This window comes from Prosthecobacter sp., from assembly GCF_044227185.1.
Taxonomy (GTDB): domain Bacteria; phylum Verrucomicrobiota; class Verrucomicrobiia; order Verrucomicrobiales; family Verrucomicrobiaceae; genus Prosthecobacter.
Window position 1 is genome coordinate 172,506 of the sequence record NZ_JBGAFO010000001.1, and the last position, 56,483, is coordinate 228,988.

General features: G+C 61.2%; 48 protein-coding genes (2 of these 48 cut by a window edge). 18 read left to right on the forward strand and 30 right to left on the reverse strand.

Translation table 11 applies throughout. From position 1 onward, the window contains the following. The 3 genes in view from ACILSQ_RS00575 to ACILSQ_RS00585 are tightly spaced (at most 24 nt apart) and all read right to left on the reverse strand, a layout consistent with a single transcriptional unit that may run on beyond the window. Window positions 1–600 carry the 5' portion of a PQQ-binding-like beta-propeller repeat protein gene (locus tag ACILSQ_RS00575; protein WP_395741618.1) on the reverse strand. 567 nt of this gene lie to the left of the window's left edge, so only the first 600 of its 1,167 coding nucleotides appear in the window; the start codon lies at window positions 598–600; its stop codon lies off the left edge, out of view. Window positions 601–624: 24 nt separating this feature from the next. Further along, window positions 625–1,731: a hypothetical protein gene (locus ACILSQ_RS00580; RefSeq protein WP_395741619.1), complete on the reverse strand. Its 1,107-nt coding sequence runs from the start codon at window positions 1,729–1,731 to the stop codon at window positions 625–627. A 20-nt stretch (window positions 1,732–1,751) separates the two neighbouring features. Continuing rightward, the gene (locus tag ACILSQ_RS00585; protein WP_395741620.1) at window positions 1,752–1,934 is read right to left on the reverse strand and encodes a hypothetical protein; all 183 of its coding nucleotides are present in this window, start codon (window positions 1,932–1,934) and stop codon (window positions 1,752–1,754) included. Window positions 1,935–2,061: 127 nt separating this feature from the next. Between ACILSQ_RS00585 and abc-f the strand changes: the two genes are divergently transcribed. Continuing rightward, complete coding sequence (gene abc-f, locus ACILSQ_RS00590; protein WP_395741621.1) at window positions 2,062–3,939, forward strand: ribosomal protection-like ABC-F family protein; 1,878 nt, start codon at window positions 2,062–2,064, stop codon at window positions 3,937–3,939. 223 nt (window positions 3,940–4,162) lie between these two features. Here abc-f and ACILSQ_RS00595 read toward each other — a convergent pair whose 3' ends face one another. The 3 genes from ACILSQ_RS00595 to ACILSQ_RS00605 are packed head-to-tail and all read right to left on the reverse strand — an operon-like array spanning window position 4,163 to window position 6,491. Further along, window positions 4,163–5,173 carry a phosphotransferase enzyme family protein gene (locus ACILSQ_RS00595; RefSeq protein WP_395741622.1) on the reverse strand — a complete coding sequence of 337 codons (1,011 nt, stop codon included), beginning with the start codon at window positions 5,171–5,173 and terminating at the stop codon, window positions 4,163–4,165. After that, window positions 5,170–5,556, reverse strand: coding sequence for a VOC family protein (locus tag ACILSQ_RS00600; protein WP_395741623.1), 387 nt, complete (start codon window positions 5,554–5,556; stop codon window positions 5,170–5,172). Before ACILSQ_RS00600 ends, ACILSQ_RS00595 begins: the two co-directional genes overlap by 4 nt. 26 nt (window positions 5,557–5,582) lie before the next feature. Next, window positions 5,583–6,491, reverse strand: coding sequence for a hydroxypyruvate isomerase family protein (locus ACILSQ_RS00605; RefSeq protein ID WP_395741624.1), 909 nt, complete (start codon window positions 6,489–6,491; stop codon window positions 5,583–5,585). Between the two features lie 146 nt (window positions 6,492–6,637). Here ACILSQ_RS00605 and pbpC point away from each other — a divergent pair, with 146 nt between their 5' ends. Further along, window positions 6,638–8,893: a penicillin-binding protein 1C gene (gene pbpC, locus ACILSQ_RS00610; RefSeq protein WP_395741625.1), complete on the forward strand. Its 2,256-nt coding sequence runs from the start codon at window positions 6,638–6,640 to the stop codon at window positions 8,891–8,893. Window positions 8,894–9,074: 181 nt separating this feature from the next. Next, entirely contained in the window at window positions 9,075–12,902 is a 3,828-nt protein-coding gene (locus tag ACILSQ_RS00615; RefSeq protein WP_395741626.1) for a hypothetical protein, read from the forward strand. Between the two features lie 96 nt (window positions 12,903–12,998). Here ACILSQ_RS00615 and ACILSQ_RS00620 read toward each other — a convergent pair whose 3' ends face one another. Together ACILSQ_RS00620 and ACILSQ_RS00625 are read right to left on the reverse strand one after the other, a co-directional pair. After that, on the reverse strand, window positions 12,999–15,362 hold the full coding sequence (locus tag ACILSQ_RS00620; RefSeq protein ID WP_395741627.1) for a CehA/McbA family metallohydrolase: 2,364 nt from the start codon (window positions 15,360–15,362) through the stop codon (window positions 12,999–13,001). Window positions 15,363–15,508: 146 nt separating this feature from the next. Continuing rightward, on the reverse strand, window positions 15,509–16,396 hold the full coding sequence (locus tag ACILSQ_RS00625) for an EamA family transporter (RefSeq protein WP_395741628.1): 888 nt from the start codon (window positions 16,394–16,396) through the stop codon (window positions 15,509–15,511). Window positions 16,397–16,583: 187 nt separating this feature from the next. Here ACILSQ_RS00625 and ACILSQ_RS00630 point away from each other — a divergent pair, with 187 nt between their 5' ends. Next, window positions 16,584–17,732, forward strand: coding sequence for a 6-phosphofructokinase (locus ACILSQ_RS00630; protein ID WP_395741629.1), 1,149 nt, complete (start codon window positions 16,584–16,586; stop codon window positions 17,730–17,732). 14 nt (window positions 17,733–17,746) lie between these two features. On the opposite strand, the gene ACILSQ_RS00635 is transcribed toward ACILSQ_RS00630, so the two are convergent. From ACILSQ_RS00635 to ACILSQ_RS00650, 4 genes are read right to left on the reverse strand one after another with little or no spacing between them, the layout of a single operon-like run. After that, window positions 17,747–18,121, reverse strand: a complete 375-nt coding sequence (locus tag ACILSQ_RS00635; RefSeq protein WP_395741630.1) for a hypothetical protein — start codon at window positions 18,119–18,121, stop codon at window positions 17,747–17,749. 15 nt (window positions 18,122–18,136) lie between these two features. Beyond that, window positions 18,137–19,240, reverse strand: a complete 1,104-nt coding sequence (locus tag ACILSQ_RS00640; RefSeq protein WP_395741631.1) for an alpha/beta hydrolase family protein — start codon at window positions 19,238–19,240, stop codon at window positions 18,137–18,139. Between the two features lie 14 nt (window positions 19,241–19,254). Next, complete coding sequence (locus ACILSQ_RS00645; RefSeq protein ID WP_395741632.1) at window positions 19,255–19,656, reverse strand: HNH endonuclease; 402 nt, start codon at window positions 19,654–19,656, stop codon at window positions 19,255–19,257. Continuing rightward, window positions 19,653–19,997 carry a hypothetical protein gene (locus ACILSQ_RS00650; RefSeq protein ID WP_395741633.1) on the reverse strand — a complete coding sequence of 115 codons (345 nt, stop codon included), beginning with the start codon at window positions 19,995–19,997 and terminating at the stop codon, window positions 19,653–19,655. The genes ACILSQ_RS00645 and ACILSQ_RS00650 overlap by 4 nt, the downstream gene beginning before the upstream one ends. Before the next feature lie 78 nt (window positions 19,998–20,075). On the opposite strand from ACILSQ_RS00650, the gene ACILSQ_RS00655 reads away from it, so the two are divergent. Both ACILSQ_RS00655 and ACILSQ_RS00660 read left to right on the forward strand, forming a co-directional pair. Beyond that, window positions 20,076–20,798: a hypothetical protein gene (locus ACILSQ_RS00655; RefSeq protein WP_395741634.1), complete on the forward strand. Its 723-nt coding sequence runs from the start codon at window positions 20,076–20,078 to the stop codon at window positions 20,796–20,798. A 189-nt stretch (window positions 20,799–20,987) separates the two neighbouring features. Then, entirely contained in the window at window positions 20,988–21,419 is a 432-nt protein-coding gene (locus ACILSQ_RS00660; protein WP_395741635.1) for a DUF5069 domain-containing protein, read from the forward strand. A 182-nt stretch (window positions 21,420–21,601) separates the two neighbouring features. Here ACILSQ_RS00660 and ACILSQ_RS00665 read toward each other — a convergent pair whose 3' ends face one another. The 10 genes from ACILSQ_RS00665 to ACILSQ_RS00710 form a co-directional block, all read right to left on the reverse strand. Next, a complete protein-coding gene (locus ACILSQ_RS00665; protein WP_395741636.1) occupies window positions 21,602–22,861 on the reverse strand; it encodes a hypothetical protein in 1,260 nt (419 codons plus the stop codon). Window positions 22,862–22,944: 83 nt separating this feature from the next. Then, on the reverse strand, window positions 22,945–25,335 hold the full coding sequence (locus tag ACILSQ_RS00670; RefSeq protein ID WP_395741637.1) for a S16 family serine protease: 2,391 nt from the start codon (window positions 25,333–25,335) through the stop codon (window positions 22,945–22,947). Between the two features lie 614 nt (window positions 25,336–25,949). After that, window positions 25,950–26,315: a hypothetical protein gene (locus tag ACILSQ_RS00675; protein WP_395741638.1), complete on the reverse strand. Its 366-nt coding sequence runs from the start codon at window positions 26,313–26,315 to the stop codon at window positions 25,950–25,952. Next, on the reverse strand, window positions 26,312–27,784 hold the full coding sequence (locus ACILSQ_RS00680; RefSeq protein WP_395741639.1) for an NADH-quinone oxidoreductase subunit N: 1,473 nt from the start codon (window positions 27,782–27,784) through the stop codon (window positions 26,312–26,314). The genes ACILSQ_RS00675 and ACILSQ_RS00680 overlap by 4 nt, the downstream gene beginning before the upstream one ends. Window positions 27,785–27,791: 7 nt before the next feature. Then, window positions 27,792–29,252: a NuoM family protein gene (locus ACILSQ_RS00685; RefSeq protein WP_395741640.1), complete on the reverse strand. Its 1,461-nt coding sequence runs from the start codon at window positions 29,250–29,252 to the stop codon at window positions 27,792–27,794. A gap of 12 nt (window positions 29,253–29,264) precedes the next feature. Then, the gene (nuoL, locus tag ACILSQ_RS00690) at window positions 29,265–31,133 is read right to left on the reverse strand and encodes an NADH-quinone oxidoreductase subunit L (protein ID WP_395741641.1); all 1,869 of its coding nucleotides are present in this window, start codon (window positions 31,131–31,133) and stop codon (window positions 29,265–29,267) included. A 9-nt stretch (window positions 31,134–31,142) separates the two neighbouring features. After that, on the reverse strand, window positions 31,143–31,460 hold the full coding sequence (nuoK, locus tag ACILSQ_RS00695) for an NADH-quinone oxidoreductase subunit NuoK (protein WP_395741642.1): 318 nt from the start codon (window positions 31,458–31,460) through the stop codon (window positions 31,143–31,145). Then, window positions 31,457–32,035, reverse strand: coding sequence for an NADH-quinone oxidoreductase subunit J (locus ACILSQ_RS00700; RefSeq protein WP_395741643.1), 579 nt, complete (start codon window positions 32,033–32,035; stop codon window positions 31,457–31,459). Before ACILSQ_RS00700 ends, nuoK begins: the two co-directional genes overlap by 4 nt. Then, window positions 32,035–32,580 carry a 4Fe-4S binding protein gene (locus ACILSQ_RS00705; RefSeq protein WP_395741644.1) on the reverse strand — a complete coding sequence of 182 codons (546 nt, stop codon included), beginning with the start codon at window positions 32,578–32,580 and terminating at the stop codon, window positions 32,035–32,037. Before ACILSQ_RS00705 ends, ACILSQ_RS00700 begins: the two co-directional genes overlap by 1 nt. Window positions 32,581–32,753: 173 nt before the next feature. Then, the gene (locus tag ACILSQ_RS00710; RefSeq protein WP_395741645.1) at window positions 32,754–33,161 is read right to left on the reverse strand and encodes a ComEA family DNA-binding protein; all 408 of its coding nucleotides are present in this window, start codon (window positions 33,159–33,161) and stop codon (window positions 32,754–32,756) included. Between the two features lie 98 nt (window positions 33,162–33,259). Between ACILSQ_RS00710 and ACILSQ_RS00715 the strand changes: the two genes are divergently transcribed. The 3 genes from ACILSQ_RS00715 to ACILSQ_RS00725 all read left to right on the forward strand — a co-directional run bounded on the left by ACILSQ_RS00715 (window position 33,260) and on the right by ACILSQ_RS00725 (window position 37,782). Beyond that, window positions 33,260–34,516: an SHD1 domain-containing protein gene (locus tag ACILSQ_RS00715; protein WP_395741646.1), complete on the forward strand. Its 1,257-nt coding sequence runs from the start codon at window positions 33,260–33,262 to the stop codon at window positions 34,514–34,516. A 141-nt stretch (window positions 34,517–34,657) separates the two neighbouring features. Next, window positions 34,658–36,967 carry a response regulator gene (locus ACILSQ_RS00720; protein ID WP_395741647.1) on the forward strand — a complete coding sequence of 770 codons (2,310 nt, stop codon included), beginning with the start codon at window positions 34,658–34,660 and terminating at the stop codon, window positions 36,965–36,967. A gap of 383 nt (window positions 36,968–37,350) precedes the next feature. Further along, window positions 37,351–37,782 carry a hypothetical protein gene (locus tag ACILSQ_RS00725; protein ID WP_395741648.1) on the forward strand — a complete coding sequence of 144 codons (432 nt, stop codon included), beginning with the start codon at window positions 37,351–37,353 and terminating at the stop codon, window positions 37,780–37,782. Window positions 37,783–38,119: 337 nt separating this feature from the next. Here the strand turns inward: ACILSQ_RS00725 and ACILSQ_RS00730 are convergent, their stop codons facing one another. The 4 genes from ACILSQ_RS00730 to ACILSQ_RS00745 are packed head-to-tail and all read right to left on the reverse strand — an operon-like array spanning window position 38,120 to window position 41,926. After that, the gene (locus tag ACILSQ_RS00730; RefSeq protein ID WP_395741649.1) at window positions 38,120–39,310 is read right to left on the reverse strand and encodes a sialidase family protein; all 1,191 of its coding nucleotides are present in this window, start codon (window positions 39,308–39,310) and stop codon (window positions 38,120–38,122) included. Window positions 39,311–39,316: 6 nt separating this feature from the next. Continuing rightward, window positions 39,317–40,564: an MFS transporter gene (locus ACILSQ_RS00735; protein ID WP_395741650.1), complete on the reverse strand. Its 1,248-nt coding sequence runs from the start codon at window positions 40,562–40,564 to the stop codon at window positions 39,317–39,319. A 4-nt stretch (window positions 40,565–40,568) separates the two neighbouring features. Then, complete coding sequence (gene lepB / locus ACILSQ_RS00740) at window positions 40,569–41,165, reverse strand: signal peptidase I (protein WP_395741651.1); 597 nt, start codon at window positions 41,163–41,165, stop codon at window positions 40,569–40,571. Between the two features lie 2 nt (window positions 41,166–41,167). Continuing rightward, window positions 41,168–41,926 carry a creatininase family protein gene (locus ACILSQ_RS00745; protein ID WP_395741652.1) on the reverse strand — a complete coding sequence of 253 codons (759 nt, stop codon included), beginning with the start codon at window positions 41,924–41,926 and terminating at the stop codon, window positions 41,168–41,170. A gap of 72 nt (window positions 41,927–41,998) precedes the next feature. On the opposite strand from ACILSQ_RS00745, the gene ACILSQ_RS00750 reads away from it, so the two are divergent. Next, entirely contained in the window at window positions 41,999–43,558 is a 1,560-nt protein-coding gene (locus ACILSQ_RS00750) for a phosphatidylserine/phosphatidylglycerophosphate/cardiolipin synthase family protein (protein ID WP_395741653.1), read from the forward strand. Between the two features lie 7 nt (window positions 43,559–43,565). Here the strand turns inward: ACILSQ_RS00750 and ACILSQ_RS00755 are convergent, their stop codons facing one another. Next, window positions 43,566–44,816 carry an SGNH/GDSL hydrolase family protein gene (locus ACILSQ_RS00755; protein ID WP_395741654.1) on the reverse strand — a complete coding sequence of 417 codons (1,251 nt, stop codon included), beginning with the start codon at window positions 44,814–44,816 and terminating at the stop codon, window positions 43,566–43,568. Window positions 44,817–45,353: 537 nt separating this feature from the next. Next, complete coding sequence (locus tag ACILSQ_RS00760) at window positions 45,354–47,300, reverse strand: ATP-dependent DNA helicase RecQ (RefSeq protein ID WP_395741655.1); 1,947 nt, start codon at window positions 47,298–47,300, stop codon at window positions 45,354–45,356. A 68-nt stretch (window positions 47,301–47,368) separates the two neighbouring features. Here ACILSQ_RS00760 and ACILSQ_RS00765 point away from each other — a divergent pair, with 68 nt between their 5' ends. The 3 genes from ACILSQ_RS00765 to ACILSQ_RS00775 all read left to right on the forward strand — a co-directional run bounded on the left by ACILSQ_RS00765 (window position 47,369) and on the right by ACILSQ_RS00775 (window position 50,281). Further along, window positions 47,369–48,100 carry a DUF1080 domain-containing protein gene (locus ACILSQ_RS00765; RefSeq protein WP_395741656.1) on the forward strand — a complete coding sequence of 244 codons (732 nt, stop codon included), beginning with the start codon at window positions 47,369–47,371 and terminating at the stop codon, window positions 48,098–48,100. Window positions 48,101–48,204: 104 nt separating this feature from the next. Continuing rightward, the gene (locus ACILSQ_RS00770) at window positions 48,205–48,879 is read left to right on the forward strand and encodes a hemerythrin domain-containing protein (RefSeq protein WP_395741657.1); all 675 of its coding nucleotides are present in this window, start codon (window positions 48,205–48,207) and stop codon (window positions 48,877–48,879) included. Window positions 48,880–48,901: 22 nt separating this feature from the next. Further along, window positions 48,902–50,281 carry an IS4 family transposase gene (locus ACILSQ_RS00775; protein WP_395741658.1) on the forward strand — a complete coding sequence of 460 codons (1,380 nt, stop codon included), beginning with the start codon at window positions 48,902–48,904 and terminating at the stop codon, window positions 50,279–50,281. A gap of 187 nt (window positions 50,282–50,468) precedes the next feature. Here ACILSQ_RS00775 and tig read toward each other — a convergent pair whose 3' ends face one another. Next, entirely contained in the window at window positions 50,469–51,818 is a 1,350-nt protein-coding gene (tig, locus tag ACILSQ_RS00780; protein ID WP_395741659.1) for a trigger factor, read from the reverse strand. A gap of 138 nt (window positions 51,819–51,956) precedes the next feature. Here tig and ACILSQ_RS00785 point away from each other — a divergent pair, with 138 nt between their 5' ends. The 3 genes from ACILSQ_RS00785 to ACILSQ_RS00795 are packed head-to-tail and all read left to right on the forward strand — an operon-like array spanning window position 51,957 to window position 53,127. Beyond that, on the forward strand, window positions 51,957–52,448 hold the full coding sequence (locus ACILSQ_RS00785) for a hypothetical protein (protein ID WP_395741660.1): 492 nt from the start codon (window positions 51,957–51,959) through the stop codon (window positions 52,446–52,448). 57 nt (window positions 52,449–52,505) lie between these two features. Next, on the forward strand, window positions 52,506–52,793 hold the full coding sequence (locus ACILSQ_RS00790; protein WP_395741661.1) for a type II toxin-antitoxin system RelE/ParE family toxin: 288 nt from the start codon (window positions 52,506–52,508) through the stop codon (window positions 52,791–52,793). 25 nt (window positions 52,794–52,818) lie between these two features. Continuing rightward, window positions 52,819–53,127: a HigA family addiction module antitoxin gene (locus ACILSQ_RS00795; RefSeq protein WP_395741662.1), complete on the forward strand. Its 309-nt coding sequence runs from the start codon at window positions 52,819–52,821 to the stop codon at window positions 53,125–53,127. A 30-nt stretch (window positions 53,128–53,157) separates the two neighbouring features. Here the strand turns inward: ACILSQ_RS00795 and ACILSQ_RS00800 are convergent, their stop codons facing one another. Then, window positions 53,158–53,454, reverse strand: a complete 297-nt coding sequence (locus tag ACILSQ_RS00800) for a Smr/MutS family protein (protein ID WP_395741663.1) — start codon at window positions 53,452–53,454, stop codon at window positions 53,158–53,160. A gap of 99 nt (window positions 53,455–53,553) precedes the next feature. On the opposite strand from ACILSQ_RS00800, the gene ACILSQ_RS00805 reads away from it, so the two are divergent. Beyond that, the gene (locus ACILSQ_RS00805; protein WP_395741664.1) at window positions 53,554–55,407 is read left to right on the forward strand and encodes a SulP family inorganic anion transporter; all 1,854 of its coding nucleotides are present in this window, start codon (window positions 53,554–53,556) and stop codon (window positions 55,405–55,407) included. 14 nt (window positions 55,408–55,421) lie between these two features. Continuing rightward, window positions 55,422–56,483 carry the 5' portion of a site-2 protease family protein gene (locus ACILSQ_RS00810; protein ID WP_395741665.1) on the forward strand. The gene runs 39 nt beyond the window's last position, so only the first 1,062 of its 1,101 coding nucleotides appear in the window; its start codon is at window positions 55,422–55,424; its stop codon lies beyond the right edge, outside the window.

A 56,483-nucleotide genomic window follows, 5' to 3' on the forward strand; every position in this document is an offset into this window, starting at 1 on the left:
CGGGCGCTCCAGCTTCCATTTGTTGCGGCCGGTGGCCACGTCGAGACCGGCGGCGAAGGATTCGCTGTCGTTCTCGCTCTGCACGACGAGCGTGCCGTCGATGACCACGGGCGACTGGGACATGCCGAGGCTGTTGCTGGCGTTGGCGTAGTCAAATGTGAGTCCGCGCAGCCAGAGGAGGTTGCCATCGAGATCAAAGGCGAAGAGGTCGTTTGAGGAGAAGAGGGCAAAGATGCGCTCGCCATCGCTGCATGGCGTGTTTGCGGCCACGGAGGTTTTCGGGTGGGTCATGGTGCGGCCGGTGGTGCGCATGGCGCGCTCCCAGCGCGTGGTGCCGTCCGCGGCATTGAAGCAGAAGACGTGGAGCGTCTCCTGGCCGGGGCCGCTGGAGCAGGTGACAAAGACGCGGTCTCCGACCACGATGGGGGCGGAGAGGCCGCGGCCGGGAAGATCGGCAGTCCACGCGACTTTCAGATCATCCGCCGGCGCTTTTTCCGTGGAGACGGCGGTGGCGTTTGGTCCGCGGAACTGCAGCCAGTCGGCACGCGCGAAGGAGGAAAGATACAGGCTGAAAGCTAGAACAAGAGTGGTGGTTTTCATGGCTTGAGAGGGGGCTTTGATGGATCAGTTCTTAGCGAGGATGGCGGTGCCGGTGGCATCGCAGATGCGCAACTGGAACTCCCATTCCACGGTCCACTGCTCGGTCTGCTCGTTCTGGCAGCACTTCACGAGGATGGTGTTCTTTCCCTTCTTGAGCTGGCAGGGCATTTTGTACTGGTCCAGCTTGGCGCCGCGGTGGTATTCGTCGCGGGCGAAGAGGAGCTCGCCATTGAGCCAGACTTTCCAGCCGTTTTTGCAGCCGATGCGGATCTCCGCCGGGCGGTCCTCGGTGCTGAAGAAATCGGTGGCGGCGTAGCCCACGACGCTTTTTTCCATGCCGAAGGGCTTGTTGAAGTCGATCTTGCCGTACTCGTCCTTGCTGGTGAAGTCCACCCACTTTGCCGCCTTGCCCTTGCCTTCGTAGGTGGCATCAAACTTCAGCTCTTTTTCGGGCGGGTACACGGTGTCGAAGCCGGTGCGGTCCGCATTGCTGAAGGGCGCGATCATCTTCCAGCTCATGAGGAAGCCGAAGTGTTTTGGCAGGTCCACCTTCTGGCCGAGGTCGCGCAGTTTTTTCGTGAGGGTTTTGATCTGGTCTTCATCCCGCGCTCCGCCCAGCCCTTTGCCATAGGCGACGATGGCGGCGTCCTTGTCCTTCTTTTCCAGAGCCGCATCACCGGCCTCGATCAGCTTTGCGACCGGGTGGCGGCGGAGGTCGGAGCTGGGGTCTTCCAGCAGGGTGGGTGTGAGCTCCTCCGCCAGCTTTGAGTCCGCGCGATGGATGAGATCAAAGGCCACCACACGGGCGCCGGGGCTGTTTTTGGTGTCTTTTAAAAAGGCCACGAGCGCCGGGACGGGGAGTTTTTTTGCCTTCAGGGCCGCGTCAGCAATGACCCCCACGGCGGTGCGCAGCCAGTTTTCCGCGAGAGGATTCGCGCCGTTCATGCCTTTCAGGACTTCGGGAAGAGAAGATGCATCCGCCTTTACGATCTCCTGCCAGGCCTTGGCCGCCGCCTCATTCCCCTGCCCTTCCTTCTGGACTGACCGGAGCGTCTCGATGGGTTTGGAAAGATCCGCCGCGTGCAGGGAGGCAGCGGCAAGGAGAAGCAGGCAGACGAGGCGGGATTTCATAGGGTAAGACGGGCAAACTTTCACAAAGTACGGCCCGCGCCAAGCTGGAGTTTCGTTGCAATCTTGAACCACTGGCGGCGCGCGGGGTGATTCAGCGCGCTGTCTTCACCCGAAAATAGCCCAGCACGCCGCCCGGGTGCCGGACGCAGATCTAAATGCTCTCTGTCTGGCAGCTCTCTGGTGCGCCCGTCGATCGGTGTCATGAGAGCCATTTTAAGCTCCGGCACTGCTTTCCAAGACTCAATTTCACTCTGCAAACCTCATCACCCGCCTGCGTCCTCGACACCGGCCAATTCGACGCCACTATAGGCGCCCCCTTTTTTCCAAAAAATGCTCTCCGTCTCCAATGTCAGCAAAACCTACGCCGGCCGCACGCTCTTCAGCCAGGTGTCGTTCCACATCAACCGTGGTGAGAAGATCGGCCTGATCGGCCCGAACGGGGCGGGCAAGTCCACGCTTTTCTCCCTGCTGCTGCAGGAGACGGTGCCGGATGAGGGGAAGGTGGTGATGGAGCGGGGGCTGGACTTCGGCTTTCTGCCCCAGGAGAGCGCCCCCATCGACGACGTGACGGTGCTGGAGCTGGCGACCGGGCATGTGGACGAGCATTCCCGCTGGGAGGTGGAGCCGAAGGCGAAGCGCATTCTGAGCGGGCTGGCCTTCCGGGAGTCGGACTTTGAGCGCAATGCGCGCACGCTGAGCGGCGGCTGGGTGATGCGTGCGCACCTGGCGCGGCTGCTGGTGCAGGAGCCGGACCTGCTGCTGCTGGACGAACCGACGAACCACCTGGACCTGGAGTCCCTCATCTGGTTTCAGACGTACCTGCAGAGCTACCCGGGGGCGATCCTGATGATTTCGCATGACCGCGAATTTCTCAACGCGCTCTGCGACAGCATCCTGGAGATCGCGCACAGCAAGATCAACCGCTACACGGGCAACTACGATGACTACGTGCGTGAAAAGTCCGCGCGCATGGAGCAGATGCAGGGCGCGTATGACAACCAGCAGCGCGAGCTGGCGAAGATGCAGGCGTGGGTGGACAAGTTCAAAGCGAAGGCGAACTTTGCCTCCCGCGCGCAGGACAAGGCGAAGATGATCGACCGCATCGAGAAGATCGACGCGCCGGTGGCGGACGCGAAGACGGTGAAGTTCCGCTTTCCGCAGCCGCCGCGCAGCGGGCAGCGGGTGATCCGTCTGAAGGGAGTGGACTTTGCATATGGCGCGCAGCCTGTTTACACGGGGCTGGATCTGGAGATCGAGCGCGGGCAGCGCACGGTGCTGGTGGGGCCGAACGGCGCGGGGAAGTCCACGCTGCTGAAGCTCCTGGCGGGAGCGCTGAGGCCGCAGGCGGGGACCTACGAGCTGGGGCACAATGTGAAGCTGGGGTACTTTGCGCAGTATCGCGGAGATGTGCTGAACATGAAGCACACGGTGCTGCAGTCCGCGATGGACCTGCCGAGCCGGCCGGGGGAAAACATGAGCCGCACCCTGCTGGGGTCCTTCCTCTTTCACGGGGATGATGTCTTCAAGCCGGTGGGGGTGCTGAGCGGGGGTGAAAAGTCACGGCTCGTGCTGGTGCGCCTGCTGCTGGATCCGCCGAACTTTCTGCTGATGGACGAGCCGACGACGCACCTGGACATGGGCAGCATCGACGCGCTGATCAACGCGCTGGAGCAGTATGAAGGCACGCTGGTTTTCATCAGCCATGACGTGCACTTCATCCGCCAGATGGCGAAGAGCGTGCTGCATGTGAGCGCGGGCATCACCACGCCGTATGCGGGTGATTACCAGTACTACCTGGACAAGACGAAGGCGGGCTCCGCCCGCGAGGCGCTGACGGCCACGCTGCACAACGCCCAGCCGACGTCTTACAGCACCAGCACCGGCGCCGGCGCGCCCGCAGTGAAAGAGCCCCCCAAGAGCAAGCAGCAGCGCCGTGCCGAAGCCGATGCGCGCAACGCCCGCAGCAAGGCGAAGAAGGAGCTGGACCTCCGCGTCTTCCACACCGAGCAGGAGCTGGCCACGCTGGACAAGCGGAAGCACGAGATCGTGGCTCTGCTTCAGCAGGAATCGACGTATGCGGACGCCGCGCTGTTCCGGTCTCTCAACACGGAGCTTGAGGGCCTGGAGGAAAAGATCACCAAGGTGACCGCCGACTGGGAGAAGGACACGGAAGCTCTGGAGGCGATCAACAACGCGCCGCCTATTTAGGGGAGGATCACTTTAAATAATAACATGGCCAACCGAGTGGTGAAAAACACTCACTGGTATCGCGAAAGCGGCAGCAAAGTGGTCCGCACAGTCCTCTGTGGGGTATCTGGGCCGCCGTGCACGCTCGAACCGCACAGAGGACTGTGCGGACCACTATGTGCGCCAGCCTTTGGCTTGCGAAGCCTCTGCAGTTCCGCAAGGCTATGAAATAATGTAAAATGCTCTAAGCGGACGCAGAAGCTGTCATCCCCGCCAGCCTTTCAAAGTCCACCTGATGCTGCTGCGCCTCCACATTTCTGCGCATCACCTCCAGGCCCGCTTTGAATGAGCCAGCCGCCGACTCTACATCCAGCGTCCGGTGGTAGTGGATGTAGATCACCGCTTCCCGCAAAAGGAAGAAGCGTTTGAGAGCCAGCGCTCCGATGGCATGAAACGGCCCTGCTGCTGCGGCGTATCCTTTCCACAGTCCCGCCCAGAGGGGCGCGATGCGGTCATTCAGGCCTTCATCGGCAAACTGATTGAGCGTCCGGCAGTAGATCGAGTCGTAGAGGATGGTCGCAAAGTCCTGCGCGAAGTGGCCGTGCTCGCAGTTGTCGAAGTCGAAGATCCACAGACGGTCGCCGTCCAGAAAGCAGTTTCCCAGGCAGGCGTCACCATGCACGAGCCCGTAGGTTTCCGGAGTCAGCGGCAGATCTCGCAGCTTCATCATCAGGTCCGCGACACTTTCTAGGAAGGACGGGGGCAAGCGCCCGCGCAGCTCCGCGACGTCCTCCCGCAGCAGACGTGACTCATGCCAGGGAGGCCGGGCCTGCGCGGCATGGTCCGCAGGCAGATGCCGCGTGTGGCGGTGCAGCCCGGCCAGCAAGTCCCCCAGTTTCTCATAAACCGGCGGGGCAATGTCCTCCGGCACGATCTTGCGCCCGGGCGCGTGCTCAAAGCATGTGACGATGTGGCTGGTGTCTCCTATGCGCAGAGACAGAAAGGGTTCTCCATTCAGGGCCGGGACCGGCCGGCAAACACGGACTCCCTGAGCTGCGAGAAAACCGATCCAGGCGAGTTCGGCCTCCACCTGGGCAGGAGTCCGGTGTCTGCCGGTGGAGATTCTCAGAATGCCTCTGCCTTCCCTGCGCTGGCAGAGGTACACATGGTTCTGATTGCTCCGCACGAACTGCAGGTCGCCGGGTGTCAGCCCATAGGGCTGGCAGAGCAGAGCCAGGAGATCTTGCTGAATCATGGCGCAGAGCTTTCGGTGATCACCGCCTCGATGCGGTAGCCGTCGGGATCGATGACAAACGCTGCATAGTAGTCTGGTCCATATTCTGGATGCAGGCCTGAGCAGCCATTGTCCGTGCCGCCGTGCGCCAGTGCCGCGGAGTGAAAGGCATCCACCGCCTGGCGTGAAGAAGCGGCGAAGGCGACATGAAAACCATCTCCCGGCACGGCTGCGTTTTGCGGACGCAGCTTGAGCGCAAAGACATCTTTTCCCGGCTCGCTGCCGTAGCCGATGAAGGTGTCATCCTGCCAGACGCGGCCATAACCCAGCGGCGCGAGCACGGCGTCATAGAAGACCGCGGAACGTGCGATGTCGGTGACGGCAAAGGAGAGATGGTGAAGCATGATTCTTTACCCCATTCACCCCGCTTCTAGGCCACGGTGCAAATCTGGACGCCCTGCTTTAATGAGGCGAGCTTGTCCGGGCGCTTCGGGATGAACTCCTGGCCGAGGTAGCCGGTGTAGCCGGTCTCCTGGATGGCCTTGATGATGGCGGGGTAGTTCAGCTCCTGCGTTTCATCGATCTCCGCACGGCCGGGGACGCCGCCGGTGTGATAGTGCGCGAAGTATTCGTGGTCGCGGCGGATGGTGTCGATGACGTCTCCCTCCATGATCTGCATGTGGTAGATGTCATAGAGGAGCTTGAAGTGAGGGGAGCCGATCTTCTTGCAAAGGGAGACGCCCCAGGCGCTGTGGTCGCACATGTAGCCGGGGTGGTTGACCTTGCTGTTGAGGAGCTCCATGACGAGGGTGACGCCGAGTTTTTCGCAGAGGGGCATGAGCCGCGCGAAGCCCTGGGCGCAGTTTTCGAGGCCCTGAGTGTCGTCCATGCCATCGCGGTTGCCGCTGAAGCAGATGACCTGCGTGAAGCCGGCTTCGGCGCTGGTTTTGAGCAGGGGCTCGTAGGCCTGCACGAGGAGATCGTGATGCTCGGTGCGGTTCCAGCCCTTCGGGATGGGGCCGAGCTTCACGCCGCCGGGGGCCTCGATGGTGGGATAGCTGACCATGGCGCAGTGGAGGCCGTGCTTTTTCACGGTGGCAAAATCTTCGGGGTTCAGGAGCTCCACGGACTGGAGACCGATGTCCTTCGCGGCCGCGCAGAAGTCCTCCAGCGGGATCTGCTTGTAGCACCATTTGCAGACGGAGTGCTTCACCTTTCCCATGCCGGCGCCGCCCGCGGCTTTGTCAGCGGCTGCGAGCTGTGAACGCAGCAGACCCGTGAGGGCGCTGACGCTGGCGAGGGTGCTGAACTGGCGGCGGGAGAGGGTGGATGGTGTCATACGCGCAGCCTACACGGATGAGGGGCGGGATTCCAAGCCTAGAATCAGGGAGGGACGCTCGGAATGGGGCCGGGAGTGCGACAGCAGACTGTTTTTCGGAAGCAGCGGGCTCTGGATTTCAGCGCGGGTTCGCGTTGATTGGAGGGATGCGCCGCCGCTGGAAAATTTTTCTTATCTCCCTGCTTGTTTTGGCGGCGGCGGGATGGTGGGGAGCGCCGTGGCTGGTGGGGCTGCCGGAGGGGCTGCTGAGGGAGCCGGCGACATCGACGATTTATTTGGCGCGGGATGGGACGCCGCTGCGGCATCTGCTGGATGAGAAGGGAAACCGCGCCGCGCCGCCTGTGAGGTATGCGGAGATGCCGCGGGCGCTGGTGCATGCGCTGCTGGCGGCGGAGGACAAGCGGTTCTTTTCGCACGGGGGCATTGACCTGCTGGCGGTGATGCGGGCGGGGTGGGACAATGCGAGGAGCGGGAGGATTGTTTCGGGGGCTTCGACGATTCACCAGCAACTGATCAAGAACACGACACCGCAATCGGGGAAACGCACGCTGTGGGTGAAGGTGGTGGAGGCGCTGCGTGCGCGGCGGCTGGCGATGTCTTGGAAGCGTGAGGAGGTGCTGGCGGCGTATGCGAACCGGGTTTCGTTTGGCAATCTGATGACGGGAGCTGCGACGGCGGCGTCGGGTTATTTTCACAAGCCGCTGGGGGATCTGACGCCGGCGGAGTGCGCCCTGCTGGCGGCGCTGCCGCAGTCGCCGGCGCGGCTGAATCCGTTTCGGAATCTGGAGGGTGTGCTGCCGAGGCAGCGGCGGATTCTGGACAAGGTGCATGAGCTGCACTGGCTGAGCGATGAGGAGCATCGCGTGGCTTTGGAGCAGAAGATCGTGCTGCAACGTTTCAGCGGCGGATTTGAGGCCCCGCATGCGATTGAGATGCTGCGGGGGGCGGCGAGTGGCGCGACGGTGAGGACGACGCTGGATGCGACGCTGCAGCAGCAGGTGGAGACGATTATGGCGGCGCGGCTGGAGGCGCTGAAGGGACGGCATGTGACGCATGGGGCGGTGGTCATCATTGAAAACGCGACGGGTGAAGTGCGGGCGCTGGCGGGATCGCGTGATTTCTTTGCGAAGGATGGCGGGCAGCTCAATGGGGCGTGGGCGCCGCATTCGCCGGGGTCGGCGATGAAGCCGTTTACGTACCTGATGGCGTTTGAACGCGGGGCGACGGCGGCGAGCATCGTGGCGGATCTGCCGGTGGAGTTTGGGACGGCGTCGGGGACGTACAAGCCGGAGAATTTTTCGCTGCGGAGCTATGGGCCGATGACGTACCGGTATGCACTGGGAAATTCGCTGAATATTTCGGCGGTGCGGGTGCTGGACTCGATTGGTGGGGCGGAGACGCTTCTGCCGAAGCTAAGGGAGCTGGGGCTGAGCACGCTGGAGGAGGATGCGGCGCATTATGGGCTGGGGCTGACGATTGGGAATGCTTCGGTGCGGCTGGTGGAGCTGGCGAATGCGTATGCGTGTTTGGCGCGGCTGGGGAAATTCAAACGATGGACGCTGGTGCAGGATGACGGGGCTGCGGAGGAGCGAAGAGTTTTTGGAGAAAATGAGAGCTGGCTGATCGCGGATATTTTGAGCGACAATCAGGCGAGGGAGATGTCGTTTGGGGGGTGGTCGGTGCTGCGGCTGCCGTTTAAGTGCGCGGTGAAGACGGGGACGAGCTCGACGTTTCGTGACAACTGGACGCTGGGGTACACGCCGGAGTTTACGGTGGGGGTATGGGTGGGGAATTTTGACAACACGCCGATGCAGGATGTGAGCGGGGTGACGGGTGCGGGGCCGATCTTCAAGGATGTGATGCTGCATTTGCACAAGGGTCATGCCATGAGCTGGTATGCGACTCCGAAGGAGGTGGTGCGGGCGCGGATTGATCCGCGGACGGGGAAACGGCTGACGCCGCAGTCGCCTCCGGCGCGGGTGAGCCGGGAGGAGTTTTTTATCTCGGGGAAGCTGCCGCCGGTGGCGCAGGCGGGAGACTATGATGCGAAGGGGCGGGCGATTTTGCCGCGTGAGTATGCGGAGTGGATCGGCAGCAGCGGGAACTGGCTGGGGGATCTGGTGACGACGGCGGAGACGGAGACGAGGCCCGTGCTGAAGATCACGAATCCGATTCCGGGGACGGTCGTTATTCTTGATCCGGACATTCGGAACCATGGGAGCCGTTTGTTATTGCAGGCGGTGGGCGGGGCGAGTGTGAAGTGGAGCTGTGAGACGCTGGAGCTGCGCAGCGAGGGGGCGCATACGTTTGCGATTTTGAAGACGGGAAGGCATGAGATTGAGGTGAAAGAGGAGGCGGGTGGGAAGAGGGCGAGGACGTTTGTGATTGTGAGGGAGGAGTGAGGCTATCACTATGCCTGCGAGCATGTCTGTAAGTGACAATTGCATCTCAATGACCAAGTCGCGTATATCCGTGCAAAGCTTTAATATAACCGAGCATTCAGATTAGGTTTTAGATTGAAGCTTGCCTGACCGCCTGATAACTTTTGTCTCACATCACTACCTTTTACAAGAAACTCGGACCATGGAACCATTCGCACAGCCTTCCCCAGAAGACCTCCCGCATTCTGATGATTTCCACGAGGCACCCGGACCTCCAGAATACTCAATCAACAATCTTTGCGAAGACCACCCAGCCCTTGTAAAACGCCTCGTCAAATTTGAAAGATCCTCCGCAATTCGACTAATCGCGTCTTTAGAGACAATTCCCGATTTGCTCGATAACACACTTCTGATCGAGGCTCTCCTACATCTAGCCGTCAAGTGCTGCCACGGAACTAAAAAGGCCACCATTTCGGATCTACAAATTTGGGTTGCGGATATTCGAAACTCACCAATAGCACTTCAAGAAGACCCTCCGGAGGACGCTTTTGTCGGCTATATCTGCACCCGAAACGGTGGTTTTCGTGTTTTCGGGGGAATTTATTCTCACGTAGACTTTATCTTGGAAAGACTCTTGATCTTCCTTGGCGAAAAAATTGATTTTCCGAGCTTTGGCGATGCCTACGCATCGGTTTTGGAACTCCTCAAGCTAAGCGAATCAGTTGCTAGTGATTTGAATTTGATTCGCTATTCAGTAGGCAATCCCTCTATTGAATCTCTATCCTTACCGACAGCAGATGAACTGGAATGTCATGCCAACGCCATCTACTTCGACACTTCACGCCTTGATATCCTGGGAATTACTGATGCAAAGTTGGTCCCATTTATTTTCGATCTTACTAAAATTGAAGAGTTAGGATCAGCGCCCTTATTTGGCTCTCCACTGGAAAAGCGTCCACTTATCCGTGCCCCTTCCGGGCTTATTATCGCCTCACCCACTTCGCTGTGCCGTGCAGCCATCACTCACGTACTAGAGGTTGCACCAAATCTTGGCGGCTGGGCCAACACTTTTTTCGAAAAAGAAAGCGCCGAGTTCTTCTGCAACCGAATTCTCAAACGAATCGGCATTACATTGGAAGTGGATTTCAGGCTTCCAAGTCCACCACCCAATCTTCCTCCGCTATATGCTGTCATTGGTCAATTCGACTATGGGATGCCGGTGCTTGCTTTGACAATGACTTCGCCACTAACCCAAGGAAGCGATCTCGAAGAGGTCGAATCTTTTAGTGATGAACAATCGGTCGATCTTGCACGTTATATTTCTAATTGCTGTACCGCTTGCGAAAACATCAATGGGTTTAAAGGTGGAATGGTATTGCTTGCGTTTTCAACTATTGGGAAGCCTATTGGATTTGGACTTGGAGATATCAATCCAGGGTGGCGTTTCTACTCTGCCGATCTTGCCGACTGGCAAACACTTACCTTCGACCATGATTTCAGCGCCAAACGGTTGTGGTATTTGAGCGAGCAAGAAAATCTCGCAGAAAAAGCCAATATAAAAATCCTAAATTTTAGCGGACTTCTTAACCTGTACGGCATGTGGAAGCATCAAAATTTTGCTCTTCAGCCGCTGAACATGCATCCTCGCAATCTCCACAATATGTTGGTGATTGAAGGAAATTTCGCGCAGAAAATCAATGTAGAGCTAAAAACGATCAGAGATCGTCACTGTCGGCTTTTCGTGGATGGAATTACCTGGGTTGAGTTGCACCGCCAAGAAGCGGGTCTGAATCCCGATTTGAGCACCAATCATGTGTATTACGACTATGAAACGGCAGGCGCTGGACTTCTCCGTAGTTGTATAGAATATGGTAACGTCTGTTGGTGGATCGACTCAGTGCATCGACCAAAAAGCCCTTCTGCTCTTAACCTTGTTTTCCGTTTATGGGAGTGCGTTTGCAATTGGGCTGAACGTGTACTGTTTTCACTGGAAAAGGAACATCGAGATGAAATTTCTAGCAACCTAAAACTCGAGCTTTATTTCCCAAACGCGGATAACTGGAACCTATCCACCATCCCAGCATCCACTAGCGAATTAGGAGATTTGACACTAACGATTGATCGACATTCAAAATCAGCTCGCTTGGTATTTGAAGAAGGGTTTATGAACAAATTTTATCGCCCAGACAACTTAGCAGAGTCTAAAATTGTGTCTGTTCTCATCGCGGCCGCCGTGGAGATATCCGAAGCCAACATATCCAACGCAGAAATAGAGAAACTTATTCTCAAAATAACAAAGGACAAAAATTCCCGATTTTTTCATGTTATTCAAGCTTCAACGTTAGAATCCGTGATTGCATCGCCAGAAAATGCAAAGCCCGTCATGATTCCAGAGGAGGAAACCGCTCGGATTGGTGTTGGCCTAGCTTATACGGTGGATGACAATCCACCGAAAAAAATCACAGACGCCGATGAAGCAAGAATATTTTTGGATAAGGTCGTGGCTGGAATTCAAGCAAGGCTCTCCTCTCGATTGAAGCAGTTCTGGATCCTTCCTGTAGTGTCTTATTCGTTCTCTCAGTTGGATGAGTTGTCAAAAAGTGGCTCTCGATGGAGCCTTTCGACTCGATCGCTCCTTTCTTTGGAAGATAGGGCTGACTGGCTTCGTGAGCGACTTCGGAATGAAAGTGGTCGTTTGGCGCTGACTGAGATTACTAACAGGGCACTTATTGAGACAGCCGTGTATTCATACAGTCCCGAAACGAAAGAGATCATTTCACAAACCCAACACGCGTCCCTACTCGCAGAATTGGCGGTCATGATTGAATTGGCAAACTACCGAGACGCTGTTGCTGCTGGCTTTGTCGAAAGCAACATCACCATCCATCCTAATGGGGTGATTGAATATGCCGATTCATTCCAACAGGAAGTTGTGCAACCGTATCTGAAGTCAAGAATCGACGACAAGATTCAATGGGACGCAGATGCCTACGATGAGAATTTTGACGTTTCCGATGATAGGGATGAGGAAGCCGTAGTGGAATGTCCCCGCGAAGAAGTCCCGGAAATTGCTGCCTTTCAGAAGGCATTTTGTGCGGAATTTGGCTTCCCTTATGATGCTCTCTCTAAAATCATCGAAATATTCACTGGATTTGCAATAAAGTGCGGAGATGGAGGGGGCACCTTAGAATCACTGCTTTTCATGTCCCTGCTGAAGAAGGGCGGTGGTCTCTCCGAGCCCCAAGTGGAATCATTTATTAATCGGTTCGTGCTTCCAATCAGGCCAGCATGGAATAAGAATCTTCCGAAGGGATGCGACATAAATGATGTGCTCCCTTGGCGCTATTTCCGTGGGCTTTCGGTTTTGGTTCGCCCCTTTGTAGAGATTTCCCGATCACCGAGACAATTTGCGATCTCGGCGCCGCATCTCCATCGTTGGCATCGTTACCTTAGTCAGTCGATCTCTCAGGGACATCTTCCTGAAAGGCTTTTCAAGTCCGAAGAAATGAAGAGATATCTGGGCAGTGTTGCACACAGGAAGGGCCACGAATTTGCAAAAAATGTCGCCGAAGTGGTCGCCGAAACGCTCCCAGATTTGAAGGTGGAGATCAAGATGAGTGCGTTGGGTGCTCCCCAGTCTCCGGACTTGGGTGACATCGACATTCTAGCGTGGAGTCCAAGGGGGAAAATTGTGTTTTTGATCGAATGCAAGCGCCTCAAAACAGCCCTTACAGTTCGTCAGGTGATACAGCAGTTAGAGGAGTTTCGAGGGGATCCAACCAACTCTCAGGATTCTCTGGTTAAGCACCAACGGAGGGTCGATTGGCTCAAGAATAATCCCTTCGGAGTCGCGAAGCTCACCGGTATCTCACCTGAGCTAATCCGCTGGAAACCACTACTGGTCACAAGTGGCAGAGTCCCTATGTCTTATCTCGATGCGATTGAGTTTTCTAGGGATCAAGTGGTTCCATTTCAGGATCTTGCAACTCAACTTCCAAAAGTCATCAAAGACGCCGAAAAAGGCACGTGATTTAAAAGAGCTCGTTCTGCCTTCTCGCTCCCAAACCATATTATTTGACGTTGGTCACGATGCCCCTGATGTCACGGTAATCAGACACGCGATTCGTTATTCTGCCAGCCGATCGCGGTACACCTGCCGAGCGTGGTCATACGCGGCCACGGCATCGGGGTGCTCCTTGGGATCGATGAGCGCTTCTTTCTGTGACCAGCATTGATCGACGCATTTGAGGCACCATTCGAGGCTGGGTTTTTCACGGATGGGTTTGTCGTTGACGATGACGAAGATGGGATTGGTGTGGGAGCTGGCGCGGATGCGGAGGGCGACCCAGGAGCTTTTTGAAATGGGGACGTCGAAGGTGATGTCGCGGGTGGTGCCGTCGGCGAGGATGTTTTTCTGGGCGACGGAGACGCCGTTGACGATGACTTCGACGGGGACGTTTGATGAGGTGCCGAGGCGGGCGCGTTCGAGGTCCCAGAAGGGTTTTTGATCGACGGGGGCGGATAGGATTTCGGGATGCGGTTTGTTATCGAGGCGGGCGGCGACTTTGGCGGTGAGCCTCACCGTCATGGGCATCTGCAGCCTGAGCTCGCTGTCTTTGACGCCCATTTCCGTGGGATTCATCAAGACTTCCTTCGGACCTTGAGCACCCTTGGGAAGCTCGGGAATGATGGGCACAGCGGCCTTGAAATCCATGAGGTGGCTTTTGCCATCGCTGACGTAGGCGCGGCCGGAGCGGATGCCTTCGCACCAGGCGTCGTAGGTGAGGCGGCCGTCGAGTTTGACATAGGCGCGGCCGAGGCCGACGCGCTCGCCGTAGATGCAGGGGAAGTCGGTCTCTCCGCTGATGCGGGTGCGGAAGCCGGCATTGAGGGTGTGGTACCAGATGTTGAGCTCCCAGGTGTGCGGGGTGTCGACCATGGAGAGGAAATCGACGGCGGGGACGGGTTTGCCGTCGGGGCCTTCGACGAGGTGGGTGACATCGACGATGTATTCGTTGGCGCCGATGCCGTTGAAGGGTGGGATGATGAAGTTGGGGAGTTCGTCGGTGGCGCTGGGGATGCCGAGTTTGTAGTTTTGTTTTCGCGCGGGGTCGTTTTCGGCGAGCGGTTGCAGGCCCCAGCCGCTGTGGGCGGGGCCGCAGAGGGCGCCTTGTTTTTTGGCCCATTTGAGGGTGTTGAGGCAAAGGGTGGGCCAGTGCGCGGTGCTGTCGTCGCCGGGGTACATTTGTTCTTTGAGTTTGAGCAGGCAGAGGTGGCCGCTTTTGTGAGATCCGAAGCCGCTGACCTCCACATCGTAGCGAAGGAGGAAGGGGAAGCGTGATTCTTTGTCTTCTTTGCCGGTGAAGAACTGTTTTTGATAATCGAAGCAGGGGCCCCAGGTGAGATTGGCGCCGATTTTCAAATCTTCGCCCATGCAATGGCGGGCCATGTCTGGCGCGTGCACGCCCATGCTGGGCACGGAGTAGTGGGCGCAGCCAGCGGCGTGGATGTGGTGATCGCCGCTCCACCAGCCGAGCTTGCTGGGATCGATCCAGCGCTGGACCTGGAACTTGAGCGTGGTGTTTGCGCCGGTGATTTTTACGGTGCGCTGTTCGGGGATGGATTCGGGACCGCGGCGGAAGGTGACGTCGTAGGCGCCATCGGGGAGTTTCAGTATTTCGCCGTCGCCGCGGTAGATCTGCGGGTGGAAGAAGAAGTCGGGGGCGATGCGTTTGATCTGGCTGGGGTAGATGCGTCCGGCGTGGTCTTTGATGAGGAGTTCGGCCATGCAGGGCTTGCCGTTTTCATCGGTGATGCTGAGCGTGACTTCGCGTGCGGGCCGGCAGTCGAAGAGGATGCTGGTTTCAGCGCGGAAGCCGAGGTCCTGCGTGCCCTGGCCGGTGTCGAAGCTGAAAGTGGCTTCGCGTTTTCCGGCCTCGCTGCTGTAGAGCTGGATGATGCGGTATTCGAGACCGAGGCCGCTGAGGGTGGGCTGCAGCGGCGGGGAGTCGAACAGGTGCATGTCGAGCCAGCGGGCGGCGAGCGGGGGCTGGCCGGGATCGCGTGGCTTCACGTTTGGGACGACGGGCGGGGAACCTTTGACGTACACTTCCTTGGCCTGCGGGCTGGTGGCGGCAAGGCGGGCTGTGACGCCGGCTTCGTTTTCGATGCGGACGAGGTACTGACGCCAGCCGGATTCATCGAGGGTGGGCTTGGCGGAGCCGCGCTCGACTTTGACGCGCTGCTCGGGGGTGATGGTGACGTGGAAGAGAGCGTGTGAATCGAGGACGGTTTGCGCTTTGGAGATGGAGGCGGCATCGTGGGCCTGGATGCAAGCGTGGAGGGTGGTGAGTTCCTCGGGAGTGAAGGGGGAGCCGAGGATGGTGGTGGCGTCGATGAGACGCTGGGTGGCGGCGAAGAAGGGCTGGGGCTCGACGGGGGCGGCGTGGGCGCAAAGACAGACTGCGAGGAATAGCAGCGACGTTTTCATGGTGATGTAAACGCTTAGGGAAGACGTGGGCTTCCAAGGCGAGAGGGCGTTTTGGACTGCTGCAGCCCGATGGAGTTGCGCGCGCATCGTGGGACGCTCGAAAGCGGCGCTGAAGCGCCGCACTCCGGGGACGCTGTCGCGACTTTTTAAACGACGACGAGAACGATGGCGCTCATCATCAGCAAGGCACCGGCGAGGCGCCAGCGCATGACGGTGGGGCCGAGGTGCTGCTCGGCGTTTTTGAACCAGTGGCCGATCATCCAGACGAGGGCGACGCTGAGGAGGCCGCGGGAGGCATAGACGATGTTGGCGGAGGTGGCCTTGCCAAATACGGCGAGTGTGCTGACGAAGATGATGCTCTGGGTGCCGAGCAGTGCGGAGCCGCCAACAAGCCAGGGCCATGCCTGGGGGCGGATGGCGCTGAGGGGTGCGGAGAAGCGGAAGATGAGGCCGAAGGAGAGCAGGGCATTGATCCAGAAAATGCAGGGGAGAAGGCGGCCGACGCCCCAGTAGGGGCCCCACTTCTGCACGAGGACATCGAAGATGGCGAAGGCCACGGCGCCGACGCCGCCGGCGATGAAGGTGATCAGCAAATGGCGCGGGGGCTGGCCGGCGTCTTTGCGATTGAGGAAGGTGATGCCGAGGACGCTGAGGAAGGCGGCGATCCAGAGCTTCACGCTGACGGCCTCGCCAATGAGCAAGGGGGTGAAGAAGGCGACGAGGATGACCTTCAGGCCGAAGACGGGGACGGCGACGGAGACGTCTCCTTTTTCCAGGGCAAGGAACTGGGAGATCTGGCCGATGAAGAGGCACATGGCGATGACGCCGGGCTGCCAGAGCATGTCTCTTTCCACCGGGGGGCCGCCGAGGAGCCAGAGGAGGGAGAAGAGGCCGGCGACGATCAAATTTGCGACAAAGGTGGTGCGCCAGAGGCCGACGCCGAGGTCGCTGGAACGCTTGAGCACGAGGGCGCCGAAGGCATACAGGAGGGCGGCGATGAACGGGAAAAGCGAGGTGGCGAGGGCTGGGGACACGGGGGCACTAACCACGCGCAGGAGGGCGGGGCAAGAGCGGGAATGACGAATGACGAATGCGGAATGACGAACGGGCCAAAGACAGGAGCTATTGACATTCAATGTCTGGCATTTCGGTGGCCGTGAGCCGCTACTTGCAGGGTGAGCGGTGCTCGCTAAGCAGATAATCCCCCCCAACCTAATTTCCATGAGCGCCTCTTTCCCCGAACAATCCGTCGCCGTCCTCTTCAGTGGTGGTGACGCGCCCGGCATGAATGCTTTCCTCCGTGCCGTCGTGCGCCTGGGCCTGAACCGCGAGAAGATCGCCGTGCTGGGGATTCGGGACGGGTACCGCGGGCTGGTGCGCACGGCGCGTGCCGTGAATGATGATCCGGAAGCCTTGGTGAAGCTGAAGAATGACATCGCCACCCACACGGGGCGCGCGGGGCTGATCTCCGAGCAGCTGCACATCATCCAGATGGACCATGCGAGCGTGAGCGGGATCATGGGCAAAGGGGGCACGATTCTGGGCTCCGCACGCTGCCTGGAATTTCACGAGAAGAAGGTGCGCGACAGTGTGATCAAGCTGCTGAAGGGCCTGAATGTGCGGGCGCTGGTGGTGGTGGGCGGTGATGGCTCGCTGACGGGTGCGCGGCTGCTGGCGCAGGAGAGCGACCTGCGGGTGATCGGCATTCCGGCGACGATCGACAACGACCTGCAGTTTACCGACATGGCGCTGGGTGTGGACACGGCGGTGAACACGCTGGTGTGGGCGGTGGATCATTTCATCGACACGGCGCGCAGCCACCGGCGGGTGATGGTGCTGGAGACGATGGGCCGTGCGAGCGGTGACCTGGCGCGGATGGCGGGCCTGGCATCGGGCGCGGAAATGATCATCACGCCTGAGGCAGGTGCGCTGAATGAGGAGGCGATGAAGAAGCTGGCGGCGAAGATTGAAGGCGCGATGACGCGCGGCCGCGGCCATGCGATCGTGCTGGTGGCGGAGGGCGTGGAGTTTGACCCGCCGCAGAAGCGCAACCGCGCCTACGTGCTGATGGACGCCTTCCAGCAATACTTCCAGCGGCCTGGAGCCCCCTTCCCTGACCTGGAGGTGCGCCCTTCCGTGCTGGGCCACCTGCAGCGCGGCGGACACACGACGCCGGGAGACTGCATCCTGGCGGCGCGGTTTGCGGATCATGCGTGGAAAACCATCCAGAATCCGGACGGTGGCAGCGGCATCACGGCACTGCGCAAGAACGTGGTGGAGATGGTGCCGTATGGCGAGCCTGACATGCCGGAGCGCGCAGCCTTCTCACGTGAGATGGAGCAGCTGCATGATGATCTGAGTTCGTGGTAAGTTAAGCCGGACTGTCAAAGAGGGCGCAAGGGGCCGTGGAAACCCAAACCCACCTCCATGGCCTGCATGGCGGCATAAGACCAGGTGCAAACAATCACCGCGGTCAGACCGATGGTGATCCTGGCATCGACCAACTGTGTCAGAGGAATGCCGCGATGAGCTTCGGAACGCAGGCTTACCCATGCCGCCCATGACAAGGGAATCAGCAGCGCCCAAAGGCCGATGCTGAGCACAAGCTGTGCGCACTGTGGCATGTGATGCACGAATATGGGATCCAGGTCTGCCTGCTGAATGAAGCGTGCCATTTTCCGGGCGAACGCACACCCCATCCCAATGAAGAGACACTGAACGAGAAGCAGCACGCTGATGGCCTTCGGAGGAAAGTTCATGGCTGGGGAATTGAATCAGTTTTTCACCCAGCGGTCGAGCCATTTGAGAGTGTGCTCCCACATCTCGGGGAGATAGACGTGGCCGACGTTGGGGTAGATTTGGTTTTCGAAATGCGATGCGGTGTCGCTGCCGTGGAGGGCGTAGATTTTCGCCACGATTTCGCCGATGTGGCGGACGCCGGAGGTGGGGGAGCCGGTGTCTTGATCTCCGGTCATGAAGAGGATGGGGCGGGGGGCGGAGAGGGCGATGACGGCTTCGGTGTCGAAGTGTTTGAGCATGCCGGGGACGAAGTAGTAGATGCCGTGGGCTTTGAGCATGCCGGAGCGGATGAGCTCCTCATAGCGCGTCATGCAGCCGACGCAGACGGCGGCGCGGGGGCGGTCATCAAGGGCCATGAGCCACCAGCTTCGGGTGGAGCCCATGCTGATGCCGGTGACGCCGATGCGCTGCGCATCGACTTCGGGGCGGGAGCAGAGGTAGTCGAGGGCGGTGAGGTCGTCGCGCAGCATCATGCCCCAGAGGGTGCGGCCGGCCCAGAGGTGGAATTTGGCCGCGGTCATTTCGCCATTGCCACCTTTTTGCTGCGGGCCGTCGGGGCCCTGGCCGTTGCGCTCGCCAAAGCAGGGGGCGTCGATGCCGAGGACGATGTAGCCGGCGGCCGCGAGCGCGGGACCGGCGGCAACGGGGGTGGCATTGGTCTGAAGCAGCTCCTGCCTGCCGATGTCATACTGGCCGCCGTGCCAGTGGCAGTAGAGAATGGCGGGAGCTTTGTTTTGTGCTGTGGCGTTCTTGGGGAGGAAGACGTAGCCTTTGACAATCTCGCCCGCGCCGTTGTCGAACTGCAGGGTTTCCAGGGTGTAGGCGCCTTTGTCTTCGCGGCTCGTGATCTGAATGGCGGAAACGGGCGGACGCGGGGGGAGATCGCCGAGGAGTTCGTTGAGCTTGGCGCGGATTTCGGTGCGCTTCTGCTGCCATGCGTCGAGGGAGGCGGGGACTTGCAGGGGCGGGGCGATCGAGGTTTTGGCGAGCCAGGCTTCAGCAGCGGCGGTGTTCGGTTCGGCGGCTTGCATGGGCATGGGGGAGAGCAGGAGGAGGAGACTGACGGCGAGAGGGCGCATGGTGGCGTAGTTTTTTATGGGAACAGTCCGATCATCACCCAGTAGCCGCGCGCCAAAACTGCGAGTTCACGGTTCATTCGCAATCGCTCGACAGTGGCCCTGCCCGTCGGTGTCAGCCCCACGACATGCAGGGTGCTGACATTGACGGTAAAATGCTCGTCCCAGTTGCCCGTGCGCGGGTGAAACAGCTTCGCCGCTGTTCCGGTCCCCGGATCAGGGGCCTCGACCGCCGAGCCCTTGAACACATTGCAGAAAGGGCAGGCGAGAGCCAGATTTTCAGGCTGATGGTCGCCACCCAGTGACAGGGGCAGTATGTGCTCGACCTCGAAGTGCGAATTGGAAACCGCCTGAGGAGCGTGACAGTATTCGCAGCGAAACCCCGCCCGTACGGCAGCGAGCGGGTAGCGCGGATTCATGACCGCTGGTTGAGCAGGGCTTTGGATCGTTCAATGGTGGCCTTCAGCTCTTCGTCCAGCATCGCCAAAAGCTCTGCCGAAGGGGGTGTCTCTGGAGATTCCTTCCAGGCCTGCATGAGCTGCTCCAGCCGTTCCTTCTGCGCCGCATTGAAAAACCGATCGGGCTGCATCGACTGCACCATGATGAGCGAAGCAGACTCTTCATCCGTCAGTTGTCCGGTTAACGCGTCCAGCGCGGCACCGGCGGTTCGCCCCCGTGCCCGATGGCTGCCGGAAACGGCCACGAAACCACTTTCAGGCGTCGTACCGGACATGTCGGGAAAAATCGCCGTTGTCGTCATGGCGGGAGTTTAATCCCCGGCCTCGTCTTGATCAAGTCTCTTGCAATTTGCCCGCTGGCGCGTCGTTCACACGGTTCCATGAAACCTACCTCCCTGCTCACCCTGACTCTCGCTATGATTTCCTTTGGCGCACGTGCCGAAGACAAGCCGCTGCTGGCCGTGCCCGGCAAAGTTGTTTATGAAAACAAGCTCAGCGATGGCGCGACTGCGCCGTGGAAGGCGGCCAAGGGCGAGTGGAAGCCGGTGGATGGTGTGCTGCGTGGCTCGGAGCTGGAGGCGGACAAGCATGGCGCGGTGACGCGGCTGCCGAACAAGATGAAGGACTTCATCATTGAATATGAGTTCAAGTTTGCCGGGGCGAAGGGGACGAGCCTTTCGATCAATGCGATCAAGGACCACATGGCGCGGATCATGATCACGCCGAAGTCGGTGGCGATTCAGCGCGATGACAACGACCATGAAGGGCCGGACAAGGCGGTGGTGTTTGCGCGCTTCCCCGCGGAGCTGGGCGAGGGCTGGCACAAGGTGCGGCTGGAGATGGTGGGAGACAAGATGCTGGGCAAGGTGGATGACCTGGTGGCGTGGGGCGCGAATGATCTGTTTCTGAACGAGAAGGCCGCGCCGGGATTCACCGTGAGCGGGCAGTCGGTGGATTTCCGCAATTTCACGCTGAAGGAGGCGACGCTGAATCCCGCGTGGGAAGAGGTGAAGGCGACGCTGCCGAAGCCGGGTGAGAAGGTGGCGGCTGCGGCGAAAGCACCGGCCAAAGCGGGTGCTGCGAAGAAGAAGAAGGCGGAATAGGGCATGGAAGACCCCGCGCGCAGTGCTGGCATGCCGCCGGCATGCGCCCATGATCTAGGATGTGTGAGATCAAGCGTGCCAGGGGTGGCGCTCGCTGCGCGAGCTGACCCCTGGCTACCCGCTGCCATCCCCTCCGGGGATGGGAAGGCGGTGGATTGACTTGAGGTGCACGCTTGCTAACTGGGGTGCATGGCATTTCCTATTCGCTCTCCTCGTGATCTCGTCGGTGGCATCGCTGTGTTTGGACGGATCCTGGACAAGATCCGGCTCAATGCGAAGGAGGGCAAACTGCCCGAGGGTTATCACCTGGGGTACCTGGCGGGAAACCGCACGTTTGATGAGCGGGTGTGCAAGTTTCTGGGAGTGGATTTCAACGAGCTCTCAGCACGCACGCTGGAAGGCGGGACGGACGAGGAAATTCTGGAATGGTGCTGCCAGAACGGGAACCGGCCGACGGCGGAGCAGATCGAGATCTGGAACGGCTTCATGTTTAAGCGAGGCTGGCGTGATGCGGCCACGGAAGGGCTGATCCGGCAGCGGGCGGAGGCGGGGCTGGGGCACCGTGAGGACCTGGTGACGTTTTTTGACATGATGGATGTCGAAGAAGGGCGCGCGCCGTGATGGGGCGACTTCCGCAGGTGGCATGAGCTTTTCTTTTGCCGACGCAGGTACTGGGGTGCGGGCGGGGTGTGCTCTCACATGACGCGCGTGTGATACGAAGGACGTGCTGCGGGCTCGGAGGCCCGCGCTCCTGGGGCTGGGAACGGCGGGGGGCGGCGAGGTTTTCAAGGGTCGTGGTACTACTAAAAACCACGGGGGGCCATGGAGTAGAGGCCGATGGTGACGGCGTAGGCGTCGGGCATGGCCATGCGCTTGAGCTCGTGGCCGGCGCCCCAGGAGTCGGTGAAGAGGAGCTGATTTTTGGCGAGGTTGTAGCCGATGATCAGGCGCATGTGGCCGCCGCTGACCTGACCGCCCATGGGCAGCGGGGGTATCTCAGGCCTTTCGCCGAGCGCCAGCCCCCAGAGGAGGGGCACTCCTTTGTCCGCATACTCTTTGACGAGGGAGACGAAGGCCTTGTCAGAGACGCGGCGCTTGTTGGGGCCGGAGTAGTACGTTTCGGGATTGATGAGGGGCTTGAAGGTGACTTTGAAAGCACCGTCGATTTTGGCGAGGCTCTTCTGCATGGCGAGGATGCCGGTGCCGCTTTCCGCATCGGCACTGACGAGCTTGGCCATTTCGTGCTGGTCGCAGGGGATGCGCATGTACTCGAAGAGGCGCTGGCAACTGGCGGCGACGCAGTAGCCTTTCTGGCCCTGGTCCACCATGGGCACGCCGGAGATATAGACGTCTCCGTCGGCGGTTTTTTTGACGCGCTGCACGAGTTCCATGCGCTGCACGCCGGTGGCCATCTTGCCCATGCTCCAGTCGGCCTGATTGGGCGCGGCGAGCTTGAGGCGGAGGAACTCGGGATTCGTGGTTTTTCCGGGGGTGTTGTACTCGTTGTATTCGAGGAGGGCGATGCCGGCGGGGGAGGTCCAGTTCCAGCCGGTGGTGGGGAGGGCGGCATTGGAGGAGAGGGTCTGACGCTTGGGGGCGACTTTCATGACCTGCCCGAGGTTCTGCCCGATGAGCTTGAAGATGCGCTCGAACTCCTTGACCTCGATGTCGCCTGAGTCACCGCGATTGTAGAAGGAGACGGTGGCGCGCGCGGCCCTGCCATTGACGAACTCGACGACGGCCTCCTCCACATTGACGGAGCCCCCGAACATGGTGAGTTTGGTCTCCACATTGCTGAACATGTGGCGGGAGAAGCGGGCGCGGTCCTTGCTGGCGCTCATCCATTCAAACTGCGGCGGCTTCCGCTGTGTCTCCGGATTTTCGAGCTTTGGGATGTAGATGTTTTCAAAGTCGGCCGCAGACCACTTCCAGAGACTGGCAAAATTGAGCAGGCTGTCGAGATTGGCGGAGAGCTCCGGGAGCCTGCGCTCCTGGGCAGCGGTCACCTGCCAGGCGAAGCAGGCGATCAAGGAGACCGAAAGGGCAATCGCGCTGCGGAACATGTTTCAAATTTACCCGTCTGGCACCGTGGGAGTCAACCCTTTAGCTGCGCCTCATGCAGGCGGAGTGCGGCGCGCCTGTGCTGCTACAACCCGAGCTCCTCACGCACCTGGGCATTGTTCATCAGGGTGTTGAAGGCGGCGGAAGCTGCACCCGCGGCTTTTTTGGCCTTGGTGACCAGATCGACGTAACGGGCGCCGGAGCGGACGGGATTGAGGATGGCACTGCGGATGACGTCGCCGTAGGCGGTGATGCCATCGACGTAGGGCCAGACGCGCTGGTCGAGCATGGGGCGGAGACTGCGGAGCTTGTTGAGGCTGGTGCCCACTTCGTCGGGCTTAAGGCTGGTCATGGCGGTCGTAACGTCGTTGTCGATGGAATTGACGATGGCCTGGGCGCTGCTCTGCGCGGCCTCGATGGAGCCGCCAAGAGAAAGGGTGCGTGCGCCCCTGCCCTGCGCATGGAGAAGGAGATACTTGGCGGAATAGCACTCCGGGGCCGCGCTCAAAAGGGCCTGCAGGCGGGCGCTGGCGTGCGGTGTGCGGAGGAGAGGCATGATCTGGCGGGGATCTCGCATCATGACAGCGCGCATGGAATCGAAGTCGGCGAGGGCGAGCTCCAGGGCCTTTGAGCGTTCGGTGGTGGCCAGGGCGATGGCGTCGTCAAAGGTCTTGATGCCGAAGACGGTGATGCCGACGAGAGGGGCGGGGCCGTCGAGCAGCAGAAGGTCCGCGACGGCGCGCTCGTTCTTGGAGGGAACGGCAACAAGCTTGCAACTGCCATTGGTGGCACCGCGGATCTTGGCGCGCACGCCGCCGATGGGCTGCACGCTGCCGTCTGCATTCAAATCTCCGGTGACGGCGAAGGCGGGGTCCCATTTTTTGCCGGTGAGCGCGGACTCGACGAGGAGGGCGCAGGCGACGGCGGCGGAGGGGCCGTCTTTCTCGATGTATTTGTCCTCAAAGCCGATCTGGAGGAGGTAGCCCGCGGGCCAGTCATTGTTCCGGATCTGCGAGAGCTTGCTGACTTCATTGAGGCAGCGGCGCATGCTGCCGCCGACCTCCTGATTGAACTCGAGCCAGCTCTCCTGAGTGCCGCGATTTGGCAGGGCAGTGAGAGTCATTTTGGTGACGTGGCCGGACTCCTCTCCTGTGGCGAGGGGAGAGATGAGGAGTCCATTCACCTGGGTGAGACGGAGCTTGAAGGCGGCGGTGGTGGAGGGAGGTGTGGCGGGCGCCGGCATCTTCGCCTCCGGCTTTGCCTCAGGCGGAAGGTTTGCCACGCCTGCAGGCGGCATCGGGGTGATCTGCGGAGGGGGAGTGGCTGCGGGCTCCGGCGGCACCTTGGCCAGGGGAGGCTGAGGGATGGCAAAGGTGAGCCTGAAGGGTGCATCTCCAGGGTAACAGGAATAGCTGGCGATGAAACGTTCGCGAGCCCAGACAAAGGAGTGGTCCGAACGCTGATCCGCCTTGAGTCCGAACAGGGCGTCGAATGCTGCCACGATTTCTGATGAGGGATCTTTCTGATCCGCAGGATGGGCAAACAGCACCACCACTTCCTTGCCCCTGCCCTCCAGCCAGTCCACCCGAAAAAGAGACGGCTGGAACCGGCCTTTCAGCATGGACATTTCAATGGAATAGGCCTCGTTCAGCTTGGGATTGATCAGACTGGAATGGGTGACGCTTCCATCCGGATATTTACTGAGGGTGGGCGAGTATGCGCGTCTGCCAGGTTTTGTTTCATGCTGGCGCATGATGGCTTCAAAAGCCAGCTGCGTCAGATCGAGAGGGTTTTTCCAATCAATCAGCGCATCCAGGTCCACCCGGGTTTTTCCCGTTTCGTCAACCGGCACGGCTGGCTGTGAAGGAGCCGGCGCAGGCGCGGGCTTGGCTGCTGGTGGAGCGGCGCCTGCGTTTTTCGGGCGGACCGTCACAAAGAAAATCGTGTCTTCCAGATGGCGCATGAAGGAGGCGCTGGCGCTGTAGTGCTCGCCGCTCCACGTGTAGTTTGAACCCGTGCGAGTGAAGGGGGGAGCGCCCAGGGCATTGCCAATGCCTGCCAGCAAGGCCGGAGCGGCCTCGGTCTCACCTGCCTGGGCAGTGTAGCGGACCCCCACGGAGGCGATCTGGCCATTGGCCCACATCACACGGACAGACTCAGGCTCGAACTCCTGGCTGCCAAAGATGAGGTATTTGAGGTTGTTGCTCTGGCTGTAGGTCGCGTTGAACAACTGGGAGGGCTGAGAGAACTGCTTGGATTCGTCCAAGGCATACCATTTTTTGCCCGGTGTGGGAGCGAGTTTGGCGAGCCTGGCCTCAAGCTGCTCCGAATTCATCGTGCAGGGGCTTTTCCACTCGAACACGTCATCGAAATTGATCTCCGTGACGACCTTCGACCTCGTTTGGGCGGAAACGGTGTTCACCACGGCGAACATGCCGAGACAGACACCGAAAAGGCCGCGCAGTGATTTCTTCATGCCGCTGGTGTAGCAGCCGGGCTCACGAGCTGTCAAAACTTAATTCGGGGGACGCCCCGCCTTTTCCTTAGTGCTTTGGCAGTCATGCACTGAGCGAGACTGGAGCAGCCGTGATGTCATACCAAGAACAGTTGAAAACGGGTTTGTTCATGCCCCAGCCGCAGGCTGGCTATCAAAGTAGTACGCTCAGTCCTCTGAGCGGAACGCAGGCGGCAAAGCTGACGCATGCCTACCCCTGACGCCCAAAGTCCGAACTCCTTCTTTTCTGGCTTGTTCGCCACACGCCCGCTCGTTCCGCTCAGAGGACTGAGCGGACCACTTTGCTGGCGCTCACGCGCTGCCATGGGGGGCTATACTTCCTCAGGATGGCTCTATCATCCATCTCCTGCTCCCCGCCGATCCTATGCGCCGTGGACAAAGACTCGTTTTCAACGGTTCATGGTATCACCCGCGAGGGCCGGCTGGCGGAGGAGGCGGCATGCCGCTGACGGGAATTTCCTTTCGTTTCAAGACGGGCGATCTGCCGTTCCAGGTTTTGCGGATGCGGCGCAGGGTCATGGTCTCCCAGGCGTCGAGTCCCAGCACCAGGGTGTCGCCTTCGAGCTTTTCAATTTTCAGCAGCGCGGCGAGGCGCCCATGCTGCCTTCGAAGATGAGGAGGTTTTTCGTGATGAACCAGTCGCAGGATCCTTCCGCGCTGTCGTTTTCGTCCTCGGGAGGCAGGTTCGGGTAAACGTTGTCTTCGGCGAAGCAGTACTTCACATTTGGCCGTGTTTGGGCCCTGGAGGGACCATTGCAATGGTAGCCGGTGACCTCCCAGACGCCGAAAAGGTCTTTCCGTGCAAACTGCGGAGTGAGATCGTCCGCAGCAACGGGGCCGTGGGTGACGGCTGGGTGCGCGCTGGTTTCATTGTGCTGGCAGGCTGGGAGAAATCCCAGCAGCACCCCCAGCCCAAGAGGAAACCAGCGAAGGCGGTTCATTTGGCCACGACGGCGGCGGGGGCGGGCTTCAGCACCTTCTGCAGGGGAGCGGGATAGACGCCGAGGATGAGGATGGCGAGGGCGAGGGCGGCGGCGACGGCTTTGGCGGCACCGGAGAAGGTGAGCGCGGGGGTGTCGGTGCCGGCGGTGGTGTACATCGCGAGGATGGTCTTGAAGTAGTAGTAGAACCCGGCGCCAGCGCCGATGATGGCGCAGCTCAGGGCGCCCCAGTAGCCATGGTCGGCGAGGCCGAGGAAGACGAAGAGCTTGCCGAGGAAGCCGGCGGTGAGGGGCAGGCCGGCGAGGGAGGCGAAGGAGATGGTGAGCAGCAGCGCGAGGAGGGGGTTGCGTTTGGCGAGGCCGGCGAAGTCTTTCATTTCTTCGCCCAGGCCGTTGACGCGCATGAGGCCGAGGCCGAGGAAGCCGAGGACGGTCATGGGCAGGTAGGTGGCGAGGTAGAAGGCGACGATGTCGCCGGAGGAGAGATCAAAACGGGCGGTGCCGCGGCAGGCGAGGGCGAGGAGGAGGTAGCCCGCGTGGGAAATGCTGGAGTAGGCGAGCAGACGCTTGACGCTGGTCTGGAACATCGCGGGAAGGCTGCCGAGGAGAACGGTGAGCGAACCGACGACGAGGAGGAAGCCCTGAACTTCCACAGCGATGATGGAGCCTTCGGCGAGGAAGGCGTCCAGCGCGCGGGTGAGGACGACGAAGCCGGCGGCCTTGGAGCCGACGGAGAGGAAGGCGGTGACGGGAGTGGGAGCGCCCTGGTACACATCCGGCACCCACATGTGGAAGGGAGCGGCGGCGACTTTGAACCCGAGGCCGCAGAGCAGAATAGCGGCGCCGAAGAGGGCGGTGTTCTTGCTGGTGCCGGGGTCGGCGAGGGCTCTGGCGATGCCGTCGAAACTCATGGTGCCGGTGGCGCCGTAGATCCAGGCGATGCCATAGACGAGGACGCCGGTGGAGAGAGCGCCGAGGATGAGATACTTCACGCCGGCCTCAAGGCTGAAGGCGCTCTTGCGGGCGAAGGCGACGAGGACGTAGAAGGAGACGGTGACGAGCTCGAGGGAGACGAAGACGGTGACGAGGTCGCGGGCGGAGGCCATCCACATCATGCCGGCGCAGACGATGAGCGGGAGGCTGAACATTTCGGCCAGCTTGCCATCGAGGGTGAAGCGGGTGAGGTAGGGGGCGCACTCGAGGGTGAGCCAGAGCACGAGGATGGTGATGACGAGGGAGAAGCCTTTGTAGAAAATGGCCAGGCTGTCGAGCTGATGCCAGGTCTGGATGAAGGCGGGCTGGCTGGCGCTGTCATGCGGGGCGACGATGAGCAGCAGAAGCGCGAGCACGGCGCCGGCGATGGCGGTGAGGCCGAGGGTGCGGCGGGAGACGGCGGGCTTAAAGGCCTCGAGCAACAGCAGTGCGAGTCCGAGGATGGCGAGGCCGGCTTCGATGGTGAAAACGCTCATGGCAGGACTACAGCGCGGATTTCATGAGGTTGAGCAGCAGCCAGGGGCAGCAGCCGGTGACGAGCAGCGTGGTGGCGAGCAGGATGAAGGGCACGCGCTGGGAGAGCGCGGGATCGATCATGAAGAGGCCGGTGGCGGGGCTGCCGTGGAAGATGCTGCGGTAGGCGCGCAGCATGTAAACGGCGGACATCACCACGCCCCAGAGAGCGAGGATGACGGTCCACTGCAGGCTGGTGAGGCCGGTGGTTTTGAAGTCGGTGAAATTGCCGAGGAAGATCATGACTTCGCCGGCGAAGTTGGTGAGGCCGGGGAGGCCGATGGAGGCGAAGGCGCCGAAGGCGAAGAGCACGGTAAAGGAAGGGGCGTGGGTGGCGAGGCCGCCGAGCTTGTTGTACTCCAGGGTGCCGAGCTGATTGCGCATGCGGCCGCAGAGGCCGAAGAGGAGGGCGATGGAAATGCCGTGGGCGAACATGAGGATGACCGCGCCTTTGAGGGCCAGCTCGGTGCCGGCGGCGAGGCCGAGGAAGATGTAGCCCATGTGCATGACGCTGGAGTTTGCCAGGGTGTCATCGAGCCGGCTGGAATGGATGGTGACGAGGCCCATGACGAGGATGTTTCCCAGCAGCATGAGGAGCAGCGCATTCTGAACCCACTCCACATGCGCGCCTTGCGGCAGCATGGGGAGGGCGATGCGGAGGAGGCCGTAAAGACCGAATTTTTTCAGCACGCCGGAGTGCAGCATGGCGACGGGCGTGGGGGCGGTGGCGTAGGCGGGGGCGGCCCAGCTATGGAAGGGGAACAGGCTGACGAGGGAGCCAAAACCGAGGAGGAGAACAAAGAAGATCTGCGCCTGCCTGGCGTCCGGCAGAGGGGCGGAGCGGGCCTGGTTTCGGAGGGCGGTGAGATCGAAGGTGAGCTTGGAGCCGCCGCTGAACTCGAGCACGAGCCAGACGAGTCCGGCGAGGAGCACGAGGCTGCCGACACCGAGGTAGATGGTGGCTTTCCAGGCGACGGCCTTGCGCTGGGCGGGCTCGGCGCGGCCGTGCAGGGCGATCATGAGGAAGGTGGGGATGAGCGCGAGCTCATGGAAGGCGTAGATGAAGAAGACGTCCGTGGTGAGGAAGGCGCCGAGGGCACCGCCGCCGATGAGGAGGGAGGCGATGTAGAAGATGGGCGGGCGGTCCTCGATCTGCCAGATGGCGGCGAGCATGACCAGCGCGGTGAGCAGGGCGAGGATGAGAGAGACGCCGTCCGCGCCGACAGCAAAGCTCAGCGAAGGATTGTCGAGGATGGGCCGGGAATGGACAAAGGCGAGGCCGGATTTGCCCTGGTACTGCACCGCGGCGCCAAGCACGAGGAACAGATTGATGAACGTGGCGCCGAGGGATGCGGCGCGGGCAGGCGCACCGAGCCCGACCGCCAGGGCGGCGAGGAGGGGGAGTGCGATGATTATTTCAAGAACGCTCATTCAGTTTCTCCATCAATGGCCCAGACGGGGCAGCACAAACACGACCAGATAAACCACGCCGATGACGCCACCGCCGAGAAGGAAGGTGTAGCCCTGCAGGTGGCCGCCCTGCAGCATGCGGGTGGCGGCGCCGAGACGGGCGACGATGGCGGTGGGAAGGCGGGCGATGATGCCGTCCACAAACACACGCTCCAAGGCGTTGACGATCCACGCGAGGCGGTCCTGGCAGATGCGGACGATGACGGCGTAGATTTCGTCGAAGTAGAACTTGTTGGCGAAGAGCTTGATGCTGACGGGGTCCCTGTCCTTGCCGCGGTAGAGGTAGATGGCGCCAATGGTGCCGATGAGGAACGCCAGGATGGAGGCAGTCAGCACTGTCTGATGCGGCTCTTCATGCGCCGGCTTGAGGGCCTGCAGCGGCGTGGCAAAGAAATCCCAGGCGGAGAAGATGGACAAGATGGCGAGCAGGATGAGCGGCAGCAGCATGATGACCGGCACTTCGGTGGCGTGATGCGCGGAGTCGGTGCGGGGCTTGCCAAAGAAGGCCACGACGACGAGGCGCGTCATGTAGAAGGAGGTGAGCAGGGCCGTCAGCCACGTGCTGTGGAAGAGGATGCTGCAGCCGCTGTCATAGGCCGCACCGAGAATGCCTTCCTTGCTGTAGAAGCCGCTGGTGATCCAAGGCAGGCCCATGAGCGCCGCGGTGCCGATGACAAAGGTCCAGAAGGTGACGGGCATGTGCCTGCGCAGGCCGCCCATCTTCCACATGTCCTGCTCGTGGTGGCAGGCATAGATGATGGCGCCGGAGCCGAGGAAGAGCAGGGCCTTGAAGAAGGCGTGCGTGTAGAGATGGAACATGGCCGGGTGGCCGGGCCCGTGCATCTCGTGGCCGTGCTGAACGTGCATGGCCACGGCGCCGACGGCCATGACCATGTAGCCGAGCTGGGAGAGGGTGGAGTAGGCAAGAACGCGCTTGATGTCGCTCTGCTGGGTGGCCATGAGGGCGGCCATGAGAGCGGTGACGCAGCCGATGCCGGCGATGATCTGGGCGGCAAGAGGGGAGGCCTCGATGAGGAAGCTGACGCGCACGAGCATGTACACCCCGGCGGCGACCATGGTGGCGGCGTGGATGAGGGCGGAGACCGGGGTGGGGCCCTCCATGGCGTCCGGAAGCCAGACGTGCAGGGGGAACTGGGCGGACTTGCCGACGGCGCCGAGGAAGATGCAGAGGGCGGCGGCGGTGACGAAGCCGGCGGGCGCGGAGGCCAGCTCGTTGCCCGGCTTGAAGGCGCTTTCGAGGTCAAAAAGATTCACGTTACCGTGGTTCGCGCCGAAGAGCAGCAGGATGCCGATCATGAAGCCGAAGTCGCCGATGCGGTTGGTGAGGAAGGCTTTCTTGCAGGCTTCGGCGGCGCTGGGCTTCTGATACCAGTGGCCGATGAGCAGGTAGGAGCTGAGACCGACGAGCTCCCAGAAGATGAACATCATGATCAGGTTCCCGGCGAGCACGATGCCGGTCATGGAGAACATGAAGAGGGAGAGCGCGCCGAAGAAGCGTGGCTTTGCCTCGTCATCCTTCATGTAGCCGAGGGAGAAGATGTGCACCAGCATGCCGATGAAGCTGACGATGAACATCATGCCGCGGCTCTGCTTGTCGATGAGGACATCGATGTTGGCGTGGACATAGCCGACATCGATGAAGGGCAGGAGCATCTGCGGGTTGGTTTCATCCGCCGCGGCCAGAAGGGCGAGGCAGGCGATGAAGGAGATGATGGAGGAGCCGACCGAGATGAGCACGGCAGCCCCTTTGAGCTGGCGGTGGCCCAGAAGGATGAGGAGCGCCGAGAAAAGAGGCAGCAGAAGGGGAATGCTGGCGTTCATGCGGGCGCGTTATCCTTGAAGTTTGGTGACGGACTCGACATCGACGCTCTGCCTGGAACGGAAGAGAGCCACGATGATGGCGAGGCCCACGGCCACTTCAGCAGCGGCCACGGTGATGGTGAAGAAGACGAGCGACTGCGCGGGGTAGTCCGGCACGCCGTTGACGAGATGGAAACGGGAGAAACCGACGAGCGCGAGATTGGCGGCGCTGAGCATCATCTCCAGACACATATAGACGATGATGATGTTTCTGCGGGCGATGACGCCAGCGAGGCCGAGGGCAAAGAGCATGCCGCTGACGACGAGGTAGTGGCCAAGGGTGATCATGGGGCGCTCCTTTCGCGTTTGCTGAGAACGACGACGCCGATGGTGCCGACGAGCAGCAGCAGGCCTATCACCTGAAGGTGGAAGCCATACTGATCAAAGAGGGTGAAGCCGATGAGCTTGGCATCCGGCAGTTCTCCCGCCTTGAGGTCTTTGGTGATGGTGGGGACGGACGCCCAGCCGACGGTGGCGGCGGCCGCGGTCATGTCCAAAGAGGCGTCCTGGGGTGTTTTGGCGGCCAGCGGGGTGCCATCTGCCACGATGATGATCTGCAGGGCGAGGAGGGTGGCGAGAAGAACGCCGGAGACGATGGCGGGGAGATTGAGCTTTTTGCCCTCCTCCGTCTTGATGTCCAGCAGCATGATGATGAAGAGGAAGAGCACCATGACGGCACCGGCATAGACGAGAATCTGGATGATGCCGATGAAGTAGGCGTCCAAGGAAAGGAAGAGGGCGGCGAGGCCGACGAAGCTGGCGGCAAGGGCGAGCGCACAGGTGACGGGATTGCGCCCGGTGACGACCATGAAGCCGAAGCCCAGGGTGATCAGAGCGAGGAGATAGAACAGGAGCGGGGGCATTACTTGAGCTCGTTCCACTTGTTCACCAGCCCCACGCGCTGGCCGCCGATTTCATAGAGGCGCTTTTTGTTGTGCACCATCTCCTTGCGGGAGAGACCGGTGATGGCGTAGTCCTTGCGCAGGAAAATGGCCTGCTCCGGGCAGACCTCCTCGCACATGCCGCAGTAGATGCAGCGAATCATGTCGATGTCGAACTCCTTGGGGCGCTTTTCGACCTTGGCCCAGGGATCGTCGCTGGGGATCTCGCCAGGGATGATCTTGATGGCCTTGGGAGGGCAGATGAACTCGCAGAGCTGGCAGCTCACGCAGCGCTCGCGGTTTTGCTCGTCGGTGACGAGGGCCGGGGCGCCGCGGTAGTAGTCCGGCAGATGGTCGTCCCACTTCTGCTCCGGGTACTCCATGGTGACCTTGGGCTTGCTGCCGGCGATCTGGAGGAAGGTCCTGATGCCATGGCCGATGGTGATTTTCAGTCCTTTCAAGAGCGTGGAAATGAACCAGCGTTCATGCCAGGCGAGCTTGGGACGTTGTACAGTGATAGTGGCCATGTGGGAGCAGAGAAACCGCAGGAGAACCGGATTTGATTATCCGAACGTCCCGCAGTGCGGCAACCGCTATTTGTGAAAAATTTCACAAGGAGGGCGGAAATCGCAAATCACCTCAGGATTTAGCCTGATCAAGGCTGTAGGGCGGGCAGGGCTGCAAAAGCCCCCTGCCGAGGCTATTTTGGCACCTGGGGATCGGCCATTTTGGGCGCGTCCTTCTTTTTGGCGGGGGCCTTTTTCTGTGGCTGCACAAAACCTGCCTTTGCATAGGCGATCATCTGAGCCAGGAGGCCCTCGCCGACGCCATCGGCACGAGTCACGTCGGTCACATCTGTGAAGGGGCGCACATTTTGGATGGCCTTGGCGCGGACTTCGCCGATGCCAGGAAGCGCCATGAGGGCGGCCGTGTCTCCCTGGTTGAGCAGGGACAAAAGGCGGGCGCGCTCCTCGGCGGTGAGGGTTTTGGCCAGGGCCTCCACCTTGGCGGAGGGTTTTTTGGCCTCTTTGTTTTTCGGTGCGGGCTCCGCGGCAGAAAGGGAGAGGCCAAGAGCCAGGAGGGCGAGAAAGGCGATAAGGGATTTCATGGGCGTGGGCGGGAGGAGTGCGAAGGTTAGTCAAATGCCATGCCGGGTGGCGAGCTAAAAGCTCGACATTTTGGGCTGGGGCTCGCAGAATCGCCTAAATGAAGCTCCTCCGACCCCTGGGCATTGTCCTCGCGCTGACCACCCCTCTCCTTCTCCGGGCGCAGACAGCCGCGCCGGCCATGCATACCTGGACGAGCACGGACGGGCGGAAGATCGAGGCGGCGTACGTGGCGCTGGAGGGGGAAAGTGTGAAGATCCGCATGGCGAATGGCAGCACCTTCACGGTGCCGCTGAACCGGCTTTCCGCCGAGGACCAGGCCTTTGCCAAAAGCCAGGGAGCCCCGGCTGCCAGCACCACGGCCGCGAGCCCTGCGGCGGGGACGGCGACGGGCGCGCCGCCTGCGAGCAAGAACTGGCCGCGCACGGTGGCGCTGGATGAGAAACCCGCCGTGACCGTGGTGAAGGAGGACGCCGAGGCGCATGAGTTCATCTACCGCTCACCGCACTATGAGTTTAAGTGCGACTCCAAGCTGGGAGCCAATGTGGTGAGGGAGTTTGGCCGGATGTTTGAGGCCACGTGGATGATCAACTGCATGCTGCCGCTGGATTTGAAGCCGCACCCCGAAAGGCTGCGGGAGATCTTTCTGGCGCACCTGTTCACCGAGGAGAGCGACTACAAGAAGGCGGGGGGCATCGAGGGCTCCGCTGGGGTCTATATGACCTCCAAAAAGGCCCTGATGGTGCCGATTGTGAGCCTGGGGGTGCGGATGGTGGGCAACCGGGTGTCCCTGGGGGAAAGCGCGGCGCGGGACAACTCGACGCTGATCCATGAGATCACCCACCAGATGATGAACCACTGGATGGGCATCCTCCCCACATGGTATGTGGAAGGGAGCGCGGAATACGTGTCCATGCTGGAATACAACAGCAACGGCCGCTTCAGCCTGATCGGGCTGAACCGCCAGCTCCAAAACTTCACCGGGGGCAAGGACTTCATGATGATCGACATCGAGGAGCTGATGACGATCGACTACGAGCGCTGGACGGCTGCGCTGGGAAAGGGCGGCTCAGCCCATGCCAACTACGCCTCTGCCGGAGCGCTGACGTATTATTTTTACCATGTGGATGGCAAAGGGGATGCGGCCAACATCATCGCCTGGCTGCGGGAGATCGAGAACGTGAAGCGGGATGCGGCGGGAGATGCGGCCGTGGAGGCGGCCACGAAGAAGCACCTGCTGCGGGAGCGGAGCTATGCCCAACTGGCGGAAGAGGTGAAGAAGGGGCTGCGCAAGGAGGGGATCGACGTGACCTTCTTTCCGCCCGGGAAGAACGGCCCGGCGAGCAATGGTAAATAGCTGAGCGTGAAAGGCGTCCAGGGGGGAGTGGCGGACGTTTGCATCCTGGGTCCTAAAATTCTGAGGAATCAGATAAAAGGACTTAGATTTCTTATGGCGCTTCTAATTTATCTCGGTTAGAATAGTTCCACAATCGGGTAAATGACTAATTCTGATCGCATCCGCATATTGATCGTTGAAAACGAGGGCCTCGTGGGCTGCGACATGGCCACGACGCTTGGAAAGCTGGGCTATGTGGTCGTGGCTATCTGCGCCTCTGGAGAGGAAGCGCTGGAGCGCTATGATGAGCTCCGGCCGGATCTGGTACTGATGGACGTGCACCTGGCGGGGCAGATGGACGGCATCGAAACAGCGCGTGAGCTGCAGCGCCGGAGCCGGGTGGCGATCGTGTATGTGACGGCCTGCGCGGACCTGGACACGGTGGCGCGGGCGCGGCAAACCCACCCGCATGGCTACCTGCTGAAGCCTTTCAACCATGACGAGCTGCGCCTGGCGGTGGAAGTGGCGGCGCAGCGCCATTTTGAAGAGAATGAACGGCAGCGGCGGGAGCACAGCTATTTTGAGGCCTTCCAGAGCCTGGCGGATGGCGTCATCGCCGCGGATCTGTCCGGTGGCGTGGTCTTCATGAACCCCTCCGCGGCGCGGGCCACGGGCTGGAATGCGCAGGAAGTGGTGGGACGCTCGCTGAACGAGGTGTTTCGGATTTATCAAAGCACCGGAGAGCCGGCGGAGATTTTGTCCGCGGAAGCCGCGGCGCAAACGGCCGAGCGCACGGTTTATCTGACGACGCTGGCGGGTGAGCGGGTGCCGATCCAGGACCGCACGGCGCCGCTGCGTGATGCGCAGGGGCACCTGACGGGGCTGATCATTCTTTTCCGTGCCGCCGCCGTGCCAGCCCCGGCGGAGGCGCCCGCCGCGCCGAACCGCAGCACGGCGCCGCTGGTGGATGTGGTGGAGAGCATTTCCGACCCCCTCTTTGCGCTGGATGCGCGCTGGCGTGTGACGTATGCGAACGCGGCGGCCCTGCGCCTGTTTGACCGCAACCTGCAGAACATGCTGGGGCTCTCCTTGTGGGACATCATGCCGAGCGCGACGCGCGAGCAGCACCATGAGGCCTTTGCGCATGCGATGCTGCACCGTGAGACGGTGAACCGTGAGCTGTATCTGGATGAGAAGCAGATCTGGCTGGAACTGCGCGGCTACCCCTTTGGTGAAGGGCTGCTGCTGCTGGTGCAGGATGTGACGGCGCGGCGTGAGGAAGCGGAGCGGCGCAACCGCATCGACCGCCTCGAATCGCTGGGACTGCTGGCGCGCGGCTTTGCGCATGATTTCAACAACCTGCTGACGGTGCTGCTGGGCAACATCTCGCTGGCCGAGATGCGGCTGCGCAATGCGATCACGCTGCCGGAACTGCACACGGCGAAGCAGGCGACGCTGCAGGCGCAGAACCTGGTGCAGCAACTGCTGACCTTTGCGCGCGGCGGTGCGCCGATCAAATCGCAGATCCGCCTGGGCGACCTCATCGAGACTTTCTTCACTCACCACACGCGGGCGAACCGCGTGGAGTACCGCATCGAGGTGCAGCCGGGCCTGCCGCAGATCGCGATCGATGGCGCGCAGGTGCGGCGTCTGCTGAGCAATCTGATCCGCAATGCAGAGCAGGCGCAGCCGAACGGCGGTGAGATCACGGTGCGCTGCTTTGCGCCTGACCATGCCGAGATGTTCCCGGGTGAGATGGTGACGGACACGAACTTCCAGCCTTCGGGGCTTGCGATTGAAGTGGAGGACAAGGGCGAGGGCATCCCGACGGAGCATCTGCCGCATATTTTTGAACCGTACTTCAGCACGCGCAAAGCGGACAACGCCACAGGCCTGGGCCTGACGGTGTGCGAATCGATCGCCAAAGCGCATGGCGGCTCCCTGACGGTGAGCTCCGAGCAGGGCAAGGGCACGACGGTGCGCTTCTACCTGCCGCTGGATTCCGACAGCGAGGAAGCGGATGCGTTTGGCCTGAGCAAGGTCTTTGACGCACCGCCGGAACTCAATGCGGCGAATCCGCGCATCCTGGTGCTGGAGGATGATCCTCTGGTGCGCTCATTGATCGTGCGTAATCTGACGAGCAACGGCTTTGACGTGGCGGAGAGCGCGGAGGGCAGCGAGACGGTGCGCATGTACCAGGAAAGCATCACGCAGGGGCGGGCCTATGATCTGGTGATCCTGGACCTGAGCATTCCGAACGGGATGGGCGGGGTGCGGGCGATGGAGAAGCTGCGTGCGATGGATCCGGAAGTGTTTGCGATCGTGTCCAGCGGCTACTCGGATGATCCGGTGATGGCAAACCCGGCCTCGTATGGCTTTGCGGCGGTGCTGCCGAAGCCGTATGAACCGGCGGACATGCTGCGGCTGGTGCGCAACATCCTGGCGACGCGCGGGATCCGCCGTGCGCCGTGAGCGGCGTTGCAGCGCCGACGGTGGAAAATGGATCTGGCAAGAGGTCGTGGCCGTGTCTGGCAGCGCGCTGTGACTGCAGCGATGGAACGGTGAGACGCTGCTGGAGGATGCGGTGCGTGGAGAAAGCGCTGGCTTTGCTTTCCGGATTGGGCGCTTGCTGTCCAGGGATGGCGCTCGCTACGCGAGCTGATCCCTGGCTACCGGCTGTGATCCCTCCGGGATCTTTCTGAGCTGTATGCAGGCTCGCCAGTGCTGCTACCGGGTGAGAGCGGCCCCGGCGAAGAGGACGAAGCTGTTTTGATGGATCGTGGCATTGCAACACGCGCGAACGAGGCGCACGGGACATGCGTTGACAAGAAGGGTGCGGTTTGAGAAAGAACGGCATGCGTGAACAGGACCTTCTGGAGAAGCTGAGCAAGATCGAACGGCTGTATGCCGGTGCGGCGACGGCTGGTGAGAAAGAAGCGGCTGCGGATGCGATCGCGCGAATCAAACGGCGGCTGGGTGAGGCGGCAAAGGTGGATCGGCCGATCGAGTACAAGTTTACGCTGACGGACGGGTGGTCGAAGAAGCTCTTCATCGCGCTGCTGCGGCGCTATGCACTGAAGCCCTACCGCTATGCGCGGCAGAGGCGGAACACGGTGATGGTGCGGGTGCCGCGGAGCTTTGTGGATGAGACGCTGTGGCCGGAGTTTCTGGAGCTGAGCCAGGTGCTGCAGACTTATCTGGATGAGGTGACGGAGCGTGTGATCTCAGGCGCCATTCATGAGAGCGAGGGCGAGGAGGAGGTGATCGCGGGGGAGTATTTGGGATGAGAAGGGTGGAGCATGCCTACGACGCCCAGCGCCGGCATGGAATGGCCCCTCACCCTTGCCTCTCCCCATGGCATACCTTGGGCGTTGCCCTGTCATCGATGGGGAGAGGGGATTCGCTTTGGGTTTGCGGGGTGTTATGACGATTCGCAAAACGCGTTTCGGCAAGTCGAGGCTGGGGACATTCGGTTTGCCGCAGAGGGGCAAAGAGGCAGAGGTGGCAGAGATTGATTTTTTTTATTTCTGCTCTCTGCTCCTTTGCGGCTGAGTCGAAGGTTCCTGCCACTTTCAAATGCCATGGCGCAGGGTGTCTCACCGAGGCCGCAAAAATGAAGCTTCTTTATTCGCCGTTCTTCCAGAGGATGCGGGCGGCATAGACGCTGTTGTCGGCGCCGTAGGGGTTGTCGGGCTTGATGATGATGTCGGGGCCGTTCTTTTGCATCCATTCGGCGACGGTGACCCAGGTTTCGTTTTCGCTGACTTCGCAGACGCCGAAGTTGCCGAGGCGCGCGCCGCGCTGGGGGACGAGGATGCGTTCGGTGTCGCGCTTCACGGTGAGGGTGGCTTTGTCCACCTCGGCCATGAACAAGGGCGCGCGGTGGCGGAAGACGTGGTCGTTGCCGGCGCCTCTGCGAGTGTAAACGAGGTAGAGATCGTCTTTGTGCGCGACCCAGTGCTGCTGGGTGTTGTAGTTGCCGAGGTCGCTGCCGTCGGTCCAGTTCCAGCGCGTTGGTGCGCTGAAGTGGAGGCCGTCATCGCTGGAGCAGACGTAGCCAGCGGTGTCATTGCGCAGGGTCAGATAGAATTTCCCCGCGCAACGGATTAGGGAGGGCTCATAAACGCCACGGCCTGACTCCAGCGCGAGGTCATTGCCCTGCTCGACATAGCGCAGGGTGGTGCCGTCAAAGCTGCAGCGCAGGACGGTGACGCGGTAGTATTTGTCGCCTTTGCCTTTGAAGTAGATGGGCAGGAGGATGTCGCCGTTTTCCAGATCGACGCGCTGCACGCAGCCGGCGCCGGCGTTGTAGAACTTGGGGTCCGCGGGCATGGCCAGCGTGGTCCAGGGGGACCAAGTGGAGGTTTGCGGATCAAAGATGGAGAAGCAGGTTTCGCGAGGACGCTCGTGGATGACCTTGTTGTCGCTATAGCGCACGGTGTGGCCGATGCCGAGGAGCCTGCCGGATTTGGCGTGCCACTTGGGCGTGAAGTCGCAGGCGGCGACGATGACACCCTCAGGTTCTTCACGGCGTCCGAGGGTGGCGGTGTTTTCGACGGGCTGCGTCCAGGTCTTGCCGAGGTCGGAGGTGCTGAGGTGGTTCAGCGCGTAGAAGACATCGCTGCCGGTGAGCAGGAGCTTCTGCATGGTGAGGACGACCTGCGGCGGGCTGCCAGGAATGGCGCCTGCACGCGGATGCACCCAGCACATTTTGCCATCGTAGCCCTTGGTGATGGTCTCGAGCTTGAGCTCGTAGGGCTCGGCGGCGTGGAGAACCGAGGCAAGGAGAAGGAGGGGAGCGATGAGACGAAGCATGCGGACTCAACGCGCGGCGACGGTGGAGTCGTTCGGTTTTTGCGTGTCCCAGAGCAGCTTCATGGCGAGGACACCGAGCCATGGGGCGAAGCCGGTGAGAGCAAGGCCCCAGTCGTAGGTGTGGGTGGAGTCCGCGATGATGCCGAAAAGTGAATGCAGAGGCGAGGTGATGACCCAGACCCACATGCTGAAGAGGCCGGTGAGGCGGGAGACGTGCGAGGCGGAGAGCTCCTGCACGAAGCTGTAATAGCAGGGGAAGAGCGCCAGCGAGGAGGCGGCAACGACAAGCAGGACGGCCAGCAGCAGCCAGCCTTTGGCCAGCAGCGGGATGAGGACCATGCAGGACACGCCGCAGGTGGCGAAGGTGAAGATGCGGCGCTTGGCGTGATGCACATCCACCCGGCCACCTTTGACCATGCGCATGGAAAGAACGCCCGCAGCGAGGCAGCCGAGGTCTGTGGCGATGTAGTAAAACGAGATGAACTGCGCGGCCTGGGCCTGATCGTAACCGCGGGAGAGGAGGAAGAGCTTCAGCCACTGCAGGATCATGTGCCATGGGATCTGGATGCCGATGAGCAAAAGGGCGATGGCCCAGAAGCGGCGGCTTTGAAGCAGGGGCATGAGCGGGCTTTGCGGTCCTGACGATGATGACTCTGCGCCAGCCGGTGAGGAAGCCGGCTGACGATAGGAGAGCAGCCAGAGCGCGATCCACACGACGCCGGACCATGCGACGACCTGGAAGGCATAACGCCAGCCGTCGGGATGATGCTGGGACAAATACAGCACCACATGCGGCGTGATGATGGCGCCGATGGAGGCGCCGCTTTGCAGGACACTGTTTCCCATCATGCGCTCCTCGGGCTTCAGGAGATTGAAGGTGGTCTTCAGCGCGCAGGGCCAGTGACCGGCCTCAAAGAATCCGAGCATGATGCGCGCCGCCATGAATTCCTGATAGCTGGTGGCCCAGGAGGAGAACAACCCTGCCAAGGACCAGCCGCCGAGGACCAGAGGGTAGAGCCAGCGCAGGCTCCAGCGCTCGCACAGAAAGCCGAACAGCAAGGAGCCGGCGGCGAAGGCGAGACCGAAGGTGGTGCCGAGATGGCCGTAGCGCGCGTCGTTCATGCCAAACTCCGCCTTCACGGCATCCGCCGCATTGGCGAGGGTCTGCCGGTCCATGTAGTTGATGGTGGTGGCCAGCAGCAGGAGGCCGCAGAGGTACCATTTCCAGAGGGAGGGGCGGGGGGACGAGTTCATGCAATCATCTTTGAAGCCTTTTTTCTTCTCGAACAGGCGCGTGCTTGAAATGAAACCAGTATTTTTGGCGCAAGTTTTTTATGGGCAGCGGCCCCCAATGCCGTGAATCGTAACTGTTAGCGGAATTGTCTCCCAAGACCACCACATGGTCGGCAGGCACTACGTACGGTTTGGAGAGATCTATTCCTGACTTGGTCAGAGCGCCCGGGACGAGCACATACGGAATATGTGAAACATCGTAATAGTCACCTACCGGGCGATCGTTGATTTGCAGCATGCCGTTTACAAACTGGAGTTTGTCGCCCGGCAATCCCGCGACTCGCTTCATAAAAATCAGTGATTTTTGGTCGTATGGTTTCTCGATGCCAGGAATGCCTTTCGTCGTAAACGTCACCACATCGCCTCGCTGAGGCAGTTGATTGTGCAGTGTTAATGCCTGGGCAATGATGGTGTCATCCACCCTCAAAAAAGGCGCCATGGCATTTGTGGGAACGCGGAGCGCTTCGATTTGTCCTGTGGCGCGAAGCAAAACCAACAACCCAGACAGAAAAGCGACAAAGATGACAAGACTCCTGATCAGTGGCGAAGATATTTTCTGCATCATCACCCCTCCCAGCTCCTTCCATCCCAGACGATGACGCGTTCCAGCAGCTTCACGACGGATTCGGTGAAACACTGGAAGAGCACCTCGCCTTTTTCGGCGGTGGCGGAGCGGGGGTCGCCGACGTGGCCGGGTTCGCTGCGGTCGGGCATGATCCAGCCACGGGAGGCGGGCTCGAAGGCGTTGCCGAAGGGGACATCGTCAGTTTTGGAGAGTTCGCCGACGAGTTCGGGGCGGAGGCGGAGGACCATGCTGGTCTCCCATTCGCAGGCGTGGCCCATGACGCGCTGCTGGATGGAGGGATCGCGGGTCCAGGGCTCGGCGCCGAGATTCCAGTAGGTGGCGAAGAGGAGAAGGAGGTCCTTGCGGTCGCGGAATTTCTGCCGTGTCTCAAAGACGGCCTGCTTGCCGGGGACGTCATTGCCGCCGTGGCCGTTGAGGAAGACGAGGCGCCGGAAGCCATGGGCGATGAAGTTTTCCATGAGGCCATTGAGCAGGTCGAGGTAGAGGCGGGGCTCGGCGGAGAGGGTGCCGGGGAAATCCATGTGGTGGTGGGAGTTTCCCAGCCAGGTGAGGGGGGCGATGAGAACGCGGCCTCCCAGGGCGGCCTCGGTACGGCGGATGAGCTCGGTGGTGAGCATGCTGTCCGTGAAGACGGGCATGTGCCTGCCGTGCTGCTCCAGGGCGGCGACGGGGAAGATGACGGGGGTGTTTTTATCAAGGGCGGCCACGGCGGGCCAGGTGAGATCAGCCAGGAGCATCCGACTAGAACGCCGCAAGCGATTCATTTTTCGACGAACTTGCGTCTTTGTATGAGGCTGGGATCATATGACATGAAATCATGGCCGCGACTTGCTGCGTACGGGATCCTGAGCCTGCAACTGACCTCCTGCGGGAGCACGCGGCCGAACTCCAGCGCGCTGCCCACGGTGGGGTTTGTGAGCCAGGAGACGATCGCGCATGCGTGCCGGCAGCACACGGTGCGGCGCCAGGGGACGTCCGGATTTGAGATGCTGCCGGACGGGCGGGAGGCCTTTCTGGCGCGGCTGGCGATGGTGGAGGCGGCGCAGCGCACGCTGGACCTGCAGTACTACATCTGGAGTGACGACGTGGTGGGGACGACCTTTGCCGACCGGCTGCTGGCGGCGGCCGACCGGGGGGTGAAGGTGCGGCTGCTGCTGGACAACACGATGGACGCCCAGGTGGAGGTGAGCTCCGCCGCGCTGGCGGCGCACCCGAACATTGAGGTGGCCTTTTTCAATCCGATGACGGATCTGAAGGGCATCTTTGCGGGAAATCCCATCCCGGTGATCGGGGAGATCGACCGCATGCAAAGCCGCATGCACAACAAGATCATGATCGCCGACGGCACGCTCTTGATGGGGGGAGGACGCAATCTGGGGGACCCCTACTTCGGCATCCACCGCCACCACAACATGCGGGACCTGGATTTCATTGCGTCCGGACCGGTGGTGGAGGCGGCAGCGAAGTCCTTTGAGCTCTACTGGAGATCACCGCTGACGCGTCCGGGCAACAAGGAAAAGATCACCAACCGTGAGCGCAAGGGACTGCAGGACCTGCGCAAGCATGTGGCGCGGAAGAAGCGGGGCCTGGCTGTGAAAAACGGCAAACCATACCCGCTGACGCTGAGCCGGGCCGAGTCGCTGGACACCCTGCACCAGCTGGTGAGCCGCATGATCTGGGCGGAGTATGAATTTGTGGCGGACCCGCCGGAACGGATGATGCGGCTGTGGAATGTGGCGTCTCCGGTGTGGCACAACATCGAGGCCGCGGTGCGCAAATCCCGGCACGGGGTGCTGATGCATGCCGCGTATTTCATCCCGCAGAGCGACACGCTGAACCTGCTGCGCGCGGCCACTGCGCGAGGTGTCAAAGTGCAGGTGCTGACGAATTCACTGGCGTCCACGGACGGGGTGGCGGCGATGGCGGGGATAGCCAACCGGCGGGTGGCCGCACTGGACACGGGAGTGAGCTTTTATGAACTCAATGCGTATGCGGCGGACCGGAAGGAGTACATCCACGCGCGGAGACTGACGCCGCTGGGCATGCATACGAAGGGCTTCGTGATCGACAACGACGTGTCGTTCATCGGCTCTTACAACATGGATCCGCGCTCCAAGTACATCAACACGGAGACGGGCGTGATCATCCACAGCATGGCCTTTGCGGCGCGTCTGAAGTCGCATCTTATGAAGGGGCTGCAGCCGCAGAACAGCTGGCACGTCACACGTGCGCCGAACGGCTCGATCTTGTGGACAGGGCAGCTTCCGAACGGGCAGCCTGCGGTGAGGCGCCTCGAGCCGGGCGCATCGCTGATGCGCCGGCTGGAGTTCTGGTTTTACCGCTGCCTGCCGTGGGAGGACCTGCTGTGAGCAGGGCCTAGCGGACTTCCTGGACCGTGATGGTGTGGGTGACGGGCTTGACGGCCTTGCGGACGTTGGCGTCCATCTTGGCGTGCTCGTCGGCCAGTTTCTTTTTCAGCTTCACCAGGGCGGCGGCGACCTTGGGCTCCTCGGCGGCTTCAGCGGCGATGACGCGCATGTGGGTGACGAGGTTTTTGATCATCGTCGTTTCAAAGGCCTCCTTCACGGTGATGGCGGCGGTGAGGCCGGCGAAGTCGTTGTCGAAGGGGGTCTTGGTGAATTCGGCGGCCAGATTGACGCCTGCTTCGAGCTGCTCGCGGGTGAACTCCTTGCTCTGGCCGCCCCAGGTGACCTTGCCCTTGGCAGTGCCGAGGTTCAGCACTTTGAGGGTGAAGCGGTTGAGGTCTTCATTGAAGCTGGTGAAGGGAAGGATGCTGCGGTTGCTGCCGGCGGACTTCGGATCGGCATCGAAAACGAAGGGCCACTTGGTGCTCTCCAGCGTGACGCTGCCGAGCTTGAGGTCTTTGACCACGTGGCCGCTGCTGGCGGTGTTGGGGCCTTTCATGTCGATGGTGACGCGGCCGATGTCCCCGTCAAAGCCCAGCGCCTTCAGGAAGGCCTGCGCCATGAGAAGCTGGCCGGCGGGGGCGGGGTGGAAGCCGTCGCCACCGAAGGGACCGTATTCTTTGCCGAGCGCGGCCTTCGACTTGGTGAGGGCGGACATCATGGTGTCGTGCACGTTGGCAAAGGGCTGCTTGTTTTCTTCCGCGAGCTTTTTGGCGATGTCGCGCAGGTGGGCGAGGTTGTCATTGTAGTCCGCGCCGGTGACGTTTTTCTTGAAGAAGTCGGGATCGACGCCGCCGGGGGAGCCGATGGCCATGACCTTGACGCCGACTTTTTTCAGGCCCTCGATGACGAGGCGCATGTTTTTCTCATACTCGGCGCCGACTTCGGGGGCGTAGGGGCGGTAGCTGCCGTCATTCATGCCGTAGCAGGTGGTGGCGACATTGGGATTGAAGACGGCGAGGTCGTTTTCCAGACGTGCGGCGAAACCGCCGGCACGCTCGCCGCTCCAGCCGAACTGGAAGACGCGGATGTCACTGCGGCCGGTGCAGGCGAGCAGGTAGGTCTCGATGTATTTGGAATAGATTTTCTGCTCGGTGATGCTGTCGCCGATGACGGCGACACGGGCGTTTGGCGGCAGGAGGGACTCGGCACGCAGGCTGACGGCGGCGAGGAATACGGAAAGAAGCGGGAGAATGCGCATGGTGGTGGTTTGGGTGGAAAGGCACATACCGCCAAAGGAAGGGCGTTCTGGCAAGGAAATGTTTTTTGAAGCATCAACCAGGGTTTATCCAAGATTTTCAACCGCTAATGGGACGCTGATAAGACGCTAATAATGAATTTCCAGCATGCCTTTATCAGCGTCTCATTAGCGTCATGTCAGCGGTTTGAAAATTTACTGTTTGTTCTCTGCTGGCAAACAAACTGAGAATCCACATCCGCCGTCTCCAAGTCGAAGAAGAATTTCCCGAACTTTTTCGGGAGAAAAGTTTAGCTCTCGAGCCAGACTGCCAAATAAAAATCTAGTTCTCTGAAATTTTCGAACTTCAGCATTAATGTGAGTCTCCAGCAAGCTAGCAAGGCGATTATATTCTTCTGCGCGCTGAAGCAGTTTAAGGTTTTGCCCTTGGTACGGCGACCGTGGAACCATTATGGGGTATTCAAGCATGTCAAAAATTGCTATGCTATTTGGGCACGGCAACCCAACTGGGGGCAATAACTCAAAATACGTTTTAACGTATTATCCCAGCATGGTTTCCGTTTGAGCGAGGACATCGCCAAACGGGATGCGCTCGAGGAGGCCGAAGGAGGGGTGGCGGCTGAGGCGCTCGCGAGTGGAGGCGGGGCTGGTGAGGCCGCAGAGGAAGCGGGCGAGCTGGCGGGAGTTGCGCAGGGCGGCTTTGCGCTCGGCGATGACTTCGCGGATGGCGGCCACGTGCTGCACGGTGATCGGCGGCGGTGCGGACTGCGGAATGCTGCGTGGTGACTCGTCTGTGCTGCCTTTCTCGCGCTCTTTGCAACTGGTGCAGGTGCCGCAGTCGGCGGGCATGGACTCGCCGAAATAGTTCAGGAGCCAGCGGGTGAGGCAGCCGCGGTGTTCTGCAAAAGTGAGCACCTCGCGCAGGCGCTCGACGTCCCGGCGTTCGCGGTCGGCGAAAAGCTGCTGCATCTTTTTCGTGATCTCCTTGGGATCGCGACGATGCGCGTCTTCGGAGAGGCGATACTTTTGACGGCTGCCGCTGGGCTTGAGCTCGATGTCTCCGGATTCCTGGAGCCAGGTGAGGGCTTTGAGGATGCGCTCGCGGGGTTCATTGAGTTCGGCGGCGGCTTCGTCGGGATTGAGGGTGGTCCATTTGGTGCCACGTTTGCCGCACTGGAACAGGCTGCGGAGGAAGGCCTGGCGCTCGGGCTTGTGGCCGGAGAGAATGCGCTGCTCCGGCGAAATGAAGCGGAACTGATAGCTGGCGTAGAAGGAGCCAAGCGGACGCAGGATGCCATCGAGCTCCAGATGGGTGATGACGGTCTCGATGACCAGCGGGCGGATGTCCGTGGCGTGGGAGAGATCGTACATGGAGACGTCGAACTCGGTGCCCTGGAGGAGAAGATGATCGAGAAGCTGGCGAATGGCCTGCGGCGTGGGGGTGTCGCCAAAGGTGAAATTTTCCAGTACGATGCAGTCGTCCGCACAGGCGAGGAGTTCGCAGACGGAGGTCTTGCCATCGCGGCCGGCGCGGCCGGTTTCCTGCGAGTAATTTTCGAGGGTCTTGGGCAGGTTGTAGTGATAGACGGCGCGGATGTCCGCCTTGTCGATGCCCATGCCGAAGGCGATGGTGGCGACGATGACATCGGTCTGGCCGGTCATGAAGGCATCCTGCGCGGCGTGGCGGTGCTCATCCGGCAGACCGGCGTGGTAGGCGAGGGCATTGACGCCGCTCTTCTGCAAATGCGTGGCGACCTGCTCGGCGGTGTTTTGCAGGGTGACATAGACGATGGAGGGGACCTTGCGCTTGAGCAGCAGCTTGGTGAGCACGGGCAGGCGCTGCTGCGCGGTGCAGGGGGTGATGCGGAAGTGCAGGTTTGGCCGCAGGAAGGAGGTCTGCACGTGATCCTCCGGCTCAATGGCAAAGGCTTTGCGGATGTCTGCCGCGACGGAGGGCGTGGCGGTGGCGGTGAGGGCGAGCACGGGCCGGATGCCGAGCTCCTGCGCGACGAGGGCCAGGCGCAGGTACTCCGGGCGGAAGTTGTGGCCCCACTCGGAGATGCAGTGGGCTTCATCCACGGCCATCATGGCGATGCGCAGGCGCTTGAGACGCTCGACAAAGTTTTCATTCATGAGCCGCTCCGGGGCGATGTAGAGGAGCTTCAGGGTGCCGTTGCGCATGTCGTCGAAGACCTGCGCGGCTTCATCGGCGGAGAGCGAGGAGTCCAGGCGGGCGGCGGCGATGCCGCGTGCGCGCAGGGCCTGCACCTGGTCCTTCATCAACGCGATGAGCGGTGAGATGACGAGGGTGACGCCCTCCATGAGCAATGCGGGGAGCTGGTAGCAGAGCGATTTGCCGGCACTGGTGGGAAACAAGGCCAGCGCGCTCCTGCCAGCGAGCAGGGTCTCCATGACCTGCTGCTGCCCGGCACGAAAGGCCTTGTGGCCAAAGTGCTGCTTCAGGGAGGCATGGAGGTCTGGAGACATCCGCATTCATGCCACATTCAGGCTTCGGCGTGCAATGCAAACCTTGCCTGCGGCGTTTTCTTCCGACCATGAAGACGCTGCTCCGCCCGTTCCTCCTCCTTGCCCTGTCAGCCACTTCCTTCGCTGCGGAGGACGGTTTCACGCCGCTGTTCAACGGCAAGGATTTGACGAACTGGGTGGTGCCGGCGGGTGACAACGGCCACTGGAAGGTGCTGGACGGGGTGATCGACTACGATGCATGCAGCGAGGCGCCGAACAAAAGCAAGGATCTGTGGACGGCGAAGGAGTACGGTGACTTCACGCTGAAGATCGACTGGCGGCTCAAGCAGACCACCGGCCTCTATGACATGCCGGTGGTGCTGCCGGACGGCACCCACAAGCTGGATGAAAAGGGCAAGGAGATCAAAATCCCCACGCCGAACGCTGATTCGGGCATCTACCTGCGCGGCGCCGGCAAATCCCAGGTGAACATCTGGTGCTGGCCGGTGGGCTCCGGCGAAGTGTATGGCTACCGCATGGACAAAACGATGCCGCCCGAAGTGCGTGCGGGTGTGACCCCGAAGGTGAAGGCGGACAAGCCGGTGGGCGAATGGAACACCTTTGAAATCACGATGAAGGGGGACCGGCTGACCGTGGTGCTGAACGGCCAGACGGTGATCGAAAACGCGCAACTGCCCGGCGTACCCGCCAAAGGCAGGCTGGGGCTGCAGCATCATGGCGGCAAAAATCCGAAGACCGGCGAGCTTTCAGCGGCGTCCAGCCTGATTCAGTTCAGGAATGTTTCGATCAAGGAGCTGTGACAACGGAGAAGGCGGGGCCGCGGCATAGCTGCATGATCGTACGGCCGCCCGTGCCCCGTGAGTCGAAATAGGTTTACGGCAAAAGCCTTGCCGTACGACCCACCATGAAAACGAACGCACTGTCAGGCCGGAGGAGCTTCATCCGCTGCACAGGCGGGATCATCACCGCGGCATCGGCCGCGGGCATGCTCGGAGGCGCCTGGGCCAAAGAGAAGGAGAAGGAAGAAAAGGAGGAAGAGGATGTCTCGCCTGCCGAAGACCTGATGCGCGAGCATGGGCTGCTCAAGCGGGTGCTGCTCATTTATGGAGAGGGCATCCGGCGGATCGAAAAAGGCGAGGATCTGCCGCCTGCGGCGCTGGCGGACTCGGCCAGGATCATTCGCAACTTCATCGAGGATTACCACGAGAAGCTGGAGGAGGATTTTCTGTTCCCGCGCTTTGAAAAGGCGGGCAGGCTGGTGGAGCTGGTGTCAACTCTGCGAGCGCAGCACCAGGGCGGGCGGCGGCTCACGGAGATCACGCTGAAGCTGGCCACTGCGAAAGCGCTGAAGACCGCCGATGAACGGAATCAACTGACGGATTCCCTGCGGCAGTTCATCCGCATGTATGAACCGCATGAGGCGCGGGAGGACACGGTGCTGTTTCCGGCGTTTCGTCAGATCGTGAGCCAGCACGAGTATGACTCACTGGGGGAGGACTTTGAAAAGAAAGAGCACGAGCTCTTTGGGAAAGAGGGCTTTGAAGCAATGCCGTTAAGCTATAATTACTGTACTTTATAATTTCATGGTTAACTGACATGGGATGCACCCGCCATCCGATGCTGTTGTGGTCCAAGACTCGTCCGTTGATCTCGTCAGCCGCATTCTCAGGCTGTTGCAATGGAGCAGAGATGAACTTGAGACGGCTGACCAGAAGCGCCATCAGGGGCCTCGTCGCAAGATTTTCGACTGGCAGATCATCGTTGGCCTCATCGCCCACTCCCTGCCTTTTGCCGGTCGCTTCTCCCAATGCCTGCGCCATTTTTTCGGCATGACACTCAGTGACTCCGCCCTCAGCCAGCGCCGCCAGCAGCTTGGCGAGGACATCTTCCTGCTCATCATGCGTGAGACCTTGCGGCCGCTGGCCGATGTGAGCGTGCATGCAGCCTGCTTTTTCCAGGGGCTGCGCCTCATGGGCATCGACGGCACACGCTGGAGCGTGACCAACACTGCGCAGCATCTTGCGCGCATGACCAAGATGCAGACACGCAGCGGCAGCGCCGCCTTCGCCCACATCCGCATGGCGGCACTCGTGGAGCTGGGCACCCATGCGCCGCTGCACGCCACGCTGGGGCTTGACGGGGAAAGCGAGATGGCGCTGAGCCTGCCGCTGCTGGCGGCCCTGCCGCAGCACAGCCTGCTGATCCTTGACCGCCTCTATGGGTATGCATCCGTGCTCGACGTGCTGCAGCAGCAGTGCGACACAGCCAGATCGCAGCACTATCTGGTGCGAGTCAAAGACAAGCTCGCGGCCGGGGTGCGCGCGCCGCTGGGCGACGGCTCTGCCATGGTGGAGGTGCGCCTCTGTGACAAGGTCAAGTGGCGCAAGGTGCTCAAAACGATGGTGGTGCGCGAAGTGCGCGGACGCGTGTGGAGCCGCACGCAGGGCAAGTGGGTGGAGGTGCGGCTGTGGACCAGCCTGGGCGTGGAGCAGGCCGGGGCGCGGGAGGTTCTCGAACTTTATGCGAGGCGCTGGGAGCAGGAGGTGTTTTATCATGAGCTCAAGCTGCAGGTGGCGCGCAGCGGGCTGCTGCAAAGCCACACCCCTGAGACCGCGCAGCAGGAGATCGCGGCGCTGCTCATGGCGTGCGCGCTGGTGGCCGAGGAGCGCCTGGCGGTGGCCGCAGAGGCCGGGGGCGAGGTGCAGGCCGCCGGAGCGGTGCGCATCAGCCTGAGCATCTGTCTTGAGCACACCCAGGCGCTATGGCTGGTGCTCAGTTCGGCCCAGGGTCTGATGGATCAGGCCGCTCAAGCCGAGCTGACGCGGCGCGTGCGGGCTCAAATCGCCGCCTTTGCGCTGTCCCCAAGACGCCCCCGAAGTTGTCAGCGCAAGGTGCGTCAGACCGTGAAGGACTGGCCGCGCATGCTCTCGCCCACCTCCGTGTCCGCCGCCCCGCAATATGAAGTCATCAAGATTGCTTAACGGCATTGGGCTTTGAAGGGATGGTGGAGAAGGTCGCGGAGATCGAAAAGACGCTGGGGATTTACGACCTCTCCCTTTTCACTCCCAAGATTTAGCAAAGCCCGGCGCGCCGTGAAACGAACAAGGTCAAGAGGCCGGTGACGACCTGCTTGACCTTGCGTTGAAACCCTGACGGCTCCCTGTCAGATCACTTGCTGTGAACGTCGCAGTGTTCGGGCTCGGGGTCGGTCTCTTCGACGACGGCCTTGTCCTTGAGGAACTCCATGGCTTCCTGAAGGAGGAGGTCGCCGCGGATGTTGTCGATGAGGCCGTTCTTCTGGGCTTCGGCCATGAACTTCTTGGCGGGCATGTTCTGGCGCTCGGCAAGCTGGGCGAGGGCCATGGCGACCTTCTGGCCGGGGACTTCGAGAGCCTCCTTCTTGGCGATCTGCTCCAGGATGAAGCTGACCTTGACGTTCTGGCGGGCCTGATTGGTGGCGCTGTTGAGGATCTCGTCCTGCTGCTTGATGAGCTCTTCCTCGCCGATGCCCTGCTGGATGGCGCGCTGGGCGATCTCGTTGGTGCGGCGCTGGGCCTCGCGGTTCACGACTTCCTGGGGGAGTTCGAACTCCACCTTTTCGAAAAGGTGGGCGATGACCTGGTTGGACTTGGCGGCGTCGCGGGCTTTTTCGCGGCGGCGGCGGATGGCGTCGCGCACTTCATCGCGCAGGGTTTCGAGGGTCATTTCCTCACCGCCGACTTTTTTGATGAGCTCTTCGGTGAGCTCCGGCACGGCCTTGTTTTTCACGCCATGGCATTTCACGGCGAGGGCGATGGTCTTGCCGCGCAGGGCTTCGAAGCCGAAGTCGTCCGCGAGGGTGATGTTCAGGGTGCGCTCGTCGCCTTTGGCGATGCCGACGAGGCCGGCGTAGAAGCCGGGGAGGAAGTCGTCCTCTTCGCCGAGGAGGAACCAGTTTTCCTTCATCTCCTTGAGATGGGCGGGGGCGTCAGGCATGGCTTCTGTGAGCGGCTGGCCTTCGAGGCTGCCGGTGACGCTGAGAACGACGACATCGCCAATGACGGCGGTGCGTTCCACGTCTTCATAGGTGGCGTGGTGCTCGCGCAGGTGGAGGAGATCGTGGTCCACATCAGCGTCGGTGACCTCGATGCGCGGGAGCTTGACGGGGATGCCGGTGTACTCGGGCAGCTCAAACTTCGGGGCGAGGCTCATCTCGATGGTGAAGCTGAAGCTCTTGTCGGAGTCGTGATACATCTTGTCGTTCACGGCGAGGACGTTGAGAAGCTCAAGGCCGCCGCTTTTCACGGCCTGGCGCAGACCTTCGCTGATGAGCTTCTTTTCGAGTTCGTCCTTCACTTCGTTTTCGTAGCGCTTGGCGACGATGCTCTTCGGCGTCTTGCCGGGGCGGTAGCCGGGCAGGCGCACCATGCTGGCGAAGTAGGTGATGATCTCGTCACGCTCCTTGCCGACCTGGTCGGAAGGAACGCGGACGTGGGCGACGGCGCGGCAGTTGGGCTGATGTTCGACGTTGATGTTCATGAGAAAGGGGTTAGGGGGCGAAGTGTTTTCCACCGCAAAAACCGGGCGGTGGGAGCCGCGTCCGGGCCGGAGGGGCGGGCATGATAGACAGTTTGGCGGTTTTGACAAACAGAGAACGACATCCCCGACTTAAGCCCTATGCGCATTTTTCAGAGATTTGAGGTCTGGCTGCTGCTCCTCGTGGGGGGCATCGCCATCTGGTGGGCGTTTTCCACGGGGCCGAACCCGGGCGAAACCGGCCCGGAAACAAGGCCGGACTCGCCGCTGCAACTGCGCCGCTGCACGGTGGAGCGGGATTTTGGCAACGCCCGGCTGGACCTGGAGGTGCGCTACAAGAACACCAGCCCCCGGCCCCTCTCCATGCAGGCCCCCGATGTTCGCCTGATCAATGCCGCCGGCAAGGAGGTGCCCCCCTTCATCCTGCCCATCGAGCGCCCACCCACGGCCGAGGCGCAGACCACCGGGGACATCCGGCTGCGCTTCTGGCTGGAAAAGGCCGATCTGGCCGGCGCCCTAACGCTGGAAGTCCGGGGGGAGAAGCTGGAGGTCAAAGACAGCACGCCGCTGGACCTGGAGAAACTGGAGAATGCGAAGCCGAAGGTGTGGACGAGCGCGGCGTGGAAGCCGTAGGCACCAAAAACAGAACTAACACTGGCCTTGTGGATGGCGCGGAGGTAGAATCGCGCTGTGATCACCAGTTTTGCAGACAAGGAGACCGAGACTGTTTTTAAGGGCAGTTTTTCCAAAAAGCTGCCCCGGGACATACAGTCTGCTGCTTATACGAAGCTTTTGATGCTCGACTCCATCGAGAACATTAAGGCGCTTCAACTTCGCCCTGGACTGCATTGCAAGAAGCTGACAGGCAGTCTGAAAGACTTCTGGAGCATCCGGGTCAACAAGCAGTGGCGCATTCTTTTTGTCTGGTCCGAAGACACAGGCAGGGCCAGTTCCGTCCGAATTGCCGACTACCATTAAAGCAACCCTTCACCCCCTTTTAACCATGAAATCAAAAAACGACCGCATTCCGCCGGTTCATCCGGGCCAGATTCTTCTCGCTGAGTTTCTGGAGCCGGAGGGTATCAGCCAGTACAAGCTGGCCCAGGCCACCGGGCTCCCTGCCAGTCGCATCAGCGATCTGGTCAAAGCACGTCGTGGCATCACCCCAGACAGCGCCATCCGGCTGGGGAAGGCTTTTGGCACAGGCACCAATTTCTGGCTCAACCTACAGGCTCATTACGACATCAGAATCGCGGAGGAGGCCAATGAAGAGGAGTACGATGCCATTCCTCTCCTCAGTGTGGCGGCCTGAACGGCCTCCGGGCTGCATCTCTGGCACCTCTCACGCCCGCAAAATGACCCAGGTGGCGCCCCAGGAGCCGCTGGTTTCATCGGCGGGCCAGATGAACTGCCGGACTTCCGGGAGTGTGGCAAGGAGCTGATGCACGCCAGTTCGCAGGGTGCCGCTGCCTTTGCCGTGGATGATGCGGACGCGAAGGATGCCGCGGCGGCGACATTCGGCGAAGTATTCAGGAATGAGGCTGCTGATTTCGCCGGGACGGAAGGTGTGAAGATCGAGCTCGGGGCCGATGGGGTGCTCCACCACGTCGGGGATCAGTTCGTCATCAGGGGCAGGCATAGGTCATGGTGATTCGGCAAATCCTCGCGTCCAGCGGCAATCGATAAGCACTGTGCTTGTGATCTGTGCTGAGACGTCTAGCTTGGGCCAAGCGTTTCCATGCTTTCCAACCCACGAGACTGGCCCCAGCAGATGCGTGACTATGCGCACCGGGCCCGGGCATGGCTGCATACCATGACCGCGGCGAGCGAGCTGGACCCGTTTCCGCTGAAGCAAATCCTGAAAGGGTACCACAAGGAGTACCTGAAGGCGGACCTCAGAAGCGGAATGGACGGCGCGCTGCTGGCTATCCCGCAGGGGATGGCGTTTGCGGTGGTGGCGGGGCTGCCGCTGGCCTATGGCATCACGTGCTCGGCGGTGGCCTGCGTGGTGGGCGCGCTGCTGATGAGCTCGCGGCACTCGATCTACGGGCCGACGAATGCGACGGCGTTCATGGTGTCCTCCTACTTCGCCTCGTTTCCGAATCTGAACCAGTTGCAGGCAATGCCAATGCTGGTGTTTCTGGTGGGCGCGCTGCTGATCTTCGGCGCCTACTTCCGGGTGGCGGACATGGCGCGGTTCATCAGCCGCGCGGTGGTGGTGGCGTACCTCACGGGTGCGGCCCTGCAGATGTTTGCGCACCAGCTTCCGGTGGTGCTGGGGCAGCAGCTCCCCGCGCCGCCTGGCAAGGCGATGGGGCGCACGCTGGTGTCCGACCTGCATGATGTCCTGGGGAACCTGGGGACGATTCACTGGCCGAGCGTGCTGATCTGCGCGCTGGCGATCGGCAGCTATTATGGGCTGAAACGTTTCGGGAAGCGCTTTCCGGCGCTGACGCTGACGCTGGTGCTGATGTCTCTCGTGGCCGCGCTGATGAACAAGATCGGATGGCATGTGGCGACGTATTCGGACCTGTCCTTCACCTGGCGCACGCTGCTGCCGCCGTTTCCGGACTTCACCAGCGGGAACGCCTCGGCGCAGTTCAGCCAGCTCTTCGGGCTGGCGCTCTCCCTGGCGTTTGTCTCGATGATGGAAAACTCCGCGATGGCGCGCACGCTGGCGAGCCGCTCAGGACACAGCGTGGATGCGAACCAGGACATGCTAAGCCTGGGGGCGGCGAACCTGGCCTGCGCCTACCTGAGCGGCATGCCGGCCTCACATTCGCTGACGCGCTCCCTGGCGGCGTATGAGAGCGGGGCGGTGTCTCCGATCTCCGCGGTCTTCAGCGGCACGGTCTGCCTGGTGGCGGCGCTGACGATCGGCCCGCTGGTGGCGTATGTCCCGAAGGCGGCGCTGGGGGCGATGGTGATCTGCGTGGCGGTGGCGCTGATCAACAGGCGGCAGATTCGCATTTCGCTGCGTGCCACGGGATCGGACGCGGTGGTGTTTGTGACGACCTTTGCGGCCACGCTGCTGGTGCCGCTGCACGTGGCGATCTTCACGGGCGTGGGCATCTCGATCATCCTGTACCTGCACAAGGCCAGCCACCCCTCCCTGGTGGAGTATGAGTTCAACGCGGAGGGAAACCTGGCGGAGGCAAGCCAGGGAGCGCGGCAGCATCCGGCGATCTCGATTGTGCATGTGGAAGGCGATTTGTTTTTTGCCTCGGCGGACCTTTTCCGCACACAGATTCTGCGCTCCTGCACGGACCCAAATCTGAGGATTGTCATCCTGCGGCTGAAGAACGCGCGCCACCTGGACGCGACGTGCGCGATGGCGATCGAAGAACTGGTGCGCACGCTGCGCGCGGACGGACGGGACCTGATTGTGAGCGGGGTGCTGAAGGATCTGTACCGGGTGCTGAAGGACGCGGGCATGGTGGAGGTCATCGGCAAGGACAACCTCTTTCCCGCGAGCCCCTCCAACCCCAATCTTTCCACGCGCAATGCGCTGAGGCGCGCGCAGGACATTTTGGGCATCAAAGATGCGGATGTGCGCATCTACTACGATCCCTCCAAGTCCGCCAAAACCTAGAGTCCCCTTCCCTTATGAAATGGTCCTTTCGCCTCTTCACCCTCGCCGGCACGGAAGTCCGGGTGCATGCCACCTTTCTGCTGCTGCTGATGTTTGTGGCGAGCCAGAGCTATCTGAGCGGGCAGGGTGCCTCGGGGGCGGTGGGGTCCATGGTGTTCATCATCACGATGTTTGCCTGCGTGGTGCTGCATGAGTTTGGCCATGTGCTGGCGGCGCGGGGGTATGGCATCCGTACGCCGGACATCACGCTGCTGCCCATCGGCGGTGTGGCGCGGCTGGAGAGGATGCCGCGCAAGCCATCCGAGGAGTTCGTGGTGGCCATCAGCGGACCGCTGGTGAATGTGATCATCGCGAGCGTCATTTATCTGGGAGTGGGCATCAATGCGGTGTTTCACCCGGGATATAATTTTCTCGGGGCCGGCGGCTTCTTTGAAAAGCTGATGATGTGGAACATCTTGATGGTGGTCTTCAACCTGATCCCCGCCTTTCCCATGGATGGAGGCCGTGTGCTGCGGGCGATCTTTGCCAGCTTCATGGAGTACACGGTGGCAACGCGGCGGGCGGCGACGATCGGGCAGGGCATCGCGATGATGGTGACGCTCTACATGCTGCTGAACCACACGCTGCAGCCGATGATTCTGCTGATCTGCTTCTTCATCTTCATGGCCGCAGGCCAGGAGGCGGCGAGCGTGATGCAGCAGGAGGCCACCAGGAACCTGCGGGTGCGTGATGCGATGCTCACGGATTTCCGCAGCCTGCCGCCTGATGCCGCGCTGCGCGACGGGGTGGAACTGCTGCTGGCCGGAACGCAGCAGGACTTTCCGGTGCTGGACACCCACGGCGGCATGCAGGGAATGCTGACGCGGCATGATCTGATCTCCGCGCTGGCGGAAAAGGGGCCGGGACAGACGGTGGTGGAGGTGATGCGCCCCTGCCCTTCCTCCACCGAGCCCGCGAGCGAACTGACTCAGGCGCTGGAGGTGCTGAACGCGAGCAACTGCCCGGCGCTGCCGGTGCTGGACCCCGCCGACGGCAGGCTCATCGGCCTGCTGACGAACGAAAACATTGGCGAGGCG

Excerpts from the sequence above, each read along its gene's own strand:
- ACILSQ_RS00580 (WP_395741619.1), bottom strand. The coding sequence starts at position 1,731 with ATGAAATCCCGCCTCGTCTGCCTGCTTCTCCTTGCCGCTGCCTCCCTG.
- ACILSQ_RS00585 (WP_395741620.1), bottom strand. The coding sequence starts at position 1,934 with ATGACACCGATCGACGGGCGCACCAGAGAGCTGCCAGACAGAGAGCAT.
- abc-f (WP_395741621.1), top strand. The coding sequence starts at position 2,062 with ATGCTCTCCGTCTCCAATGTCAGCAAAACCTACGCCGGCCGCACGCTC.
- ACILSQ_RS00595 (WP_395741622.1), bottom strand. The coding sequence starts at position 5,173 with ATGATTCAGCAAGATCTCCTGGCTCTGCTCTGCCAGCCCTATGGGCTG.
- ACILSQ_RS00600 (WP_395741623.1), bottom strand. The coding sequence starts at position 5,556 with ATGCTTCACCATCTCTCCTTTGCCGTCACCGACATCGCACGTTCCGCG.
- ACILSQ_RS00605 (WP_395741624.1), bottom strand. The coding sequence starts at position 6,491 with ATGACACCATCCACCCTCTCCCGCCGCCAGTTCAGCACCCTCGCCAGC.
- pbpC (WP_395741625.1), top strand. The coding sequence starts at position 6,638 with ATGCGCCGCCGCTGGAAAATTTTTCTTATCTCCCTGCTTGTTTTGGCG.
- ACILSQ_RS00615 (WP_395741626.1), top strand. The coding sequence starts at position 9,075 with ATGGAACCATTCGCACAGCCTTCCCCAGAAGACCTCCCGCATTCTGAT.
- ACILSQ_RS00620 (WP_395741627.1), bottom strand. The coding sequence starts at position 15,362 with ATGAAAACGTCGCTGCTATTCCTCGCAGTCTGTCTTTGCGCCCACGCC.
- ACILSQ_RS00630 (WP_395741629.1), top strand. The coding sequence starts at position 16,584 with ATGAGCGCCTCTTTCCCCGAACAATCCGTCGCCGTCCTCTTCAGTGGT.
- ACILSQ_RS00635 (WP_395741630.1), bottom strand. The coding sequence starts at position 18,121 with ATGAACTTTCCTCCGAAGGCCATCAGCGTGCTGCTTCTCGTTCAGTGT.
- ACILSQ_RS00640 (WP_395741631.1), bottom strand. The coding sequence starts at position 19,240 with ATGCGCCCTCTCGCCGTCAGTCTCCTCCTCCTGCTCTCCCCCATGCCC.
- ACILSQ_RS00645 (WP_395741632.1), bottom strand. The coding sequence starts at position 19,656 with ATGAATCCGCGCTACCCGCTCGCTGCCGTACGGGCGGGGTTTCGCTGC.
- ACILSQ_RS00650 (WP_395741633.1), bottom strand. The coding sequence starts at position 19,997 with ATGACGACAACGGCGATTTTTCCCGACATGTCCGGTACGACGCCTGAA.
- ACILSQ_RS00655 (WP_395741634.1), top strand. The coding sequence starts at position 20,076 with ATGAAACCTACCTCCCTGCTCACCCTGACTCTCGCTATGATTTCCTTT.
- ACILSQ_RS00660 (WP_395741635.1), top strand. The coding sequence starts at position 20,988 with ATGGCATTTCCTATTCGCTCTCCTCGTGATCTCGTCGGTGGCATCGCT.
- ACILSQ_RS00665 (WP_395741636.1), bottom strand. The coding sequence starts at position 22,861 with ATGTTCCGCAGCGCGATTGCCCTTTCGGTCTCCTTGATCGCCTGCTTC.
- ACILSQ_RS00670 (WP_395741637.1), bottom strand. The coding sequence starts at position 25,335 with ATGAAGAAATCACTGCGCGGCCTTTTCGGTGTCTGTCTCGGCATGTTC.
- ACILSQ_RS00675 (WP_395741638.1), bottom strand. The coding sequence starts at position 26,315 with ATGAACCGCCTTCGCTGGTTTCCTCTTGGGCTGGGGGTGCTGCTGGGA.
- ACILSQ_RS00680 (WP_395741639.1), bottom strand. The coding sequence starts at position 27,784 with ATGAGCGTTTTCACCATCGAAGCCGGCCTCGCCATCCTCGGACTCGCA.
- ACILSQ_RS00685 (WP_395741640.1), bottom strand. The coding sequence starts at position 29,252 with ATGAGCGTTCTTGAAATAATCATCGCACTCCCCCTCCTCGCCGCCCTG.
- nuoL (WP_395741641.1), bottom strand. The coding sequence starts at position 31,133 with ATGAACGCCAGCATTCCCCTTCTGCTGCCTCTTTTCTCGGCGCTCCTC.
- nuoK (WP_395741642.1), bottom strand. The coding sequence starts at position 31,460 with ATGATCACCCTTGGCCACTACCTCGTCGTCAGCGGCATGCTCTTTGCC.
- ACILSQ_RS00700 (WP_395741643.1), bottom strand. The coding sequence starts at position 32,035 with ATGCCCCCGCTCCTGTTCTATCTCCTCGCTCTGATCACCCTGGGCTTC.
- ACILSQ_RS00705 (WP_395741644.1), bottom strand. The coding sequence starts at position 32,580 with ATGGCCACTATCACTGTACAACGTCCCAAGCTCGCCTGGCATGAACGC.
- ACILSQ_RS00710 (WP_395741645.1), bottom strand. The coding sequence starts at position 33,161 with ATGAAATCCCTTATCGCCTTTCTCGCCCTCCTGGCTCTTGGCCTCTCC.
- ACILSQ_RS00715 (WP_395741646.1), top strand. The coding sequence starts at position 33,260 with ATGAAGCTCCTCCGACCCCTGGGCATTGTCCTCGCGCTGACCACCCCT.
- ACILSQ_RS00720 (WP_395741647.1), top strand. The coding sequence starts at position 34,658 with ATGACTAATTCTGATCGCATCCGCATATTGATCGTTGAAAACGAGGGC.
- ACILSQ_RS00725 (WP_395741648.1), top strand. The coding sequence starts at position 37,351 with ATGCGTGAACAGGACCTTCTGGAGAAGCTGAGCAAGATCGAACGGCTG.
- ACILSQ_RS00730 (WP_395741649.1), bottom strand. The coding sequence starts at position 39,310 with ATGCTTCGTCTCATCGCTCCCCTCCTTCTCCTTGCCTCGGTTCTCCAC.
- ACILSQ_RS00735 (WP_395741650.1), bottom strand. The coding sequence starts at position 40,564 with ATGAACTCGTCCCCCCGCCCCTCCCTCTGGAAATGGTACCTCTGCGGC.
- lepB (WP_395741651.1), bottom strand. The coding sequence starts at position 41,165 with ATGCAGAAAATATCTTCGCCACTGATCAGGAGTCTTGTCATCTTTGTC.
- ACILSQ_RS00745 (WP_395741652.1), bottom strand. The coding sequence starts at position 41,926 with ATGCTCCTGGCTGATCTCACCTGGCCCGCCGTGGCCGCCCTTGATAAA.
- ACILSQ_RS00750 (WP_395741653.1), top strand. The coding sequence starts at position 41,999 with ATGAAATCATGGCCGCGACTTGCTGCGTACGGGATCCTGAGCCTGCAA.
- ACILSQ_RS00755 (WP_395741654.1), bottom strand. The coding sequence starts at position 44,816 with ATGCGCATTCTCCCGCTTCTTTCCGTATTCCTCGCCGCCGTCAGCCTG.
- ACILSQ_RS00760 (WP_395741655.1), bottom strand. The coding sequence starts at position 47,300 with ATGTCTCCAGACCTCCATGCCTCCCTGAAGCAGCACTTTGGCCACAAG.
- ACILSQ_RS00765 (WP_395741656.1), top strand. The coding sequence starts at position 47,369 with ATGAAGACGCTGCTCCGCCCGTTCCTCCTCCTTGCCCTGTCAGCCACT.
- ACILSQ_RS00770 (WP_395741657.1), top strand. The coding sequence starts at position 48,205 with ATGAAAACGAACGCACTGTCAGGCCGGAGGAGCTTCATCCGCTGCACA.
- ACILSQ_RS00775 (WP_395741658.1), top strand. The coding sequence starts at position 48,902 with ATGCACCCGCCATCCGATGCTGTTGTGGTCCAAGACTCGTCCGTTGAT.
- tig (WP_395741659.1), bottom strand. The coding sequence starts at position 51,818 with ATGAACATCAACGTCGAACATCAGCCCAACTGCCGCGCCGTCGCCCAC.
- ACILSQ_RS00785 (WP_395741660.1), top strand. The coding sequence starts at position 51,957 with ATGCGCATTTTTCAGAGATTTGAGGTCTGGCTGCTGCTCCTCGTGGGG.
- ACILSQ_RS00795 (WP_395741662.1), top strand. The coding sequence starts at position 52,819 with ATGAAATCAAAAAACGACCGCATTCCGCCGGTTCATCCGGGCCAGATT.
- ACILSQ_RS00800 (WP_395741663.1), bottom strand. The coding sequence starts at position 53,454 with ATGCCTGCCCCTGATGACGAACTGATCCCCGACGTGGTGGAGCACCCC.
- ACILSQ_RS00805 (WP_395741664.1), top strand. The coding sequence starts at position 53,554 with ATGCTTTCCAACCCACGAGACTGGCCCCAGCAGATGCGTGACTATGCG.